Origin of the sequence: Micromonospora sp. NPDC049101 (assembly GCF_040648675.1) — a bacterium.
GTDB lineage: Bacteria > Actinomycetota > Actinomycetes > Mycobacteriales > Micromonosporaceae > Micromonospora.
In genome coordinates this window covers 115,344-170,796 of the sequence record NZ_JBEZED010000005.1, presented here as the reverse complement: position 1 = coordinate 170,796, position 55,453 = coordinate 115,344, and the positions used below count along the sequence as shown (strand labels likewise).

The 55,453-nt window shown below is 72.3% G+C and carries 56 protein-coding genes (2 of these 56 only partly in view); 21 read left to right on the top strand and 35 right to left on the bottom strand.

Annotation, left to right across the window (positions count from 1 at the left end; all coding sequences use genetic code 11):
- Positions 1 to 361 carry the 5' portion of a WYL domain-containing protein gene (locus AB0B57_RS08690; protein ID WP_357066833.1) on the bottom strand. It extends 608 nt beyond the left edge of the window, so only the first 361 of its 969 coding nucleotides appear in the window; the start codon lies at positions 359 to 361; the stop codon falls past the left edge of the window.
- Between the two features lie 112 nt (positions 362 to 473).
- Here AB0B57_RS08690 and AB0B57_RS08685 point away from each other — a divergent pair, with 112 nt between their 5' ends.
- A complete protein-coding gene (locus AB0B57_RS08685; protein WP_357066831.1) occupies positions 474 to 899 on the top strand; it encodes a VOC family protein in 426 nt (141 codons plus the stop codon).
- 45 nt (positions 900 to 944) lie between these two features.
- Positions 945 to 1,403, top strand: coding sequence for a hypothetical protein (locus AB0B57_RS08680; RefSeq protein WP_357066829.1), 459 nt, complete (start codon positions 945 to 947; stop codon positions 1,401 to 1,403).
- A 10-nt stretch (positions 1,404 to 1,413) separates the two neighbouring features.
- Here AB0B57_RS08680 and AB0B57_RS08675 read toward each other — a convergent pair whose 3' ends face one another.
- The 5 genes from AB0B57_RS08675 to AB0B57_RS08655 all read right to left on the bottom strand — a co-directional run bounded on the left by AB0B57_RS08675 (position 1,414) and on the right by AB0B57_RS08655 (position 7,246).
- Positions 1,414 to 3,795, bottom strand: coding sequence for an excinuclease ABC subunit UvrA (locus AB0B57_RS08675; RefSeq protein WP_357066827.1), 2,382 nt, complete (start codon positions 3,793 to 3,795; stop codon positions 1,414 to 1,416).
- Between the two features lie 30 nt (positions 3,796 to 3,825).
- Entirely contained in the window at positions 3,826 to 4,236 is a 411-nt protein-coding gene (locus AB0B57_RS08670; protein WP_357066824.1) for a VOC family protein, read from the bottom strand.
- Between the two features lie 5 nt (positions 4,237 to 4,241).
- Positions 4,242 to 4,691 (bottom strand): helix-turn-helix transcriptional regulator, encoded by a 450-nt coding sequence (locus AB0B57_RS08665; RefSeq protein WP_357066822.1) that lies wholly within the window; start codon positions 4,689 to 4,691, stop codon positions 4,242 to 4,244.
- Between the two features lie 71 nt (positions 4,692 to 4,762).
- Positions 4,763 to 5,722, bottom strand: coding sequence for an ATP-dependent DNA ligase (locus tag AB0B57_RS08660; protein ID WP_357066820.1), 960 nt, complete (start codon positions 5,720 to 5,722; stop codon positions 4,763 to 4,765).
- 66 nt (positions 5,723 to 5,788) lie between these two features.
- Complete coding sequence (locus AB0B57_RS08655; RefSeq protein WP_357066818.1) at positions 5,789 to 7,246, bottom strand: MFS transporter; 1,458 nt, start codon at positions 7,244 to 7,246, stop codon at positions 5,789 to 5,791.
- 79 nt (positions 7,247 to 7,325) lie between these two features.
- Between AB0B57_RS08655 and AB0B57_RS08650 the strand changes: the two genes are divergently transcribed.
- From AB0B57_RS08650 to AB0B57_RS08640, 3 genes are all read left to right on the top strand, one after another.
- Positions 7,326 to 7,757, top strand: coding sequence for a helix-turn-helix domain-containing protein (locus tag AB0B57_RS08650; RefSeq protein ID WP_357066816.1), 432 nt, complete (start codon positions 7,326 to 7,328; stop codon positions 7,755 to 7,757).
- Between the two features lie 100 nt (positions 7,758 to 7,857).
- Positions 7,858 to 8,445 carry a helix-turn-helix domain-containing protein gene (locus AB0B57_RS08645; RefSeq protein ID WP_357067210.1) on the top strand — a complete coding sequence of 196 codons (588 nt, stop codon included), beginning with the start codon at positions 7,858 to 7,860 and terminating at the stop codon, positions 8,443 to 8,445.
- Positions 8,445 to 10,685: an MMPL family transporter gene (locus tag AB0B57_RS08640; RefSeq protein ID WP_357066814.1), complete on the top strand. Its 2,241-nt coding sequence runs from the start codon at positions 8,445 to 8,447 to the stop codon at positions 10,683 to 10,685. Before AB0B57_RS08645 ends, AB0B57_RS08640 begins: the two co-directional genes overlap by 1 nt.
- Positions 10,686 to 10,791: 106 nt before the next feature.
- Here the strand turns inward: AB0B57_RS08640 and AB0B57_RS08635 are convergent, their stop codons facing one another.
- A complete protein-coding gene (locus AB0B57_RS08635; RefSeq protein WP_357066812.1) occupies positions 10,792 to 12,048 on the bottom strand; it encodes an erythromycin esterase family protein in 1,257 nt (418 codons plus the stop codon).
- 128 nt (positions 12,049 to 12,176) lie between these two features.
- Here AB0B57_RS08635 and AB0B57_RS08630 point away from each other — a divergent pair, with 128 nt between their 5' ends.
- On the top strand, positions 12,177 to 12,368 hold the full coding sequence (locus tag AB0B57_RS08630) for a DUF2795 domain-containing protein (protein WP_357066810.1): 192 nt from the start codon (positions 12,177 to 12,179) through the stop codon (positions 12,366 to 12,368).
- 198 nt (positions 12,369 to 12,566) lie between these two features.
- Here the strand turns inward: AB0B57_RS08630 and AB0B57_RS08625 are convergent, their stop codons facing one another.
- Complete coding sequence (locus tag AB0B57_RS08625) at positions 12,567 to 13,469, bottom strand: Gfo/Idh/MocA family oxidoreductase (RefSeq protein ID WP_357066808.1); 903 nt, start codon at positions 13,467 to 13,469, stop codon at positions 12,567 to 12,569.
- Between the two features lie 192 nt (positions 13,470 to 13,661).
- Here AB0B57_RS08625 and AB0B57_RS08620 point away from each other — a divergent pair, with 192 nt between their 5' ends.
- From AB0B57_RS08620 to AB0B57_RS08610, 3 genes are all read left to right on the top strand, one after another.
- Complete coding sequence (locus AB0B57_RS08620) at positions 13,662 to 14,024, top strand: cupin domain-containing protein (protein ID WP_357066806.1); 363 nt, start codon at positions 13,662 to 13,664, stop codon at positions 14,022 to 14,024.
- A gap of 118 nt (positions 14,025 to 14,142) precedes the next feature.
- Positions 14,143 to 14,535: a hypothetical protein gene (locus AB0B57_RS08615; protein ID WP_357066804.1), complete on the top strand. Its 393-nt coding sequence runs from the start codon at positions 14,143 to 14,145 to the stop codon at positions 14,533 to 14,535.
- Positions 14,528 to 14,944 carry a hypothetical protein gene (locus AB0B57_RS08610; protein WP_357066802.1) on the top strand — a complete coding sequence of 139 codons (417 nt, stop codon included), beginning with the start codon at positions 14,528 to 14,530 and terminating at the stop codon, positions 14,942 to 14,944. Before AB0B57_RS08615 ends, AB0B57_RS08610 begins: the two co-directional genes overlap by 8 nt.
- Positions 14,945 to 15,028: 84 nt before the next feature.
- Here the strand turns inward: AB0B57_RS08610 and fabG are convergent, their stop codons facing one another.
- Both fabG and AB0B57_RS08600 read right to left on the bottom strand, forming a co-directional pair.
- Positions 15,029 to 15,787 carry a 3-oxoacyl-ACP reductase FabG gene (gene fabG / locus AB0B57_RS08605; RefSeq protein WP_357066800.1) on the bottom strand — a complete coding sequence of 253 codons (759 nt, stop codon included), beginning with the start codon at positions 15,785 to 15,787 and terminating at the stop codon, positions 15,029 to 15,031.
- A 43-nt stretch (positions 15,788 to 15,830) separates the two neighbouring features.
- Positions 15,831 to 17,483 carry an alpha-amylase family protein gene (locus AB0B57_RS08600; protein WP_357067208.1) on the bottom strand — a complete coding sequence of 551 codons (1,653 nt, stop codon included), beginning with the start codon at positions 17,481 to 17,483 and terminating at the stop codon, positions 15,831 to 15,833.
- A gap of 57 nt (positions 17,484 to 17,540) precedes the next feature.
- On the opposite strand from AB0B57_RS08600, the gene AB0B57_RS08595 reads away from it, so the two are divergent.
- Positions 17,541 to 18,155: a DUF1349 domain-containing protein gene (locus tag AB0B57_RS08595; protein ID WP_357066798.1), complete on the top strand. Its 615-nt coding sequence runs from the start codon at positions 17,541 to 17,543 to the stop codon at positions 18,153 to 18,155.
- A gap of 58 nt (positions 18,156 to 18,213) precedes the next feature.
- Positions 18,214 to 18,885, top strand: a complete 672-nt coding sequence (locus AB0B57_RS08590; RefSeq protein ID WP_357066796.1) for a DedA family protein — start codon at positions 18,214 to 18,216, stop codon at positions 18,883 to 18,885.
- A 4-nt stretch (positions 18,886 to 18,889) separates the two neighbouring features.
- On the opposite strand, the gene yidC is transcribed toward AB0B57_RS08590, so the two are convergent.
- Both yidC and AB0B57_RS08580 read right to left on the bottom strand, forming a co-directional pair.
- Positions 18,890 to 19,636: a membrane protein insertase YidC gene (gene yidC, locus AB0B57_RS08585; protein ID WP_357066794.1), complete on the bottom strand. Its 747-nt coding sequence runs from the start codon at positions 19,634 to 19,636 to the stop codon at positions 18,890 to 18,892.
- 101 nt (positions 19,637 to 19,737) lie between these two features.
- Entirely contained in the window at positions 19,738 to 20,031 is a 294-nt protein-coding gene (locus AB0B57_RS08580) for a DUF6412 domain-containing protein (RefSeq protein ID WP_357066792.1), read from the bottom strand.
- Between the two features lie 152 nt (positions 20,032 to 20,183).
- On the opposite strand from AB0B57_RS08580, the gene AB0B57_RS08575 reads away from it, so the two are divergent.
- The 3 genes from AB0B57_RS08575 (at position 20,184) to AB0B57_RS08565 (ending at position 23,764) form a co-directional block, all read left to right on the top strand.
- A complete protein-coding gene (locus AB0B57_RS08575) occupies positions 20,184 to 21,320 on the top strand; it encodes a glutamate--cysteine ligase (protein ID WP_357066790.1) in 1,137 nt (378 codons plus the stop codon).
- Between the two features lie 24 nt (positions 21,321 to 21,344).
- Positions 21,345 to 22,724: an FAD-dependent oxidoreductase gene (locus tag AB0B57_RS08570; RefSeq protein WP_357066788.1), complete on the top strand. Its 1,380-nt coding sequence runs from the start codon at positions 21,345 to 21,347 to the stop codon at positions 22,722 to 22,724.
- A gap of 71 nt (positions 22,725 to 22,795) precedes the next feature.
- Entirely contained in the window at positions 22,796 to 23,764 is a 969-nt protein-coding gene (locus tag AB0B57_RS08565) for a LacI family DNA-binding transcriptional regulator (RefSeq protein WP_357067206.1), read from the top strand.
- Between the two features lie 201 nt (positions 23,765 to 23,965).
- On the opposite strand, the gene AB0B57_RS08560 is transcribed toward AB0B57_RS08565, so the two are convergent.
- The 4 genes from AB0B57_RS08560 to AB0B57_RS08545 all read right to left on the bottom strand — a co-directional run bounded on the left by AB0B57_RS08560 (position 23,966) and on the right by AB0B57_RS08545 (position 27,754).
- The gene (locus AB0B57_RS08560; RefSeq protein ID WP_357066786.1) at positions 23,966 to 24,919 is read right to left on the bottom strand and encodes a carbohydrate kinase; all 954 of its coding nucleotides are present in this window, start codon (positions 24,917 to 24,919) and stop codon (positions 23,966 to 23,968) included.
- On the bottom strand, positions 24,916 to 26,181 hold the full coding sequence (locus tag AB0B57_RS08555) for an AGE family epimerase/isomerase (RefSeq protein WP_357066784.1): 1,266 nt from the start codon (positions 26,179 to 26,181) through the stop codon (positions 24,916 to 24,918). The genes AB0B57_RS08560 and AB0B57_RS08555 overlap by 4 nt, the downstream gene beginning before the upstream one ends.
- A 275-nt stretch (positions 26,182 to 26,456) precedes the next feature.
- On the bottom strand, positions 26,457 to 26,882 hold the full coding sequence (locus tag AB0B57_RS08550; protein WP_357066782.1) for a nucleoside deaminase: 426 nt from the start codon (positions 26,880 to 26,882) through the stop codon (positions 26,457 to 26,459).
- A complete protein-coding gene (locus tag AB0B57_RS08545; protein ID WP_357066780.1) occupies positions 26,879 to 27,754 on the bottom strand; it encodes a TIGR03619 family F420-dependent LLM class oxidoreductase in 876 nt (291 codons plus the stop codon). Before AB0B57_RS08545 ends, AB0B57_RS08550 begins: the two co-directional genes overlap by 4 nt.
- Before the next feature lie 185 nt (positions 27,755 to 27,939).
- On the opposite strand from AB0B57_RS08545, the gene AB0B57_RS08540 reads away from it, so the two are divergent.
- Positions 27,940 to 28,800 carry an aminoglycoside phosphotransferase family protein gene (locus AB0B57_RS08540; RefSeq protein WP_357066778.1) on the top strand — a complete coding sequence of 287 codons (861 nt, stop codon included), beginning with the start codon at positions 27,940 to 27,942 and terminating at the stop codon, positions 28,798 to 28,800.
- 122 nt (positions 28,801 to 28,922) lie between these two features.
- On the opposite strand, the gene AB0B57_RS08535 is transcribed toward AB0B57_RS08540, so the two are convergent.
- From AB0B57_RS08535 to AB0B57_RS08525, 3 genes are all read right to left on the bottom strand, one after another.
- A complete protein-coding gene (locus AB0B57_RS08535) occupies positions 28,923 to 29,732 on the bottom strand; it encodes a DNA-formamidopyrimidine glycosylase family protein (protein ID WP_357066776.1) in 810 nt (269 codons plus the stop codon).
- 205 nt (positions 29,733 to 29,937) lie between these two features.
- On the bottom strand, positions 29,938 to 30,138 hold the full coding sequence (locus AB0B57_RS08530) for a DUF397 domain-containing protein (RefSeq protein ID WP_357066774.1): 201 nt from the start codon (positions 30,136 to 30,138) through the stop codon (positions 29,938 to 29,940).
- Positions 30,131 to 31,018, bottom strand: coding sequence for a helix-turn-helix transcriptional regulator (locus tag AB0B57_RS08525; RefSeq protein ID WP_357066772.1), 888 nt, complete (start codon positions 31,016 to 31,018; stop codon positions 30,131 to 30,133). The genes AB0B57_RS08530 and AB0B57_RS08525 overlap by 8 nt, the downstream gene beginning before the upstream one ends.
- 225 nt (positions 31,019 to 31,243) lie before the next feature.
- Between AB0B57_RS08525 and AB0B57_RS08520 the strand changes: the two genes are divergently transcribed.
- From AB0B57_RS08520 to rocD, 5 genes are all read left to right on the top strand, one after another.
- Positions 31,244 to 31,414 carry a hypothetical protein gene (locus AB0B57_RS08520; RefSeq protein ID WP_357066770.1) on the top strand — a complete coding sequence of 57 codons (171 nt, stop codon included), beginning with the start codon at positions 31,244 to 31,246 and terminating at the stop codon, positions 31,412 to 31,414.
- Positions 31,411 to 31,746 (top strand): hypothetical protein, encoded by a 336-nt coding sequence (locus tag AB0B57_RS08515; RefSeq protein ID WP_357066768.1) that lies wholly within the window; start codon positions 31,411 to 31,413, stop codon positions 31,744 to 31,746. The genes AB0B57_RS08520 and AB0B57_RS08515 overlap by 4 nt, the downstream gene beginning before the upstream one ends.
- Positions 31,747 to 31,906: 160 nt before the next feature.
- On the top strand, positions 31,907 to 32,749 hold the full coding sequence (locus tag AB0B57_RS08510; protein WP_357066766.1) for a thrombospondin: 843 nt from the start codon (positions 31,907 to 31,909) through the stop codon (positions 32,747 to 32,749).
- Positions 32,750 to 33,357: 608 nt separating this feature from the next.
- A complete protein-coding gene (gene ddaH / locus AB0B57_RS08505) occupies positions 33,358 to 34,173 on the top strand; it encodes a dimethylargininase (RefSeq protein ID WP_357067203.1) in 816 nt (271 codons plus the stop codon).
- Positions 34,173 to 35,387 carry an ornithine--oxo-acid transaminase gene (rocD, locus tag AB0B57_RS08500; RefSeq protein WP_357067201.1) on the top strand — a complete coding sequence of 405 codons (1,215 nt, stop codon included), beginning with the start codon at positions 34,173 to 34,175 and terminating at the stop codon, positions 35,385 to 35,387. The genes ddaH and rocD overlap by 1 nt, the downstream gene beginning before the upstream one ends.
- Before the next feature lie 118 nt (positions 35,388 to 35,505).
- Here rocD and AB0B57_RS08495 read toward each other — a convergent pair whose 3' ends face one another.
- The 7 genes from AB0B57_RS08495 to AB0B57_RS08465 form a co-directional block, all read right to left on the bottom strand.
- Complete coding sequence (locus AB0B57_RS08495; RefSeq protein WP_357066764.1) at positions 35,506 to 36,660, bottom strand: FHA domain-containing protein; 1,155 nt, start codon at positions 36,658 to 36,660, stop codon at positions 35,506 to 35,508.
- Positions 36,657 to 36,950, bottom strand: coding sequence for a 4a-hydroxytetrahydrobiopterin dehydratase (locus AB0B57_RS08490; protein ID WP_357066762.1), 294 nt, complete (start codon positions 36,948 to 36,950; stop codon positions 36,657 to 36,659). Before AB0B57_RS08490 ends, AB0B57_RS08495 begins: the two co-directional genes overlap by 4 nt.
- 198 nt (positions 36,951 to 37,148) lie before the next feature.
- Positions 37,149 to 38,198 (bottom strand): acyl-CoA desaturase, encoded by a 1,050-nt coding sequence (locus AB0B57_RS08485; RefSeq protein WP_357066760.1) that lies wholly within the window; start codon positions 38,196 to 38,198, stop codon positions 37,149 to 37,151.
- A 138-nt stretch (positions 38,199 to 38,336) separates the two neighbouring features.
- Positions 38,337 to 41,876, bottom strand: coding sequence for a hypothetical protein (locus tag AB0B57_RS08480; protein ID WP_357066758.1), 3,540 nt, complete (start codon positions 41,874 to 41,876; stop codon positions 38,337 to 38,339).
- A gap of 48 nt (positions 41,877 to 41,924) precedes the next feature.
- Positions 41,925 to 42,245, bottom strand: a complete 321-nt coding sequence (cutA, locus tag AB0B57_RS08475; protein ID WP_357066756.1) for a divalent-cation tolerance protein CutA — start codon at positions 42,243 to 42,245, stop codon at positions 41,925 to 41,927.
- A 9-nt stretch (positions 42,246 to 42,254) separates the two neighbouring features.
- On the bottom strand, positions 42,255 to 43,271 hold the full coding sequence (locus tag AB0B57_RS08470) for a 1-acyl-sn-glycerol-3-phosphate acyltransferase (RefSeq protein WP_357066754.1): 1,017 nt from the start codon (positions 43,269 to 43,271) through the stop codon (positions 42,255 to 42,257).
- The gene (locus AB0B57_RS08465) at positions 43,271 to 44,104 is read right to left on the bottom strand and encodes a patatin-like phospholipase family protein (RefSeq protein WP_357066752.1); all 834 of its coding nucleotides are present in this window, start codon (positions 44,102 to 44,104) and stop codon (positions 43,271 to 43,273) included. Before AB0B57_RS08465 ends, AB0B57_RS08470 begins: the two co-directional genes overlap by 1 nt.
- A 165-nt stretch (positions 44,105 to 44,269) precedes the next feature.
- Here AB0B57_RS08465 and AB0B57_RS08460 point away from each other — a divergent pair, with 165 nt between their 5' ends.
- Positions 44,270 to 45,862: a serine/threonine-protein kinase gene (locus tag AB0B57_RS08460; protein ID WP_357066750.1), complete on the top strand. Its 1,593-nt coding sequence runs from the start codon at positions 44,270 to 44,272 to the stop codon at positions 45,860 to 45,862.
- 27 nt (positions 45,863 to 45,889) lie between these two features.
- Here AB0B57_RS08460 and AB0B57_RS08455 read toward each other — a convergent pair whose 3' ends face one another.
- The 9 genes from AB0B57_RS08455 to AB0B57_RS08415 form a co-directional block, all read right to left on the bottom strand.
- On the bottom strand, positions 45,890 to 46,945 hold the full coding sequence (locus AB0B57_RS08455) for a glycosyltransferase family 4 protein (RefSeq protein WP_357066748.1): 1,056 nt from the start codon (positions 46,943 to 46,945) through the stop codon (positions 45,890 to 45,892).
- Positions 46,946 to 47,105: 160 nt separating this feature from the next.
- Positions 47,106 to 47,777 carry a BON domain-containing protein gene (locus AB0B57_RS08450; protein WP_357066745.1) on the bottom strand — a complete coding sequence of 224 codons (672 nt, stop codon included), beginning with the start codon at positions 47,775 to 47,777 and terminating at the stop codon, positions 47,106 to 47,108.
- Between the two features lie 182 nt (positions 47,778 to 47,959).
- Positions 47,960 to 49,693, bottom strand: a complete 1,734-nt coding sequence (locus AB0B57_RS08445; protein WP_357066743.1) for a trypsin-like peptidase domain-containing protein — start codon at positions 49,691 to 49,693, stop codon at positions 47,960 to 47,962.
- Between the two features lie 62 nt (positions 49,694 to 49,755).
- Entirely contained in the window at positions 49,756 to 51,300 is a 1,545-nt protein-coding gene (locus AB0B57_RS08440; RefSeq protein ID WP_357066741.1) for a HAMP domain-containing sensor histidine kinase, read from the bottom strand.
- Positions 51,297 to 51,998, bottom strand: a complete 702-nt coding sequence (locus AB0B57_RS08435; protein ID WP_357066739.1) for a response regulator transcription factor — start codon at positions 51,996 to 51,998, stop codon at positions 51,297 to 51,299. The genes AB0B57_RS08440 and AB0B57_RS08435 overlap by 4 nt, the downstream gene beginning before the upstream one ends.
- Before the next feature lie 85 nt (positions 51,999 to 52,083).
- Positions 52,084 to 52,695, bottom strand: coding sequence for a PadR family transcriptional regulator (locus tag AB0B57_RS08430; RefSeq protein WP_357066737.1), 612 nt, complete (start codon positions 52,693 to 52,695; stop codon positions 52,084 to 52,086).
- Complete coding sequence (locus AB0B57_RS08425; protein WP_357066735.1) at positions 52,692 to 53,516, bottom strand: DUF4097 family beta strand repeat-containing protein; 825 nt, start codon at positions 53,514 to 53,516, stop codon at positions 52,692 to 52,694. Before AB0B57_RS08425 ends, AB0B57_RS08430 begins: the two co-directional genes overlap by 4 nt.
- Positions 53,517 to 53,774: 258 nt before the next feature.
- A complete protein-coding gene (locus tag AB0B57_RS08420) occupies positions 53,775 to 54,719 on the bottom strand; it encodes a lysophospholipid acyltransferase family protein (protein ID WP_357066733.1) in 945 nt (314 codons plus the stop codon).
- On the bottom strand, positions 54,716 to 55,453 hold the 3' portion of the coding sequence (locus AB0B57_RS08415) for a GNAT family N-acyltransferase (protein ID WP_357066731.1). 27 nt of this gene lie beyond the right edge of the window; the window shows 738 of its 765 coding nt (coding positions 28-765); its start codon lies beyond the right edge, outside the window; the stop codon is at positions 54,716 to 54,718. The genes AB0B57_RS08420 and AB0B57_RS08415 overlap by 4 nt, the downstream gene beginning before the upstream one ends.

Genomic DNA, 55,453 nt, shown 5'->3' with positions numbered 1-55,453 from the left:
TGTCGATGCGGTGCCGCAACCGACTGGGCATGACCTGCCGCATGGTGTGCAGCGCTCGCGCGGCGCCCTCCTGGATGCCCGCTCCGGAGAGGGGGGCCAGTTGGAGCGCGACGGCGATGGCGACCGCCTGCTCGTCGTCGAACAGCAGCGGTGGCAACTGAGCACCGGCGTCCAGCCGGTACCCGCCGTCCGGGCCCTTGACGGCCCGGACCGGGTAGCCGAGTTCGCGCAACCTGTCGACATCGCGCCGCACGGTGCGGGGGCTGACGTCCAGCCTTTCGGCAAGCAGGCCGCCCGGCCAGTCGCGGCGCGCCTGGAGCAGCGAGAGCAACGCCAGCAGTCGCGCCGAGGTCTTGGGCATGCCTCCGATCTTCGCAAAGGTAGCGGACACAACCTGACCGCTACCGCTGTCATCGTTCCCTCGTCCCCGGGCAGCAGCCACGGGGTGAGGACACGTACCAGGAGGGGCAACCATGAGCATCGACACCGTCGCGCACGTCAACCTGCGGGGCAACGCCCGTGCCGCTCTCGAGTTCTACCGGTCGGTGTTCGGCGGTGACCTCGTCGCGGTGACCTATGCCGAGGCTCAGAACGTGCAGCACCCGGACGAGGCCGACCAGGTCATGTGGGGTCAGGTCACGTCCGCCGAGGGCTTCCAGATCATGGCGTACGACGTGCCGTCCGGGCGACCGTGGAGCCCGGGCGAGAGCCCGTTCTTCGTCTCGGTCCGCGGTAGGGACGCCGACGAGATCACCGGCTACTGGAAGAAGCTCAGCGAGGGCGCGACAATCGTGGTCGACCTCGCACCTGCCGGCTGGGCGCCCCTCTACGGCATGCTCACCGATCCGTTCGGCATCACCTGGGTGCTCGACGTCGCGGTCGCCAACAGTCCCGCCTGACCACCCCACTGGCGTCGACGATCGCACAAGATCAAGAATGTCGGCATGCTGTTTCTCGTGTTGCTCCTCGCCGCGCTGGGTGGGGCCGTCCTCGCGACGACCCTCACCGTTCGCGGGCTCCGCACGGTGTTCCGGAGCAGCGAACGGTCGGGTTGGCTGCGGGCGGCGGCCCTTCTCGCCGGCGCGGGCGCCGTCGCCGTGTACGCCTGGGGTCTGCTCCACCTCGGCTACGCGGTGCTGCGGGCGGAGGACGGTGGCGCCGGCTCCTTCCCGATCGAACCCTGTCGGGAGGCCGGGCCGCAGCGGGCGAGCCAGGTCAACGGGTACGACGTCCGCCTCCTGCCGCTGCGCTTCGAGTGCCGCCTCAGCGGTGGCAGCACCTACGTCACCTCGTCAGTGCCCGGGTACGTCAACCCGAGCACCGCAGCCCTCGGTCTGATCACCGCCACCTGCGGAGTCCTCGCCACCACGACGGCACGGCACGCCCGACCGCCGGTGGCGTGAACGTCGGCCGTCAACTGCCCACGTACGTCGCCAGGTGCTCGCCGGTGAGGGTGGAACGGGCGGCGACGAGGTCGGCGGGGGTGCCCTCGAAGACGACCCGACCACCGTCGTGGCCGGCACCGGGACCGAGGTCGATGATCCAGTCGGCGTGCGCCATGACCGCCTGGTGGTGCTCGATGACGATCACCGACTTGCCGGCGTCGACGAGGCGGTCCAGCAGGCCGAGCAGTTGCTCGACGTCGGCCAGGTGCAGGCCGGTGGTCGGTTCGTCGAGGACGTAGACGCCGCCCTTCTCGGCCATGTGGGTGGCCAGCTTGAGCCGCTGCCGCTCGCCGCCGGAGAGGGTGGTGAGCGGTTGGCCCAGGCTGAGGTAGCCGAGCCCGACGTCGGCGAGCCGGTCGAGGATGGCGTGCGCGGCCGGCGTACGTGCCTCGCCGGCGCCGAAGAACTTCTCGGCCTCGGTCACCGACATCGCGAGCACCTCGCTGATGTCGCGACCGCCGAAGCGGTATTCCAGCACCGACGCCTGGAACCGCTTGCCCTCGCAGTCCTCGCACGGTGCGGCGACGCCGGCCATCATCCCCAGGTCGGTGTAGATGACACCGGCGCCGTTGCAGCTCGGGCACGCGCCCTCGGAGTTGGCGCTGAACAGCGCCGGCTTCACCCCGTTGGCCTTCGCGAACGCCTTACGGATCGGGTCGAGCAATCCGGTGTACGTGGCCGGGTTGCTCCGCCGTGAGCCACGGATCGCGCCCTGGTCGATCGACACCACACCCGCACCGGCGGGGATCGAGGAGTGCACGAGTGAACTCTTGCCGGAGCCGGCGACACCCGTCACGACGACGAGCACCCCGAGCGGGACGTCGACGTCGACGGCCTGGAGGTTGTTGGCCGTCGCACCACGGATCTCCAGCCTGCCGGTCGGCGTACGCACCGTCTCCTTGAGGGCCGCCCGGTCGTCGAGGTGGCGGCCGGTGATGGTGCCGCTGGCGCGTAGGCCCTCCAGGGTGCCCGCGTAGCAGATCGTCCCGCCGTCCGTGCCGGCTCCGGGACCGAGATCGACGACGTGGTCGGCGATGGCGATGGCCTCCGGCTTGTGCTCCACGACCAGCACGGTGTTGCCCTTGTCGCGCAGTTGCAGCAGCAGCTCGTTCATCCGCTGGATGTCGTGCGGGTGCAGCCCGATCGTGGGCTCGTCGAAGACGTAGGTGACGTCGGTGAGCGACGAGCCGAGGTGGCGGATCATCTTGGTGCGCTGCGCCTCGCCGCCCGACAGGGTGCCCGACGGCCGGTCGAGTGACAGGTAACCCAACCCGATCTTCTCGAACGAGTCGAGGAGGTGTTGCAGCCCGGCCAGCAACGGGGTCACCGACGGCTCCCTGATCCCCCGGACCCAGGCGGCGAGATCACTGATCTGCATGGCGCAGGCGTCGGCGATGTTCTTTCCCTGGATCTTCGACGACCGGGCCTCCTGGCTGAGCCGGGTGCCGTCGCAGTCGGGGCAGGTCGTGAAGGTCACGGCCCGTTCCACGAAGGCGCGGATGTGCGGCTGCAACGCGTCGATGTCCTTGGCGAGGAAGGACTTCTGGATGGACGGGATCAGGCCCGTGTACGTCAGGTTGATCCCATCAATTTTGATCTTGGTGGGCTCCCGGTGGAGCAGGTCGTGCTGCTCCCGCTTGGTGTACTTGCCGATCGGCTTGTCCGGGTCGAAGTAGCCGCAGCCACGGAAGATCCGGCCGTACCAGCCCTCCATGCTGTAGCCCGGGATCGTGATCGCGCCCTCGTTGAGCGAGAGGCTGTCGTCGTACAGCGCCGACAGGTCGATGTCGTTGATCGACCCCATGCCCTCGCAGCGTGGGCACATCCCGCCGAGCCGGGTGAATGTCGCCTTCTCGGTCTTCGTCTTGCCAACGCCACGGTCGACGGTGATGGCACCGGTGGCCTTCACCGAGGGGACGTTGAAGGAGTACGCGTTGGGCGAGCCGATGTGCGGCTGACCGAGCCGGCTGAACAGGATGCGCAGCATCGCGTTGGCGTCGGTGGCGGTGCCGACCGTGGACCGGGAGTTGGCGCCCATCCGCTCCTGGTCCACGATGATCGCCGTGGTCAGGCCGTCCAGCAGGTCGACCTCGGGCCGGGCCAGCGTCGGCATGAAGCCCTGCAGGAACGCGCTGTAGGTCTCGTTGATCATCCGCTGCGACTCGGCGGCGATGGTGCCGAACACCAACGAGCTCTTGCCGGAGCCGGAGACACCCGTGAACACGGTCAGCCGGCGCTTCGGGATCTCGACGCTGACGTCCCTGAGGTTGTTGACGCGCGCGCCCTGCACACGGATCAGATCGTGGCTGTCCGCGACGTGCGGCGTGGACGGCGGGGTGGCCGTGCTCATCGAGTCTCCATCTGGCCGGGGTTGGACGGGTCAGCGCACTTCCTGGATGCGGATCAGATTGCCGGCGGGATCGCGGAAGGCGCAGTCGCGCACGCCGTACGGCTGCTCGGTTGGCTCCTGGACGACCTCGGCGTCACTGGCCTCCAGGTTGGCGAAGGTGGCGTCGAGGTCGGCGGTGGCCAGATTGACGCCGAAGTAGCTGCCCTTGGCCACCAGCTCCAGGATGGTCTGGCGTTCGTCGTCGGTGATGCCGGGGCTGGCGGCCGGCGGGTGCAGGACGATGGCCGTGCTCGGCTGGCCGGCCGGCCCGACGGTGATCCAGCGCATCCCCCCGTAGCCGACGTCGAGGCGGACCTCGAAACCGAGGACGTCGCGGTAGAAGGCCAGCGAGGCATCGGGGTCGAGGTGCGGAAGGAAGCTTGAGTGAATGGTGATGTCCATGGCCGTCACGCTAGTTGTGGCTCCGTGACCTGCGCTTCTCGATTCCTGATCGGTCTGGTCACCTGTTTCGCCACGCAGGACGGCATCCCCGCCGTCGCCTGCCCCGCCCGCCGCCGGTAGACGCTCGGCGGCACGCCGACCAGCTCGGTGAAGCGGGTGCTGAAGGTGCCCAACGACGAGCAGCCGACCGCGAAACAGACCTCGGTGACGCTGAGGTCGCCACGACGCAACAACGCCATCGCGCGCTCGATCCGCCGCGTCATCAAGTAGCTGTACGGAGATTCGCCGTAGGCGAGCCGGAACTCGCGGCTGAGGTGCCCGGCCGACATGTGCGCGCCCCGGGCGAGCGCCTCGACGTCGAGCGGAGACGCGTACTCCCGGTCGATCCGGTCGCGGACCCGGCGCAGCCGCGCGAGGTCGCCCAGTCGCTGGGTCGCATCGGGTTTGCTGCTCACCTGGGAAATCGTGCCACAACCCACCGACAATCAGCCGCTCGCCGGGCGCGGGCGGAGGCCGGCGAGCCCGGTCAGCCGGCCTCGCGGCGGGCGCGGGCCCGACGCTTCCCCTCGTGCATGGCCTGCACCCGGGCCACCGGGATGGTCCGGCCCTCGGCGACCAGGTCGGCCGGGAGCGGCTGCGGCGCCGGCATCAGCGCGGCCCACGGGTCGCCGTCGCCGAGCAGCGCCGGCGCGGTCCGGATGGTGAAGTCGGCCGGGGTCACCTCGGTCAGGTCGGCCCAGTCGACCGGGAAGGACACCGGCATCCCGGGGCGCAGCCGCGGGCTGTACGTGGCCACCACCGTCGCCCCGCCCGCGCGGGTGGCGTCCACGAAGACCCGGCCACCCCGGTCCTCCTTGATGTACGCCGTGGTGGCCAACGCCGGGTCGAGCCGCTCGGCGCGGACGGCCAGCGCCCGGGTGGCGGCGGCCAACTCCTCCGCCGTGGGTTCGTCGGCCACCGGGACGAACACGTGCACGCCCTTCGCCCCGCTGGTCTTGACCGCACCGGCCAGGCCGGCGTCGGCGAGTGCCTGGCGGACCAGCAGGGCCGCGGCGACGGCTGCCCGGAAGCCGTCGCCCTCCGGCGGGTCCAGGTCGAGCACCAGGTGCGTCGGGCGCTGCGGATCCGCCGCGGTGGCCAGTGTCGGGTGGTACTCCACCGCGCGCTGGTTGGCGAACCAGAGCAGGGTGCGCCGGTCGTCGCAGAGGGCGTACGAGATCTCCCGGTGCGACGCCTCCGCCCAGACCGGCACCCGGCGGACCCAGTCCGGGGTGTAGCGGGGCAGGTTCTTCTGCATGAAGGGCGGCTGGCCGGGGCGGACCCGGATCACCGACAGGGGGCGGCCCCGCACCTGCGGGAGGATCCGCCCACTGACCGCGTCGAGGTAGTCGACCAGGTCACGCTTGGTCGCGCCGTCGCGGTCGGACAGCGGCTGGTCCAGGTTGGTCAGGGCCACGCCGTCCCGGGTCTCGTCAGCCTCGCTCACCCGACCACCTTCGCGGCCCCACGGCCCTCGGTCAACCTGCCCTGCCGACCGGCCCGTTGCCGGCGGTCAACCTGCCCTGCCGACCGGCTCGGTGTCGGCGGTCAACTCACCCGGCCGGCTGGTTCGGGCGGGTCGGGTGCCGGGCAGCGTGGTCAGTGCCACCAGCAACGCGGCGACCACCAGGGCGGCGGCCACGGCGAACGCCACCCGGTAGCCACCGGCCAACGCGGCCGTCTCGGCCCAGCCGGCGGTCCGCAGGCTGTCGCTGCGGGCGGCGGCCAGGGTGGCCAGCGCGGCCAGGCCGACCGCCCCACCGACCTGCTGGGTGGTGTTGGCCAGGCCGGAGGCGAGCCCGGCGTCGGTCGCGCCGGCCATGGCCAGGGTGGTGACCGCCGGCAGGGTCAGACCGCCGGCCATCCCGAAGATCAACATCGCCGGGAGTACGTCGGCGAGGTACGCGCCGTCGGTGGGCAGCCGGGCGAGCAGCAGAAAGCCGACGGTGGCCAGGCCCAGCCCGACCAGCAGTACGGTCCGGGCGCCCCAACGGGCGATCAGCCGACCGGCCAGGCCGAGTGACACCACCGCGATCACCACCGGGGTGGGCAGGAAGGCCCAGCCGGTCGTGGCCGCGTCCAGCCCGAGCACCAGTTGCAGCTCCACGGCGAGCAGGAACTGGAAACCGAAGTACGCGGCCACCATGAGGAACTGCACGGCGTTCGCCGCCACCAGACCCGGGACGCGCAGCACCCGACCCGGCAGCAGCGGGGTCGCCGCCACTCGTTGGCGGAGCACGAACCCGCCGAGCAGCAGCGCCGCGAGGGCCGCCGCGCCGAGGGTGCGCGGGCTGGTCCAGCCGTGCTCGCCGGTCCCCACGATGCCCAGCACGGCGGCCATCAGACCGGCGGTGACGAGCAGCGCGCCGGGCAGGTCCAGGCCGGCCCGTAGGCCGATACCCCGTTCGGCGGGGAGCCGGCGGACGGCCGTGAGCAGGATGGCCGCACCGATCGGCAGGTTGACCAGGAAGATCGCCCGCCACCCGGCCGCATCGGTGAGCACCCCACCGGCGACGGTGCCGACCGACGCGCCGGCTGCTCCGGTGAAGCTGAAGACGGCGATCGCACGGGCGCGCTCGGCCGGTTCGGGATAGAGCCGGACGATCATGCCGAGGCTGACCGCCATGGCCAGCGCCCCACCGACGCCCTGGCCGAACCGGGCGGCCACCAGCAGGGCCGGCCCGGTGGCGACCGCGCAGGCCAGCGAGGCGAGGGTGAACAGCGCGACGCCGGCCAGGAAGACCCCCCGCCGGCCGAGCAGGTCGCCGAGTCGGCCGGCGAGCAGCAGCAGCCCGCCGAACGCGACCAGGTAGGCGTTGACCACCCACGCCAGGCCGGCGGCGGTGAAGCCCAGGTCGCGCTGTACGGCGGGCAGCGCCACCGCCACGACCGTGCCATCCAGGATGATCATCAGGCTGCCGGCACAGAGCACGAGCAGTGCCGGCCAGCGGGACGCAACGACGCGGTCCATGAAACCCCCTCCTTGGTGCACGGTTTGTTACCGAGGTCATCGTCTGTGACCATGAACCGGAGCGGAAGGAGGCACTGATATGTCCCAGAGGAACAGCGATGTGTCCGCGCTGGTCCAGGCCGAGGTGACGTGCACGGCCGAGAACGTGCCGTTCACCCCGGGCCAGGCTCGGGCGTGCACCGTCCGCCAGGTGCTCGACCGGGTCGGCGGCAAGTGGAGCATCGGCGTTCTGGTGGCCGCCTCACACGGGCCGGTGCGCTTCACCGAGCTGGAGCGGCACATCGAGGGAATCAGCCGCCGGATGCTCACCCTGACACTGCGCAACCTGGAACGGGACGGTCTGCTGCACCGCCGGGTCTACCCGACCGTTCCGCCGAAGGTCGAATACACCGCCACCCCGATGGCGCTGGAGCTGTACGAGTCACTTGTCGCGCTGACCGCCTGGGCCGAGCGGCACCGTCGGGCCATCGCCGAGGCGCGGACCAGGTACGACGCCGAGCACGCCGAGTAAACCAACGCCGGATGTGGGGAACGCCACCGCAGGAGTCTGACCGATCGGTCAGGATCTGACCGATCGGTCAGGCATGCTGGTTCACGGAGGTGGACCAATGATGGCCAGAGCGGTGTCCGAAACGCACGGTGAGATTCTCGCCGCGGCGGCGCGACGGTTCGCGGTCACCGGCTACCGGGGCACCTCGCTCCAGGACATCGCCGGCGAGGTCGGCTGTTCCAAGGCCACCGTGCTCTACCACTTCGCCAACAAGGAAGCCCTGCTCGCCGAGCTGATGGCTCCCGCGATCGGTGTGCTGCGAGACCTCGACGACCAGCTCACCGGCCTGACCGGGGCGCCCGCCCAGGAGGTCGCCGCGATCGGCTTCGTCGACCTCGCGGTCCGGTTCCGGCGGGAGATCGCGGTGCTGCGCGGCGAGTTCCCCGAGCTGCTGTGCCAGCCGGCCTTCGCACACATCCAGCAGATCTCGGATCGGCTGCGCGACGCGCTGGCCGGGCACTCCGACCGCCCCGGTGCCCGGATCGCCGCGCTGGTGCTGCTCGCCGGCATCTCCGAGGCGTGCGCCGAGTTCGTCGACATGCCCGACGACGAGTTGCGCCCCGCCCTGCTCACCCTCGTCCGGCGGGCCGTCGAGCCCGTCGAGTCACCCCAGCACCCAGCACCCACGACCGAGGACAAGGACTCCTGATGGCCACCCTGCTCTACCGGCTTGGCCGGGGCGCGTTGCGCCGGCGTCGACTCGTTGTCGCGCTCTGGCTCGTCGTACTCGTCATCGCCGGCCTGGCCGCGGCGACCCTGCGCGGCCCGACGGCGAGCAACTTCACGATGCCCGGCACCGAGAGCCAGCGGGCGCTCGACCTGCTCGCCGAGCAGTTCCCCGCGGCCAGCGGCGCGACCGGCACCATCACGGTCAAGGCGCCGGCCGACGGCCAACTGGCCACCCCCGAGGGCCAGGCCGTGGTGCAGGAGCTGGTCCAGGAGGCCTCGTCCCTGCCCGGCGTGGTCGGCGCGGTCAACCCGCTCCAGGTCGGCGCGGTCTCGCCCAACGGCCGGTACGCGCTGGTCCAGGTCCAGTTCGCCAGCGGCGGCGACGAGGTGAGCGACGCGCAGCGCACCGCGTACGAGGAGGTCGGCGCCGCCGCCGAGGCGAAGGGTTGGCAGGTGGCCCCGGGTGGTGAGGTGCTCGGTGGTGAGCCGGAGATCGGCTCCACCGAGGCGCTCGGCGTCCTCGTCGCCGCGATCGTCCTGATCATCACGTTCGGTTCCCTCGTCGCCGCCGGAATGACGATGCTCAACGCGCTGATCGGCGTGGGCGTCGGCATGGCCGGTCTGTTCGCGCTCAGCGGCGTCATCGAGTTGACCAGCACCGCACCGATCCTGGCGCTGATGCTCGGCCTCGCCGTCGGCATCGACTACTCGTTGTTCATCACCTCCCGGCACCGGCAGAACCTGCTCGAAGGCCTGTCCCCGGAGGAGGCGGTCGGCCGAGCGGTCGGCACCGCCGGGTCCGCGGTGGTCTTCGCGGGCGCGACGGTGGTCATCGCGCTGGCCGGACTGGCCGTGGTGAACATCCCGTTCCTCACCGTGATGGGTCTCGCCGCCGCCGGCACGGTCACCGTCGCCGTCCTCGTCGCGATCACCCTCCAGCCGGCACTGCTCGGCTTCGCCGGTCGCCGGGTGCTCCCCCGCCGACTGCGCGCCGTCGCCACCGACGGCACCGACACCAGCGCTGGCACCACCACCGACACCAGCGCTTTCGCCGACCACTCCGGCGGCACCGACCGGCCGGCCGCCGAGGACGAGTCCCGGTTCGGGTTCCGCTGGGCACGACTGGTCACCCGCTTCCGCGTACCCGTCATCCTGGTCGGTCTGCTCGGCCTGGGCCTGCTCGCGCTGCCCACGCCGGACATGCGGCTGGCCCTGCCGGGGGCCGCGACGGCCGCCGTCGGCTCACCCGCCCGGGTGGCCAACGACCTGACCGTCGAGGGTTTCGGAGCGGGCTTCACCGGCCGGCTCGCGGTGGTGGTCGCCGGTGCCACGCCGCAGGCCACCGCGACCGCCGTGCCGCAGGTCACCGCACTGCTCCAGCGCACCGAGAACGTCCTCGCGGTGGCACCGGCGCAGCTCAGCCCGGACGGTCGGACCGCGCTGCTCGGCGTGGTGCCCAAGACCGGCCCGACCGACGAGGCCACCGAAACCCTGGTGCACGACATCCGCGGCGCGGTGGGCGGGATCCGCGACGCTGACGTGCTGCTCACCGGTGCCACCGCGATCGGCATCGACGTCTCCGAGAAGCTCTCCGACGCGCTACCGGTCTACCTGCTGCTGGTGGTCGGGCTCTCGGTGCTGCTGCTGATGCTGGTGTTCCGCTCGCTGCTGGTGCCGGTCAAGGCCGCGTTGGGCTTCCTGCTCACCGTCGCCGCCACATTCGGCATCACGGTGGCGGTCTTCCAGCAGGGGCACCTCGCCGACCTGGTCGGCCTGGACACGCCGGGCCCGCTGATCAGCTTCCTGCCGATCCTGCTGATCGGCATCCTGTTCGGGCTCGCCATGGACTACGAGGTGTTCCTGGTGTCCCGCATGCGGGAGGACTTCGTCCACGGCAAGTCCGCCCGGCAGGCCACCATCAGCGGCATGGGGCACGGCGCCCGGGTGGTCACCGCCGCCGCGCTGATCATGATGTCGGTCTTCGGGGGCTTCGTCTTCCTGGAGGACCCGGTGATCAAGTCGATGGGCTTCGCGCTCGCGGTGGGCGTCGCCATCGACGCGTTCGTGGTCCGGATGACGATCGTCCCGGCGGTGATGTCACTCCTGGGTGACCGCGCCTGGTGGCTGCCGAGCTGGCTCAACCGCGCCCTACCGAACGTCGACATCGAGGGCGAAGGCCTCCGCACCCACCTGGAAGAACAAACCCCAGCCCGGGTCTAACCCCGCCGCCGCCCGGTCGATCATGGAGTTGTGGTGCCCGTCGTGCCCCGATCCGAGGCCTTCGTCCAGCACCACAACCCCATGATCGACACGATCGGGCACGGCGTCAGACGCCAGCCGGGTAGGTTTCCATCTCGCCGGAGGCGGCCGGGACCGGCAGCGGGTGCAGAGCGGTTGTCTCGTCGCACCAGATGAACGCGTCGTAGCGGTCGCCGAGCCGGGTGGGCACGTAGTTGCCCCAGGACTCGAAGGACGGGTCGTAGACGACCCCGATCGCCCGATGGTCGGCGGTGTCGGTCACCCAGCCGGGCTGGTCGTCACCGCCGAAGATCAGCACCGCCCGGTCCGGCATCAGCTCGTGCAGCCGCCGCTCGATCGACCCCGCGCGGGCCGGAGGCACCACCATCGGTTCGGGTGGCGAACCCCACCGGGGTGCGGCGATCACCGTGCCCCGGTAGCTACCGAAGCCGATCAGCGCCACCGCGTCGTCGCCGTGCCGTTCCCGGGCCAACTGACCAATGTTGACCATCCCGTCCGCGGCCATGTCGGTGGCCCGCGCGTCCCCGACGTGCGTGTTGTGCGCCCAGACGATGCCCCGGGCCTCCGGGCCGTAGCGGTCCAGCAGCCGGTCCAGGGTGTCCTGCATGTGGGTGTCGCGGATGTTCCACGAGTCCGGCCCACCGGCCACCATCGCCCGGTAGTACCGCTCCGCCCCCGCCACCACCTCCGCGTTCTGCCAGGCCGAGAAGCGGTCCGGGCCGTCGGAGAGGGCATGTTCGCGGGTCCGGGCGAGCAGCCGGACGACCTCCTCCTCACAGCGGGCGGAGACGAACCGGCTGGCCGCGCCGTACTCCTCGACCCTCTTCCCGTACGGCTCGAAGCACCGGTACGCGTCCTGCGCCGCCTCCAGCGACGTCGGGTCCTCCTCCCCCAGGTAGTCGAAGATCGCCTGCATCGACTCCCAGAGGCTGTACACGTCGAGCCCATGGAACCCGGCGCGTTGCTCCTCCGGCCGCTCCACGTTCCAGGCCCGCAACCAACTGGCGAACCTGGCCACCTCGGCGTTGGCCCACATCCAGGTCGGCCACCGCTGGAACTGGTCCAGCGCAAGCTGCGGTTGGAGTGCGCCGTCCGGCGCGGCGGTCACCGAACGGTGCACCCGGTCACAGTCCGGCCAGTCACCCTCCACCGCGACGAAGGAGAAGCCGCACTCCGCGACCAACCGACGGGTGAGCTGCTCACGCAGCCGGTAGTAGTCGTAACTGCCGTGGGTGGACTCGCCGATCATCACCACCCGGGCGTCCCGAACGCGCTCCAGCAACGGGTCGAAGTCGCTCGGCGCGCCGAGCCGCTGAACCAGCATGCCAGCGGCTACCCGACCCCCGTGGGGACAAACCGTGGGCGCGCCGCGGGCCGACACGCCGGCCGCCGGGCCGTCGTGGGTGCCGACCGAGCCGGTGTACGGCCACCGCGAGCGGGTAGCCGGCCGACATGACCGTCACCGGCGTTCAGTTGCAGGAGTACCTGGCCGGACTCGACTACCCGGTCTCCCGGGAGGACCTGATCCGCTGGGGCCAGGAGAACGGCGCCAGCACAGAAATGTTGCAGATGTTGCAGTCGCTACCGCCCGAACAGTTCAACTCCCCAGACGAGTTAAACGCCGCCCTAACCACACTCCCCTAACCCCTGCCCCCGCCCGTCGCCCCCGCCCCGTCGCCCCCGCCCCGTCGCCCCCGCCTCGTCGGCCCCGCCTCGTCGGCCCCGGTGATCATGAGGTTATTGCCCTCCGGCACGGCGTGTCGCGCCGCTAACTCCATGATCACCGGGGTCGACGGGCGGGGGTGGGGTGGGTTGGGTGGGGTGGGTCAGGGGGTGGGGGTGTTAGGGGAGCGGGACTGTGCGGGATTCGGTGCGGGCGGTTTCGGCGGCGGCCAGGATGCCGACGACCTCACGGCCGAAGCGGACGTCGCAGCGGTGGTCGCGGGTGCCGGCTCGCACCTGCTCGACGAGCTGGTCGATGGCGACGCCGAACGCGGTTGCGGCGTCGTTCTCGCCGAACGGGACGTTCTCGATGCCGTTCTCGCCGTAGAACACGAACTCCCGGGCCATCGACTCGGTCGGGGCGTCCAGGGAGAGCGAGGCGCTACTCGTGGCTCCCCCCTCGTGGGTGAGCAGCAGGTGCACCATTCCGTTCGGTCCGTCCATCGCCGCGACCTGGGTCACCCGGCCCAGCACCGGAAGGAGGATGGAGAGCGCGTGCGGGGCGATGTCCCAGAGCGCGCCGTGCTCCCGGCGCCACAACGACCCGCCGTACGGGCTGCCGTCCTGGAAGATCGAGGCGAACGCGGTGGTGCGGCCGTGCTGCCAGCCCCCGACGGCGGCGGTGGCGGCGAGGAAAGCGGTCACGTTCGGCTGGAACCGCTGGGTGAAGAAGACGACCGAGGCGACCCCGGACTCCTCGGCGGCGGCGACGACCCGGTCGGCGTCGGCCACGCTGAGCGCCAGCGGCTTGTCCAGCAGCAGGTGCCGCCCGGCGGACGCGGCCCGGACCGCGATGTCGGCCTGGACGTCCGGCGGTAGCGCGACGGCGACCGCTTCGCACTGCGCGATCAGGGCGTCGACGTCGGCGTAGGCCGGCACCCCGTACCGCTCGGCCAGCGCGGAGGCCCGCTCCGGGTTACGCCCCCACACCCCGACCAACTCCGCGTCCGGATGTGCGTGCAACGCCTTCCCGTGCGTCTCGATCGCCCAGTGACCGGTGCCGAACAAACCGAACCGCAGCACGTGTACCTCCGCTGTTTCCCCACCCCGTGGCAACGCCACGGCCGTGATCCACGCTAGTCGTCCCACCTGCCACGACGGCGGCGGGTTCGACCAATCGACGCTGCCCACCCCTGTTTCCACGGGCCCGCCCTCGGCAACGCCGTGTCCGAATGCCGCCAGACGCGGCAGGTTCGACGGGGCAGTCTCGATGGCATGGCGAGTATCGATTCAGCACTGACCAGCGGTCCCGTCGACTTCGCGCACTCGTACGACTTCGCCGAGGGCGGGCCCGTGCACCTCGCGCTGCTGCCGTTTCCGTCGGCGGCGCCCGCGCCGTTCGAGGTTGCTCGCTGGTCGGTGGCCCCGAACACTTCCAGCGACGTCGATGTCCACCGATCGCGCGAGGTGTGGATCATCGTGTCCGGCACCGGAATGTTGACCTTCGGCGACCGGACGAGCGTGCTGCGGTCCGGGGACGTCGTGGCGTTCGACAGCGGGGTGCAGCATCAGATCCGGAACGACGGACCGGAGCCGCTCCTGGCCGTCTCGGTCTACTGGTTGCCGGACAGCGACTGAGGTCCGCCCGGGGCGTTACGGACACCCCTCGGCGGCCGCCCGGCGAGGCAGGGTCATCCGATTACTACGGCGGTTAGTAGGCTGTGCCGGTGACCGAGGCAACGACCGGGCAGGCCCGGTGACCAGCGTGGGTGCCGACTCGCCGGTGGACGGAATCGTCGCGACGGTGTCGATCGTGCTGTCGCTGCTCGTCGCGGTGTGGGCGCTGGTGGCGGCGGTGCGCCAACGACCGCCGGACCGGGTGCAGTTCATCGGCCTGGCCGTACTCGAGGTGGCCTTGCTCGTGGTGGGCGTGCTGGCCCTGGTCGCGGTCGGCGGCGGGGACCGGCCCGGTGAGCCCGGCGCGTTCTTCGGCTATCTGGTCACGCTTGTGTGCCTGCCGCCGTTGGCCTGGGTGCTGGCCCGGATGGAGCCGACCCGCTGGGGTTCGGCGATCGTCTGTGCGGTCTGCCTGGTCACCCCGGTGGTGGTGGTCCGGTTGCAGCAGACCTGGGAGGTGCTCGGTGGGTGAGACCCGACCGGCCGGCCGCGCGACGAACGCCGGCCCGGGTCGGCTGCTGATCGCGGTCTACCTGCTCTTCGCCATCGCGGCGACGAGTCGGGCGGGCCTACAGCTCGCCACCAAGTTCGACGAGGCGCCGGTGGCCTACCTGTTGTCCGGGGTGGCCGCGCTCATCTACATCGTGGCGGCGGTGGGGCTGGCCCGCGCCGGACACACCGGTCGACGGGTCGCGCTGGCGTGCTGTTCCGTGGAGCTGGTCGGGGTGGTCGCGGTCGGCATCCTGAGCCTTGTCGACAAGGAGCTCTTCCCGGACGAGACGGTCTGGTCGCAGTTCGGCAGCGGGTACGGCTACATCCCGCTGGTACTGCCGGTGCTCGGCCTGATCTGGCTCTGGCGCACCCGCCGCACCGCCGCCTGACGCGACCGGCGCCCGCCGCACCACCGCCTGACACGGCGACGAGGGCACCCCTTCGCGAAGGAGCGCCCTCGTCGCGAGTACGGGTCAGTCCCGGGGGCCGCCCGCGACGTAGATGACCTGACCGGAGACGAAGCCGGCACCCTCGCTCGCCAGGAACGAGATGGTGTGGGCGACGTCCTCCGGGAACCCCGGCCGACGCACCGGGATCTCGGCCGCCGCGTGCTTCTTGAAGTCCTCGAAGTCGACCTTCATCCGGGCGGCGGTGGCCGCGGTCATGTCGGTGACGATGAACCCGGGTGCGACCGCGTTGACGGTCACCCCGAACGGCCCCAGCTCGATGGCGAGCGTCTTGGTGAAGCCCTGGAGGCCGGCCTTGGCGGCGGCGTAGTTCGCCTGGCCCCGGTTGCCCAGTGCGGAGGTGCTGGAGAGGTTGACGATCCGCCCCCACTTCCGGTCCACCATGTGCTTCTGCGCGGCCTGGCTGAACAGGAACGCGCCACGCAGGTGCACCCCCAGCACCGTGTCCCAGTCGGCGTTGGTCATCTTGAACAGCAGGTTGTCGCGGAGCACACCGGCGTTGTTGACGAGCACGGTGGGCGCGCCCAGCTCGGCGGCGACCCGGGACACCGCCGCCTCGACCTGATCGCGGTCGGACACGTCGGCCCCCACACCGAGTGCCCGGCCGCCGGCGCCGACGATGGCGTCCACCGTTTCCTTGGTGGCCGCCTCCTCGATGTCGACCACGGCGACGGCCATGCCGTCGGCGGCCAGCCGTCGGGCGGTGGCCGCGCCGATGCCGCGCGCGGCTCCGGTGACGATGGCGACGCGGGGCTCCTCCGACATGATTACCTCCCGGTAACGTGGGGTCGATCGGAGGAGCTTAACCTCAACAGGCCGGCCCCCGGCATAGGCGAATCCACCGGTATCCGTGGCCGGAGACCTTCACCGCGCCGAGCTTGCCGAGCTCGCCGTAACCACGGTCGGTGAGCACGTCGATGGGCATGTCGGCCTCCGGTTCGAGACTGCTCAGGTCCACCTCGACGTCGTCGGTGCCGAGGTTGTGCACGAAGACCATGGTCCCGGTCGGTCCGTCCGCGCGGTGCGCCAGCACTCCGGCCGGCATCGCCACGTCGATGTGGGTGGTCGAGCCCGAGCCGATCTCCGGGGCCTCCCGCAGCGTACGGATCATGCGCTCGAACCAGGCGAGCAGCGACTTCGGGTCGCCGCGCTGGGCGGTGACGTTGACGGTCTGGTAGCCGAACTCACCCTTGTCGATCACCGGTCGGACCAGCTTCTCCTCCTCCGCCGTGGAGAAGCCGGCATTTGGCTTGTACGACCACTGCATCGGGGTACGGATCGCCTCCCGACCGGGCAGCGACAGGTCCTCGCCCATCCCGATCTCCTCGCCGTAGCGCAGCACCGGCGTGCCGCGCATGGAGAACTGCAACGCGTACGCCAGCTCGATGCGTCGCCGGTCGTTGCCGAGCATCGGGGCGAGCCGGCGGCGGATGCCCCGGTCGTAGATGCGCATGGTCTCGTCCGGGCCGAACTGCGCGTACACCTGGTTGCGTTGTTCGGTGGTGAGCCGGGACAGGTCGATCTCGTCGTGGTTGCGCAGGAAGGTGGCCCACTGCCCACCGACTGGCAACTTCGGGGTGTCGTGCAGCGCGTCGATGAGCGGCTCCGGGTCCTCGCGGGCCAGGGCGAGCATGAGTCGACCATTGAGCATGAAGTCGAAGAGCATGTGGATGCGGTTGCCGGAGCCGCTGCTGTCGCCGAAGAACGTCGGCAGTTCGTCCGGTTCGACGTTCGCCTCGGCCAGCAGGACGGCGTCGCCGCGCCGCCACTGCACGTGCTGGCGCATCTCGGTGAGGAACTCGAAGTCCTTCGGGGAGTTCGGGTTACCCGGCTCGGTCAGCTCGATGATGAACGGCACCGCGTCCATCCGGAAGCCGGAGACGCCGAGCTGCAGCCAGAACGACATGATCTTCTTGACTTCGGCCCGGACCTGCGGGTTGGCGAAGTTGAGGTCCGGCTGGAACTTGTAGAACCGGTGGTAGAACCACGCCTTGGCGGTCCGGTCGTAGCTCCAGGTCTCGTCCTGCTCGCCCGGGAAGACCATGCCCTGGTGCCGGTCGTCCGGCTCGGTGTCGGACCACACGTACCAGTCGCGGTACGGCGAGTCCGGCGAGGATCGGGCGGACTGGAACCACGGGTGCTCGTCGGAGGTGTGGTTGACCACCAGGTCGATGATCACGCGGATGCCCCGGTTCTGTGCCTGGTGCAGCAGCTCGGCGAAGTCGCCGAGGGTGCCGAAGCGCGGGTCCACGTTGTAGAAGTCGGTGGCGTCGTAACCGTCGTCGCGGTTGGGCGACGGGTGGATCGGGTGCAGCCACAGGCAGGTCACCCCGAGCCGGGCCAGGTAGTCCAGCCTCCCGATCAGCCCACGGATGTCACCGACCCCGTCGCCGTCGGAGTCGGCGTACGTGTCGATGTCGAGGCAATACACGACGGCTTCGGAATACCAGCGGTCACCCATGCGGGAGAGACTTCTCCGATCGATCACCGCGGCAAACCCTTGGTTATCGTGCCTGTCATGGGAAACGACCTCGTACCGCCGAGCACACCGTTGGACTGGTCCGCGGGCAGGTGGCTGCACCCGCCGGTACGCGTCGAGGACGGCCCCGCCGGTGCGCTCGTCGTCGAGCCGGCGGCGGACAGCGACTTCTGGCGGCGGACCAGCTACGGCTTCGTGCACGACAACGGCCCGGCCCTGCTGGCACCGCTGCCGGTCGGCACCGCCATGGAGGTGAGTTTCCGGCTCGACTTCTCGGCGCAGTTCGACCAGGCCGGTGCGTTCGTCCGCGTCGACGAGCGGACCTGGACCAAGGCCGGCGTGGAGGTGAGCGACGGTGCGGCGCAGCTCGGCGCGGTGGTGACCCGGGAGTTCTCCGACTGGTCGGTGGCGCCGGTGCCGCAGTGGGAGGGCCGGGAGGTGACCGTCCGGGTCAGCCGGGCCGGCGACGCGCTGACCGTCCGCGCCCGGGCCGACGACGAGCCGTGGCGACTGGTCCGGCTCGCCCCGCTGGACCCGGCGGTCGAGGCCGTGGCGGGCCCGTTCTGCTGCGCGCCGTCGCGCGCCGGCCTGAGCGTGGTGTTCACCGGGTGGCGGCAGGGTCCGGCGGACACCGCTCTGCACCCCGAGGTGTAGCAATCGCCTTATCGGGTAAGACCTTCCGATCCCCGACAGCCGACCGGAAGGACGACCAATGGCGTACGCCCAGGCTGGCGACCCGTCCGAATTCACCGGGTTGACCGGTTGGGTGGCCTCGGTGATCGAGGCGATGGGCCCGGTCGGCGTGGCGCTGCTGGTGGCGCTGGAGAGCATCGTTCCGCCGATCCCCAGCGAGATCGTGCTGGCGCTCGCCGGTTTCCTGGCCCACGAGGGCAAGTTCAACGTCTTCCTCGTGGTGTTCGCCGCGACGGTCGGCTCGCTGGTCGGCGCGCTGGTGCTCTACTGGCTGGGCGCGGCACTCGGCGAGGAACGGCTCAAGCGCTGGTTGGACCACATTCCATTGGTGGACAGCGACGACCTGGAGAAGGCCGACAGGTGGTTCGAGCGGCACGGCCGGTGGGCGGTGCTGATCGGTCGGGTGGTGCCGGTGGTCCGCAGCCTGGTGTCCGTGCCGGCCGGGGCCAACCGGATGCCGATGGGTGAGTTCATCCTGCTCACCACCATCGGCAGCGGGGTCTGGAACGGTCTCATCGTGGGGGCCGGTTACGCGCTCGGGAGCCGTTGGCAGGACGTCGAGCGTTACAGCAACTGGTTCAACTACGCGATCGGCGCGGTCTTCGTGGTGATGGTGGTGAGTTGGGTGATCCGTAAGGTCCGCAAGCGTCGGGAGCGCGACGACCGGCGGTCGGTGACCGCCGGTCGTTGATCGGCTACCGGTCGGCCGGCGACGGCACCGCCTGCGGCCGGCGGAGCACCGCCTGTTCGGCGGCCGACCACACGCTCGTGGTCACCAGGTAGATGACCGCGGCGAGCGGCAGCACCAGCGCCACCAGCACCGTCGTGAACGGCAGCAGGGGCAGCAGTCGCCCGAGCACAGCCGCGCCCGGCCCCTCGGTGGGGGTGCCGGCCACCGTGCCGACGGCCGCGGACGCCCGCCGAGCCCGCCGCGACGACCACCAGGCCACCGCCAGCAGCACGGCCAGCAGTACGGCGAAGAGCGGGCCGGCCGCCCCGGTCACACCGTCGCTGAGATGGTGACCCAGTGACACCCCGGCGAGCCGTTCGTCGAGCAGCCCGGTGCCACCCTCGTTCGTGGTGAACAGCCGGTACAGCACCAGCAGGAACGGCGCCTGGAGCAGCAACGGCAGACAGCCGGCGATCGGGTTGGCCCCGGCACTGCGGTACAACGCGAACACCTCGCGCTGAAGCGTCGCCGGGTCCTCGGCGTACCGCCGCTGGAGGTCACGCACCTGCGGGGCGAGCGCGGCGCGGCGCCGCTCGGCGCGGACCTGCGCGACGGTGAGCGGCGAGATCAGCAGTCGGACGGCGATGGTGAACAGCACGATGGCGGCGGCGGTCGACATGCCGCCGGACAACGGTTCGAGCAGGTCGGTGAGCCAGGACAGCGCGGTGCCGGCAGCGGCGACAGCGTCGTGCAGTGGTGCGAAGGCAAGCATGGGAAACCCCTCGGTCCGATTCCGGTGGGGCCCAACCCCGGGCGGTGTCCGCTCGACAGGGGGGCCGGTGACGGCGGGATCGGCCGCGTGGCGGCGTGGCGCTACGCGGCCGAGGGGTGTCCCGGGGCACGGGGGCGTGGGCGACCGGCGGCGTCCGGGTCGATCTGCCGGGGCACCCGGCGAGCACGGGACCGGGCTCGCAACCCGGCCCAGCGCGGCCCGGTGCCCGGCACACCCGAGCGGCCGAGCACCCGCGCCGCGAGCACCACGGCGAGCAGCACCAGGGCGGTCAGCGCGGCACCGGCCAGCAGGTCGGTCGGACGGCCAGCGAGCAGGGTGAGCTGGGCGAACGCGGAAACCCACGCGACCCCGACAAACCCCAGTGGCACCGGCACGGGCCCAGCATAGGACCCACTGTCACGTCATCCTGGCGAAACCGGCGGCACGCCCCAGGCCACCGCGACGTTTCCCGGCATCGCCACGTTGGGTAACCAGCAGCGGACCGACGCGGACGGACCGCGAACGGTAGGAACGGACGGTGGTGTCGATGACCGGTCAGGTGGCGGAGGCGCCCAGCGAGATGGCTGGGGCGACCGGATTGCTCACCGTGGGTGTCGAGGAGGAGTTCCTGCTCGTCGACCCGCACACCGGGGCCGCGGTCCCGGCCGTCGACCTGGTGATGGAGCAGGTGCCGGCCGAACTTCGCGGGCAGGTGGAGCGGGAGTTCCAGACCAGTCAGATCGAGATCGGCAGCCCGCCCGGCCTGGAGTTGTCGTCGATCCGGCACTCCCTCGGCGTACTCCGTCGGGCACTCGCCGACGCCGCCGAGCGGGCCGGCGTACGCCTGCTAGCCATCGGCACCGGCCCGGTGGACGGCCCGGTGCCGCCGGTGGTGGACAAGCCCCGCTTCGACCGGATGATCGAGCGGTTCCGGCTGCTCGTTCCCGGCCCCGGCAACAACGGCATGCACGTGCACGTCGGCGTTCCGGATCCGGAGACCGGCGTGCAGGTGCTCAACCACGTACGCCCCTGGCTGCCGATGCTGCACGCGATGACCACCAACTCCCCGTTCTCCCGAGGCGAGGACACCGGCTACGCGAGCTGGCGCTCGGTGGAGTGGGAGCGCTGGCCGTCGGTGGCGCCGACGCCGTTCCTGGAGTCGCACGAGCACTACCAGCGGCTGATCAGTCAGTTGATCTCCAGTGGGGTGATGCTCGACGAGGGGATGCTCTACTGGTACGCCCGGCTGTCGGCGAAGTACCCGACCGTGGAGCTGCGGATCGGCGACGTCTGCCCGTCGGTGGACGACGCGGTGCTGGTCGCCGCGCTGGTCCGGGCCCTGGTGGCCACCGCCATGGCGGACGTCGAGGCCGGCCGCCCGGCGTTGCAGACCGATCACCACCTGCTGGTCGGCGCGCACTGGAGGGCCGCGCACGACGGCCTGGAGGGCGACGCCGTCGACGTCACCACCGGCGAGGTCCGCCCGGCCTGGGAGTTACTGGACCGGTTCGTCGAGCGGCTGCGGCCGGCGCTGGAGCAGCACGGCGACTGGGCCGAGGTCACCGACCTGCTGGGCGGGTTGCGCCGGCACGGCAGCGGGGCGGCCCGGCAGCGCGCGGTGTACGAGCGCACCGGCCGACTCACCGACGTTGTGCAGGACGTCGCGCGGCAGACCCGTGGCTGATCACCGTCGTGACAGGATGAGCCCGTGGCACAACGGCTGATCGTCATCGGCGGGGACGCCGCCGGAATGTCGGCGGCGTCCCAGGCCCGACGCCGCCGCGACCGTGACGACCTGGAGATCGTGGTCTTCGAGCGGGGCCACTTCACCTCCTACTCGGCGTGCGGCATCCCGTACTGGATCAGTGGCCTGGTGTCCGGCCCGGAGGCGCTGATCGCCCGGGATCCGGAGACGTTCCGCACGACGTACGAGATGGACGTCCGGATGCGCCACGAGGTCACGGCCATCGACCTGGACCGCCGCGAGGTGGTCGCCCGGGACCTGGAGGGCGGCGGCGAGGTCCGCGAGCGCTTCGACGACCTGGTGTACGCCACCGGTGCGGTGCCGGTGAAACCGCAGTGGGCGGACACCGACACGGGCGGCGTGTTCGGCATGCAGACCCTCGACGACGGGGCGGCGCTGCGCGACTGGCTCGACGCCGAGCCGCAGCCGCGTCGGGCCGTGGTGGTCGGCGGCGGCTACATCGGCGTCGAGATCGCCGAGGCGCTGATCCAGCGCGGCCTGTCGGTGACCCTGGTCGAGGCCGGCTCGCAGCCCATGGCGACCGTCGACGGCGACATGGCCGAGCTGGTCGCCGAGGCGATGCGTGGCCTGGGTGTCACGATCCGCACCGACCTGCCGGTGACCGGCCTGGAGCAGCGGGACGGCCGGGTGTCCGCGGTGGTCACGGCCGAGGGGCCGATACCGGCCGACGTCGTGGTCCTGGGCCTGGGAGTACGCCCCAACACCGCGCTCGCCAAGGCTGCCGGGTTCCCGATCGGCCCGACCGGCGGTATCCGGGTGGACCGCCGGATGCGGGTGGCCGGGCTGTCCGACGTCTGGGCTGCCGGCGACTGCGTGGAGACGCTGCACCGGGTCAGCGGGATGCCGGTGCACGTGCCGCTGGGCACACACGCCAACAAGCAGGGCCGCGCGGCCGGGATCAACATCGGCGGCGGGTACGCCACCTTCGCCGGCGTGATCGGCACGGCCGTGACCAAGGTCTGCGACCTGGAGGTGGGACGCACCGGCCTGCGGGAGCAGGAGGCCACCCTGGCCGGCTTCGACTTCGTCTCGGTGATCGCCGAGTCGACCAACCGGGCCGGCTACTACCCCGGTGCCCGGCCGATGACCGTCAAGTTGATCGCCGAGCGGCCCAGCGGCCGGTTGCTGGGCGCGCAGATCGTCGGGTGGTCCGAGGCGGCCAAACGCATCGACACGCTGGCTGTCGCACTCTGGAACGGCATGACGGTGGACGATATGACGTCACTGGACCTGGGCTACGCTCCGCCGTACGCGCCGGTGTGGGACCCGGTGCTCGTCGCCGCGCGGAAGGCGGTCGACGCGCTCGCCGCCCCCGACCGCTGACCGGCGCCCGCAGTGGAGGACGATCCGTGACCCAGACCCCGACCCGGCCGACGGTGCGTCGGCGCCCGACGATGGTCGACGTGGCCCGGCACGCCGGGGTCAGCCTGAAGACGGTCTCCCGGGTGGTCAACGACGAGCCGGTGGGGCAGGAGCTGGTCAACCGGGTGCTGGCCGCCATCGCCGAGTTGGGCTTCCGCCGCAACGACATCGCCCGCAACCTGCGCTCCCGGCAGCTCAACGCCACGGTCGGGCTGCTCATCGAGGAGATCGCCAACCCGTTCTACGCGACAATCGCCAGCGTTGCCGCCGAGATCGCGGCCGCCCACGGCACCATGCTGATCACCGCCTCGTCGGAGGAGGACCCGGAACGGGAACGCGCCCTGCTCCAGGACTTCACCCAGCGGCGGGTCGACGGGCTGCTGGTGGTGCCGGCGGGTCTCGACCACTCGTTCCTGCGTCGCGAGGTCGAGCTGGGAATGCCTGTGGTCTTCCTGGACCGGCCGCCGCAGGGGCTGCACGCCGACGCGGTGCTGTTGGACAACCGGGGCGGCAGCCATGCCGGCGTCAGCGCGCTGCTCGACGAGGGGCACCGCCGGGTGGGCCTGCTGCTCGGCGCGCCGAGCGTGCCCACGATGCGCGAGCGGCTGACCGGGGCGCGGGCGGCGCTGGCCACCGCCGGGGTCGCATCGGACGAGTCGCTGGTCCGCGAACGGCTCATCGCCCCCGAGGAGGCCGGTCGGGCCGTCGCCGCGCTACTCGACCTGCCGGACCCGCCGACGGCCTTCTTCTGCGCCAACAACCGGCTCACCGTCGGCGCCCTCCAGGAGCTGCACCGCCGAGGCAGTGCCGCCGCACTCGTCGGCTTCGACGACTTCGAACTGTCCCACCTGATGCCCCGGCCGCTGACCGTGGTCGCCTACGACACCCGGGAGTTGGCCAGAGTGGCCACCGAGCGCCTCTTCCAACGAGTAGCCGGCGACGACACCCCACCGTCCACCACAGTCCTCCCCACCAAACTCCTAAAACGAGGCCTAACCTAACCCCTCGCCCCACCCCCACGCCCCACCCCCCGCGCCCGCTCGCCCCGCCCACCCCCACCCGGTCGATCATGGAGTTGTGGTGGGCGTTTGACTGCACTTCGCGGCGTTTGTGAGGCACCACAAGTCCATGATCGACCCGGCGAGCCTGGGGCGGGGCGGGGTGGGGGTGGGGGTGGGGGTGGGGGGTGAGGGGTCGGGGTTTTACGGGGTTGGGTTGAGGAGGGCTTGGACTTCTGCTCGGCGGGGTGGGTCTGCGCCTTGGCGGGCGCAGGTCAGTGCGGCCACCGTCGCCGCCTGGCGGAGCACCGTGCCCCACTGCTGCTCGGTCACCGCGGCGAGCCGGTCGGCCGGGCGGTCGCCGAGCGCGTCGAGGTCGGCCAGCGCGGCCAACAGACCGCCGGTGAACGAGTCACCCGCTCCGACGGTGTCGACAACTGTGGTGCGTACCCCCGGTTGTTCGTGCAGTGATCCGTTCGGGGCGAGCAGCCAGGCGCCCTCGCCACCCCGGGTCACCACCGCGCAGGACACCCCGGCCTCGCGCCATTCGGCCAGTACGTCGCCCACCGACCGGCCCGGATAGAGCCAGGCCAGGTCCTCGTCGCTGGCCTTCACCAGGTTCGCGAGGGGCATCTGGCGGCGTACCCTGGCCTGCTCGGCCGCCCGGTCGGTGACGATGCTGGGCCGCAGGTTGAGGTCGATCGAGACGGTGAGCCCGTTCCGGCGGTGTTCCCGGGTGAGCAGGTCTTCCAGCACCTGCGCCCCGGGCGGCAGCGCGAGCGCGAGGGACCCGGTGTGCAGCGCGGTCGCCGGCGTCCCGGTCAGGTCGGGCAGCTCCCCTGGCGTCCACTGCCAGTCCGCCGTGCCGGCCAGCCGGAACTCGTAGCTGGCCTGCCCGCTGGCGTTCAACGTGGCCACCGCCACCGAGGTGGGCTCCGCGGCGCGGACCGCCCAGTCCAGGTCCACCCGGTTGGCGCTCAGGTGCGCGGTGAGTTGCCGACCGTACTCGTCGGTGCCGAGCCGGGCCAGCAGCCGCACCGGCTGGTCGAGCCGGGCCAGGGTGAGCGCCACGTTGGCCGGGGAGCCACCCGGCACGGCGCGCTGACCCTCGGCGGTGACCACCAGGTCGATGAGCGCCTCTCCCGCGACCACGATCATGCGGTCACCTCGCCCGGGGCGAGCGGGCCGGGGCCACCGAGCCCGTTGGCCGAGCGCGACAGCAGCACCGCCTGGTACGCGTGGTAGACGTCCGGCCGGCCGTGCCAGACCGTGTCGGCGGGCAGGTTCTGTGCGTCCAACTCGTGCCGCCATCCGGTGCCGTCGATCAGGTAGCGGCGCGCGTACGCCCAGAAGACGCGGTACCAGTCGGCGTAGACGTCGTCGCCGGTGCGACGGTGCAGGGTGATCGCCGCGCCGATGGCCTCGGCGAGCACCCAGTGCATCCGGGAGCGCACCACCGGCCGGTCGTCCCAGTCGATCGTGTAGACGAAGCCGTCGGCGCCGTCGACCGCCCAGCCACGGCGCACGGCCGCGGCGAAGAGGCTGCGGGCGTCGGCGAGCAGCCAGCGGGGTGGCTGCGGCAGGACGGCCTCCAACTCCAGCAGCAGCCGGGCCCACTCCAACCAGTGGCCCATCGTCGAGCCGTACGGCCGGAAGGGGTCGGCGGGCTGGTCCCGGTTGTAGTCGAGCAGCGGCGTCCAGTCGGCGGTGAAGTGCTCGGGCAGCCGCCAGTCGTGCCGGGCGGCCTCGGTGTGCACCAGGTGGGTGGCGATCCGCAGGGCGCGGTCGGCCCAGCTCGCGTCGCCGGTGGCGGCGGCGGCGGCGAGGAACGCCTCGACCATGTGCATGCTGCTGTTCGCGCCGCGGTAGTCCTCGGTGACCGTCCAGTCCCGGACCCACGACTCGCGGACCGCGCCCGCCTCGTCGTCCCAGAACCGGTCCCGCACCACGGTCAGCACGTCGGCGAGCAACTCCTTCGCGCCGGGCCGTCCGGCGCGCGCGGCGCTGGATGCGGCGAGCAGCACGAACGCGTGGTCGTAGCCGGCCTTGTGGTCGTCGACTGGCGCGCCCTGCTGGTCCACGGCGCTGAACCAACCGCCGAACCGGTCGTCGCGCAGCAGGGTGCTGAGCGCGGCGATTCCGTGGTCGACGAGGGCAGCGGCGTCCGGGTCGCCGTTGCGGTGGGCGAGGGCGGCCACGTGGGTCATCCGGCAGGTGATCCAGGTGTACACCGCTTCGCCACGGTCCGGGGTGCGGTCGTCGGTCAACCACCAGAAGCCGCCCTCCGGCCGGACCGCGCGGCGGGCCGTGTCGAGCAGGGTGTGGGTCTGGTCGGCGAGGAAGTCGTCCAGGTCGGGCAGGTCGGGTGACCCGGCCGGAGCGGGGGTCGTCTGGGCGTCGGATCGGGGCACGTCGGTCATCTCAGCTGGGTCACCGTCGAGTAGGGAAGGGACATAGGGCCAGGATCGGCGCACGGACCGGGTCCGCGCCGCAAAACCGTCAACGGTACGCCACGAAGCGACCCATGCGACGCGAAGAGCTTTCCTCCCTTTTGCCCGTTGACATCGTTGTCACTCCTCAACCCTGCTCCGCCGGCCGACCGAGTGTCAATTCCGACTGCGTCACACCCGCACCGCCGCCGCAGCAGCCGTCCGGACGTGGTCCAGCAGGTCGGCGACCTCCCCTACCGCTGCGCTCAGTAGTAGTCGTCGATCGGCTGACGCGCCTCGTCGAACAGCGCCGGCCCCTCGTAACGCACCGGAGGCAGCGGCGGAGTGGCCGGCTTGACCTCCTCGAACTGCTCACTGGACAGGGCGTACACCACCCGTCCGAGCCCGGACCTGTCGATCGCTGTCGCGCACATCGGGCAGGGCTGGCAACTGGTGAACATGGTGGTGCCGGCGGCCACCTCGGGAGAGAGTTCCCGAGCGGCCCAGCGGGCCAGCTTGAGTTCCGGATGTGCGGTGATGTCCGCGTCGGAGACCACGGTGTTGTGGTCCTCGATCAGGACGGTGCCGTCCGCCCCGACCAGCAACGAGCCGAACGGCCGTTCGCCGGATGCTCCGGCCTGGCTGGCGAGTGCCACGGCGCGGCGGAGAAACGTTTCGTCGTCGGGTGTCATCGGACCTCCTGGGTCTTGCGGTACGCGGCCACGGCCGTCCTGCGGTACGCGGCCACGGCCGCGAGGGTCTGCCAGGCGCGTTCGGGTTGGTGGATCTCGGCGAGGTCGCCGTTGAACGGGTCGAGCACCACCGTCTCCGCGCCGAGCAGCCGGATCTGGTCGAGGTCGGCGGTGATCTGCTCGATGGTGCCCACACCGGCGAGCCGGTCGGGGCCGGTGACCGGGTCCCGGGTTTCCTGGAGTGCGATGCGCGGCATCAGCGCTGGCGCGGGGAGGCCCAGGTCGTCGGCGATGGTGGCGAGCCGGCCGGCCGCGTCGGTGAGGTCACCGAGCGTGAGGCGCAGCGGGTGCCACGCGTCTCCGAGTCGAACGGCGCGGCGCATGCCGGCGTCGCTGTTGCCGCCGACCCAGATCGGGATCGCACCCGTGTCGTAGTCGTCGGCGTTCTGCCAGGCGTCGCGCATCGCGCGCAGGTAGTCGTCGGTCAGCGCGCCGCGCCGCTGGAACGGCACGCCGAGCGCCTCGAACTCCTGCCGGGCCCAGCCGACGCCGACGCCGAGGACGAGCCGGCCGCCGCTGAGCCGGTTGAGGTTCGCCGCCATCCGGGCGGTGAGCAGCGGATGCCGGTAAGGGACGATGAGCACCGTGGTGCCCAGCCGGACCCGGCGGGTCACCCCGGCCAGCCAGGACAGCGTGGTGAACGGCTCGTAGAACGGCGCCGGATACTGCTCGGCCACGTCCGGGGTCACCGCGATGTGGTCGGAGACCATCAGCAGGTCGAAGCCGAGACCCTCGATCGTCTGCGCCCACCGTCGCAGCACGTCGGGGTCGGTGCCCGGGCCGAAGTTCGGGACGTTCACGCCAATCTGCACGGGCTTACGCTAGCCACTGTGGACCGGCGTGTGAACACCATGATCCCTGCCTGTGCTGGCCCTGGGCACGGATCGGCCGGCAGGTGGGGGCCGCGTACCCTGACGAGCCTTGCCCGATCGCGGCCCGCGCCGGACGCCGGCCCGGTCCGGCCCGGCGGATGAACGCCCTGCCCCAGGATGGCCGGATGGAGCTACCCGAGGGGCTTGGCTGGGTAGGCGCGGCACCGACCGGCCGGGCCTGGCTCGCCGCCCTCCCGACGTGGTTGGCGGAGTGCGCCGAGCAGTGGTCGCTGCGACTCGGCCCGCCCTTCCGGCAGGCGTACGCCTCGCTGGCGCTCCCGGCGGACCTGCCGGACGGCACGGCGGCGGTGCTGAAACTCCAGTACCCGGACGACGACAGCCGGCACGAGGCCGACGCGCTGGCCCACTGGGACGGCGACGCGGCGATCCGGCTACTCGCACACGATCCGGCACGCCGCGCCCTGCTGGTGGAGCGCTGCCGGCCCGGCAGCCCGCTGCACGAGCTGCCGATGGACCGGGCGCTGGACGTGGTGACCGGGCTCCTGCCCCGGCTCTGGCGACCGGCCGGCGCGCCGTTCACCCCGCTCGCCGAGGAGGCCGCCGGCTGGATCGACCGGATGCCGAGGGCGTGGGAGCGGGCCGGCCGGCCATACGAGCGGCGACTGTTGGACGCGGCGCTCGCCCTGCTCACCGACCTGGTGTCGAGCCAGGGCGAGCAGGTACTGGTCAACCAGGACCTGCACGCCGGCAACGTGCTCGCCGCCGACCGGGAGCCGTGGCTGGCGATCGACCCGAAGCCGCTGACCGGCGAGCGCGAGTTCTCGGTCGTGTCGATGGTGCGCGGTCCGGAGTTGGGCCACTCGCCGGCCGCTGTCCGGCACCGGCTACACCGGCTCAGCACCGACCTCGGGCTGGACCGGGAGCGGGTGCGGGGTTGGACGATCGGGCAGACGCTGGCCTGGAGCGTCGCCAACGGCGCTGTCTTTCCGCACCAGATCGAGGTGGTCCGCTGGCTGCTCGACTGACCGATCGATCGGTCCCTGGCTGCCGCACGACCAAGCGCGACGCGACCGGCTCAGCCGACGCGACCGGCTCAGCCGACGCGACCGGCTCAGCCGACGCGACCGGCTCAGCCGACGCGACCGGCTCAGCCGAGCTGGCAGGTGCGGCACCAGTAGAGATTGCGCCCGGCCAGCTCGCCACGGCTGACCTCGGTGCCGCAGACGTGGCAGGGCGCGCCGGGGCGGCGGTAGACGTACACCTCACCGCCGTGCCGATCCACCCGCGCCGCCCGGCCCATCGCCTCCGGCAGGTGCGCGTCGCGCACGGTGTCGATCCGGCCGTGCTCGGCCGCGAGCCGCATCAGGGCGACCAGGTCGGCCCAGAGCGCGTCCCAACCTTCCCGGGTCAGCCGGCGGCCGGGCATCGTGGGCGACAACCCGGCCCGAAACAGCGCCTCGGTCACGAAGATCAGCCCGGTGCCGGCCACCACCGACTGGTCCAGCAGCAGCGCCGCGAGGGGCGTCGGGCTGCGCGAGATCCGGCGGTACGCCCGCTCCGGGTCGGCGTCGGCGCGCAGCGGATCCGGCCCGAGGCGGGCCCGCAGCGCGGCCACCTCGGGTGGAGTGATCAGCTCACAGGCGGTGGGCCCGCGCAGGTCCAGCCAGTGCCGATCGCTGGCCAGTCGCAGCCGCACCTGGCCGACCGGCTCCGGTGGCTCCCCCGCGCCATCGCTGAACTTCCCAAAAAGCCCAAGGTGTACGTGCAGAGTCAGCTCGCCGGCGTAGTGGTGCAGCAGGTGCTTGCCGTACGCCTCGGTGCCCTCCAGCACCATCCCGGAGAGCCGGGCGGCACCGTCGGCGAAGCGCCCCTGCGGGCTGGCGGCGTGCACCTTGTCCCCGGCGAACAGCTCGGCGTGCCGGGCCGCCAGGCGGTGGATCGAATGTCCCTCTGGCACGGGTCCCAAGGATAGCCAGCCGCGCCGAACCGCCGATCGCCTCGGGCCATGCGCCGCGCCGATCGCCTCGGGGCACCCCCGGGCCGGGCACCCCCGGGCTTGATCGACTCGGCTTTCAGGAAATCGGGGTGTTCTGGTGAGCGGGACACCCCGACTTTCAGGAAGGCGAGTCGATCACGGCGGGAGGGCGCCCTGGACGGCGTGGTCAGCCCCGGCGCTGCCCCTTGACGCCGCCCAGGAACGCGGCCCAGGTGTCCGGGGTGAAGGCCAGCGCCGGACCGGTCGGGTCCTTGCTGTCCCGTACGCCCACGACGCCCGGCAGGTTGTCGGCCACCTCGACGCAGTCACCGCCGCTGCCGCCGCTGCGGGTGCTCTTGCGCCAGATCGCACCGGCAAGGTCAGTCATGATGCTCCTCGATGATCGAAGTGATCATTTTCTTTGATTCTGCCTCACTCAAGGCGAGGGCTTCCAGGTCCGACCAGACATGTTCGTAGGCGGCCACCTCGGCCGGCTTGTCCAGATAGAGCGCGCCGGTGATGTTCTCGACGTAGACGGTGGTCGGCTCGGTCGACGCTCTCCCGAAAGCCTGTGGGAAATCCAGCAGGACGAAGGTGCCGGTCTCGCTGGCCAACGGCGGACCGGCGGCGAGCGGCAGGACCCGCAGACTCACGGTCGGCAGTGCGGCCACGTCGAGCAGGTGGCGTAGCTGCTGTGCCATCGCCCGGCGATCGGGAATGCTGCGCAGCAGCACGGCCTCGCTCAGGACGACCCGCAGGGTGGGCGCGGCGGGCAGCCGGCGCACGAGGATGCTCTGCCGTTGCAGCCGGACCTCCACCAGCTTTTCCCGATCCTCCGGGCGCATGGTCGGGTTCTTCCGGCGGAACAACTCGCTGGCGTACTCCCGGGTTTGCAGGAGTCCGGGGATTAGCTCCGAGTCATATCGGCGGATCAGAGTTGCGGACGATTCCAGGCCGACATACAGCGAGAACCATGACGGGACGACATCGCCGTACGAATGCCACCACCCCCGGGCGCGAGTCTCCTTCGCGAGCCCGGCGACGATCTCGCCCATGTCGTCGGGCACCCGATAGAGAACACACATCGCTCGGGCGTCCACCACGCGCACCGGGACCAGCCCCTTCTCGATGCGCCACACCTTCTGCCGTGAACAGTCAAGTGCTTCGGCCGTGGCGTCCAGCGACACCGAGGCGTCCTCGCGGAGCTGCGTGAGCAGCCGGCCGAGCTGCCGTCGAGGGACCGTCGACCCGCTTGTTTCATCCGTCATGCAACATCACCGCGTCCCTCCTGCAACACCGAATGTTTCGCCTCGCACGCATTTCTTTTCCATTCCTCGTGCGTCAATGTGGTCTGACATTAGGACGGCGGCGTGGATTGCACAAGGTGGCCAGCGTGGAACATGCTGTCACGCGTTGGCGCCTCCCGGAAAACGGTGTCGGGAATAGCGTCAGCACAAGGCCGGCGTGACGCTATTCCTCGGAAGGACACCGCGATGCGCGTGTCGTACAACGAATACCTGTTGGTCACCGCGCTGACCCTCGCCCGTCGACACCGGCCGGTGTGGAGTTGGGTGCGCTGGCGCACCGTGTGCCGCTGCGGCGCGGACCTGCCCTGCCGGGTCCGCCACCGCATCCCGATCAACCGCGGTCACTGGCCGACATGACCGGCTGGAAGCCCGGCGACCTGCTGCTGATCGGTGCGGCGTGCTCGGTGCAGTTCGCCGGCGATCGGGCGCTACGCCTTCGACTGGTCCACGCCGACCCGCGCCCGACATACCACGGGTGGGTCTGGCTGACGGGCTACGTCCTGGACGACAAGGGCCTGGCCGTCGACAAGCGCGAGGTGTACGTGCAGCAGGCCGGGGTGCGGTTGCTCCGCGCCGCGCCCCCGCCCACGCCGGGCAGGCCCGCGCCCAAGCCCACATCCGGCAGGTCCACGTCCACGCCGGGCAGGTCCGCGCCCACACCCACGTCCGGCAAGTCGGCCCGGCGATGATCGACGCACGCCGGCCACCGCCGCACGCCGGTCGCGGCCCGGCGTGGCGACCCCGTACCCGGGATTGGTGTCAGGAAACGCCCAGGTGGGTATTTCAGGGCGGTACCGCGTGGGTGCCACCCCTTCCGACGGCCACCACGCATTTATCAGGAGGTGTGTAGTGGTCAGGATTCCTTCGCTGTCCCGCCGGTCCGAGCCGGCACCGACGCGGGACGAGAACCTCGACGGCCGCGTGGACGGCCGCGACACCCCGGGCGCTGACCGGGACAGCACGACGGCGACCGACACGGGCCGGTCCGACGAGGTCACCGACCGACCGGTGATCACCGACCGGGACGCCGACCAGACGACGTACCGCAGCGCCACCGCGCCCACCGGTCAGCTCGGCGAGGCCGAGCGGCGTGCCGCCGAGCGGGCCGCGGTGGCCCGAGCCGCCACCGCCCGCCCGGTCGACAGCGAGCCCCGCACCACCCGCCCGGCGGAGACCCACACCGCCCGCCCGGTGGAGACCGAGACCCGCACCGGCACCGCCCCGACCGTGGCCCGCACCGCCGAGCGGGACACCGACCTCGACAACACCACCAGCCGGTCCGACACGACGGACCGGGTCACCACCGACCGTCCGGTCGACCCGACCCCGGGCGTGACCACGCCCGAGCCGCCAGCGACGCGCGGCCCGAAGCCGCGGGCCAGCCTGCTCGCCACCCTTGGCCTGATCGTCTCCGTCGCCGGTGCGCTGTTCGTGCTGACCGGCACTCTGGCCGGGTACGGCATCGGGCTTGGCGCTTTCGGCGCGGTGCTCGCGGTGCTCGGCCTGATGGCCACCCGCCGCCGGCACGTCGCCGGCAAGACCGATGCGCTCTTCGGTGTGCTGATCGGGCTGGCCGCGGTGGTGATCGGGGTGCTCGCGATGACCGGGCAGTTCGACTGGCCGACCACGGATGGCGACTGGGTGCAACGCTTCCGGGAGTGGCTTGACTCACAGTTTGTCGACCGTTTCTAGCGGGCACTGTTCCGCTCGCCGGTGATGCACCGGCGACAAGCCGGCGGTTCGCCGGCAGCCCGACTTGATCCGGTGGTTCACCGGCCGGGCGACACCCTTTCAGGGGCGGCGATTCGCCGCCCCTGAAGTGTTTCCAGGGTCAGGCGGCTCCCCTTGGGGTGGCCCGCTGGGCCGACGCGCGCCTCCTCCTGCCGGCAGCGGACCGGCCGCCCCCGCGTGCACCTTTGCTCTGCACCCGCCGAGTCGACGCTCACGGCCGGTAGCTGGCGCATCCGCGGGTGCAGAGCAAAGGTGAGCCAAGGGCACCCCACGAGCAGTGGGCGTGTAGAGCAAAGGGGTTGCCGGGACCCACCAGGAGCAGCGGGTGCAGAGCAAAGGTGGGCCACGCCCACCAAGAGGAGCGGGTGGCCCAGAACACGAATACCAGCTCGCGCAACCCGCGACGCAACGATTCGCGACTGTAAACCGCCTAGACGCAACGAATGTTCGGTCTGCGCAACTCTCAGTGGTGGATCCTGCCGCCGGGGCCGCATAGCGTTGAGCAACGGCGCCAGCCCGTGGGCCACGGTGGCCGGGCGCGCCCGACCCTGGGAGCAGGACTAATGACGATGGACGCCACCAGCCAGCGCCTGTTGATGTGCCGGCCGACGTACTTCGCCGTCGACTACGCGATCAACCCCTGGATGGACCCGAGCGGCCCGGTCGACGCCGCGCTCGCCGTCCGGCAGTGGGAGAAGCTCCGCCAGACGTACCTTGACCTGGGCCACACCGTCGAGGAGATCACTCCGGTGCCCGGCCTGCCCGACATGGTCTTCGCCGCCAACGGTGGCACCGTCATCGACGGCAAGGCGATGGCCGTGCAGTTCCGCGACCCGCAGCGCGCCGACGAGGCACCCGCCTACCGGGCCTGGTTCGAGGACGCCGGCTTCGAGATGTACGACCCGAAGCACGTCAACGAGGGTGAGGGCGACGTCCTGCTGGCCGGCGACCATCTGCTGGCCGGCACCGGCTTCCGCACGGCGCACTCCTCGCACGCCCAGTTGCAGGAGGTCTTCGGCTACCCGGTGATCACCATGCAACTGGTCGACCCGCGCTTCTACCACCTGGACACCGCGCTGACCGTGCTCGACGAGCGGACCGTGGCGTACCTCCCGGAGGCGTTCTCCCCCGGCAGCCAGGCCGTGCTGCGCCGGCTCTTCCCCGACGCGGTGCATGCCACCATGGCCGACGCCGAGGTGCTGGGGCTGAACGCGGTCAGCGACGGACGGCACGTGGTGCTGCCCGCGCAGGCCATCGACCTGGCCGCCAAGCTGCGCGACCGGGGCTACGAGACCATCGGTGTCGACCTGTCCGAGCTGCTCAAGGCCGGCGGCGGACCGAAGTGCTGCACGCTGCGACTCCGTCAGGGAAAGGCAAGCCAGTGATCGTGGATGACATCCTGCGGACGCCGGAAGCGGTCCGGGACGCCGAGCGCTGGACAGCGCACAACTACCACCCGCTGCCGGTGGTGATCTCGTCCGCGGAGGGTGCCTGGCTCACCGATGTGGACGGGCGCCGCTACCTGGACTGCCTCGCCGGCTACTCGGCCCTGAACTTCGGCCACCGGCACCCGCAGCTGATCGCCGCCGCGCACGCGCAACTGGACCGGCTCACGCTGACCAGCCGCGCGTTCATCCACGACCAGTTCGCCGACTTCTGCCGGGAGCTGGCCGAACTGTGCGGCAAGGAGCTGGTGCTGCCGATGAACACCGGCGCCGAGGCGGTGGAGACCGGGATCAAGGTGGCCCGCAAATGGGGCTACCAGGTCAAGGGCGTGCCCGCCGGCCAGGCCAACATCGTGGTCGCCGAGGGCAACTTCCACGGCCGGACCACCACCATCGTGAGCTTCTCCACCGACGAGGACGCGCGTGCCGACTTCGGGCCGTACACCCCGGGTTTCACGGTCGTGCCGTACGGCGACCTGGACGCCCTGACCGCCGCGATCGACGAGAACACCGTGGCCGTGCTGCTGGAGCCGATCCAGGGTGAGCAGGGCGTGGTGGTGCCACCCGAGGGCTACCTGCCGGGTGTACGCCAGGTCTGCACCGAGCGCGACGTACTGTTCATCGCCGACGAGATCCAGTCGGGTCTGGGGCGTACCGGCAAGACCTTCGCCTGTGACCACGAGGGCGTCGTGCCCGACATGTACCTGCTCGGCAAGGCGCTCGGCGGCGGCATCATCCCGGTCTCCGCGGTGGCCGCGAACGCCGACGTGCTCGGGGTGCTCAAGCCCGGCCAGCACGGCTCGACCTTCGGCGGCAACCCGCTCGCCTGCGCGGTGGCGATCGAGGTGGTCCGGTTGCTGGCCACCGGCGAGTTCCAGCGCCGCTCGGCCGAGCTGGGCGAGAGGCTGCGGGCCGGCCTGGAAGGGCTGGTCGGCAAGGGTCTGGTCGGGGTACGCGTCCGTGGCCTGTGGGCCGGTCTGGACATCGACCCGGCGCTGATGAGCGGCCGGGAGGCGTGCGAGCGGCTCGCCCAGCTTGGCGTACTCGCCAAGGACACCCACGGCTCCACCATCCGGCTAGCCCCGCCCCTGGTCATCACCGAAGAAGAGATCGACCTGGCGGTCTCCACTCTCGCCGAGGTGCTAGCCGCCTAACCCGCCGCCCCCACGCGTTGATCATGGAGTTATTGCCCGCTGCCGCAGCGTGTCGTGGCAATAACTCCATGATCAACCGGGGTTTGGCGCGCCGCGGCCGGGGCCTGGGCGGGCGGGGTTAGGGGCGGGGTAGGCGCATGGCCATCGTTGGGGCCTCGGCCATCACCGAGGTGGGGGTGAACGGGGCGCCGGTCGGCAACTCCTCGGCCCGACCGATCTGCACTCCGGGGTACAGCTCCACCATGTCGTTCTCGCCGAGCACCCGGGACTGCTGCGGGGCCAGCGGGATGCGGTCCGACTCGTTCATCGAACCGGCCGGTCGGATGCCGGAGCCGTTGGTGCTCACGTCGGTCACGATGACCTCGCCGACCCGCAGCTCGAAGCGGACGTGACCGCGGCTGATCCACCGCCGGGCCTCGTCGTTGAGCCACTGGCCGAGCATGATCCCGCCGTCCTGCTCGGGTGCCCGGCCGGCCACGATCGGCTGCTCCTCACTGAGCACGAACCGCCGCCGGACCAGGCCGCCGACGCGCACCGCGAGCACCTCACTGCGCGGCCGGGGCCCGCCGTCGCCGAGGCGTACACCGTGGCGGGGGCAGGTCGGCACACCGTTGCGCAGCGCGGGCGGCGGCTGCGCGGCGGGGCTGCGGTCAGCACCCCCGGCCAGGTCGGCGAACGCGCCACCCCCACCACCGCCACCGAACAGCGCGCAACCCGACTCCGGGCAGCGCCACTGCCGGGCCAGCAGCTTCGCACCGGTCGGCGAGCGCTTGCCGGCGACCGGGGCGTGCCCGCCGCCGACGTGCGCGATGAACACCGGCCCACCGGCGCCCGGCACCGGGGCGACCACCCGACCGGGCTGCTCGACCAGCCACGGGAACCGCCCGCGCAGCCCGTCGAAGCGGACCCGGCTGAGCACCGGCAACCCGAGCAGGTCGGCCACCTCCAACATCCGGTCGCCCGGATTGTCGAGCACCTCGACCAGCCCGTCGTCGGCCCAGCGGCGCACCACCATCCGCTCGTTGGACGTGAGGTCGGCGTCGGAGAGCAACGCCCGGTGCACGATCGCGTAGACCTGGACGCTGTCCTCCTCCAACTCGCGGGAGAGCGCGTCGATGACCATGCCGAGCCGGAGCAGGCTGGCCGGCCGGCCACCGTCGATGTCCTGGTAGCGGATCACCTCGGCCAGGTCGACCACGGCTCTGGCCAGCGACGGGTCCGTGCAGACCCGTCCCTCGATGGCGTCCAGCACCTTGCTGATCTCGAATCTCATGCCGCGCTCCGGACGATGTCGTCGATCCGCCGAGCCAGCTCGACGTCCAGGTGGGTGACCCCACCGGCCGAGTGCGTGACGCAGCGGAAGGTCAGGGTCCGCCATCGGATGTCGATGTCGGGATGGTGGTCAAGCTCCTCGGCCACCGCCGCCACCCGGTCCACCACCGCGATGGCGGCCGGGAAACTGCCGAGCTGAGCCGTACGACCGATGCCGGTCGGGTCGCCCGACCAGTCGGGCAACCGGCCCAGCTCTTCTCGCACCGCGTCCGCGGTGAGCAGGTCTGCCATGAGCAGACCCTACCGGTGACACGGCCGACTAGCCGGACGCGCCACCGTGCCACCGACACCACCCAGGCCAGCCAACCGTCTCGATCAACCTGCCCAGACGCGAGGGTGGGGCGGCATCATCAGATGCCGCCCCATCGATCAGTCCTCGCAACAGCCGCGCAGCGGCCGTGCCGTTCAGCCGCCCAGCGGCCGTGCCGTTCAGCCGCGCAGCGGCCGGCCCACCTCGTGCAGGTGACCGAGCGCCTGCCGGTACGACTCGATCAGCCCGGTCTCGGCGTACGGGATGCCCTGCTCGACACAGTAGGCACGCACGATCGGCTGGGCCCGGCGCAGGTTGGCCCGGGGCATGTTCGGGAAGAGGTGGTGCTCGATCTGGTAGTTGAGCCCGCCCAGCGTGGTGTCCACCAGTCGGCTGCCGCGCACGTTGCGGGAGGTCAGCACCTGCTTACGCAGGAAGTCCAGCTCGTCCTCGGCGGTCGGCATCGGCATGCCCTTGTGGTTCGGCGCGAACGCGCAGCCCATGTAGAGGCCCCAGAGCGCCTGGTGCACGACGGCGAAGAGCAGCGCCTTGACCGGCGACATGACCGCCAACAGCAGCGCCACGTAGCCGACGGTGTGCGCGACGAGCAGCGCGGCCTCGACCGCCCGGTGCCGCATCGGGACGGTGTACTTGCCGTCCTCCCGGCCGACGATCGCCCGGATGCTCGCCACGTGCAGGTTCAGACCCTCCAGCAGGAGCATCGGGAAGAAGAAGTACGCCTGCCGCTGAGCCATCCAACGGCCGAACCCCCGCGTCTCCAGCGCCTGCTCGGGCGTCCACACCAGGGCACCCGCGCCGACGTCCGGGTCCTCGTCCTCGTGGTTCGGGTTGGCGTGGTGCCGGTTGTGCTTGTCGACCCACCAGCCGTAGCTGATCCCCACCGCCACGTTGCCGGCGAACAGCCCCACCAGCTCGCTGGCGCCACGGCGTCGGAACATCTGCCGGTGACCGGCGTCGTGCCCGAGGAACGCGACCTGGGTGGTGGCCACCGCCATCACCGCCGCGAGCGGCAGCTGCCACCAGGAGTCGCCGAGCAGGAACACGCCGATCCAGCCGGCCACGAAGGCGCCGAGGGTGAGCGTGATGCGGGTGACGTACCAGCCCGGGCGCCGCTCGAGCAGGCCCGCCTGGCTGATCCGTCGGGACAACTGTGCGTAGTCACTGCCTCGCCGTCGTACCGGCGGTTCCGCCACCGCTCCGAGCGCCATTACTGCTCCCGATCCGCTTGTGCCCAAACCGGGGTGGTTCGGGCCTACTGTCAGTCTCCGGTCAACGGGAGCGTTGAATAACCCTGGCAACCCCCGAATCGGGGGTAGGGCGGGCACTACCCCCGATCGTGTTGCGGCTCAGCCCAGCCGGGCCACCGTGGCCCGCAACCGGGCCAGGTCACGCCGCCGCCGCTCGTAGGTCGCGGCGAGCCCGACCAGCGCCAGCCCGCCCGCCCCGAGGTAGATCCACCGGGGCAGCAGGTCCCAACCGCGGGCCACCTCGTGCAGCGCCAACAGCGCCAGCACCCCACCGCCGAGCAGCACCGGCGCCTGCCATCGGCGGGTCGCGCCGGCCAGCACCGCGCCCAGGGCCGCCGCGCCGAGGAGCAGTCGCCGCCACGGCTGCGGGTCCGACCCGGCCAGCACCGACACGAGGCTCGGCAGCAGCGCCGCGACCAGCCCCGGGCCGAGGGCCGGCCAGCTGGTCAGCCCGGGGCGGGTGCGCAGCGCCAGCAGGCCCGCGCCGAGGGCGAGCGCCGAGGCCGGCAGGGTGTACGCCTCCAGCACCGTCACGCCGCCGGCGGCCAGCAGGACCCATGCTCCGAGCAACTCGCTGCCGGCGGCGATGCCGGCGAACGCCCACCGCCGGCCGGCCGGCTCACCCCGGCGCAGCAGCCGCAGCGCGACGGCAGCTCCCCAGAGCACGCAGACGGTAGCGAGGTGCCGCGCCACCTCGACCGCCAGCACGGCCGCCACCAGCGCCACCGCCTGCGCGGCGGCGTCCAGTACCCGCCCGACCCGGTCTCGCGGCGAGGCCACCGCGGCGACGGCCAGCACCAGGGCGGCCACCGCCAACAGCGGGTACGCCGCCGCCCGCAGTGGCTGCCCACCGGCGAGCGGGGCGGTCACCGCCAGCGCGGACGCCGCGCCCACCCCGGCCAGGTAACCCGCCACCCGCACCTCGACCACGCGCGCCCCGACGGCGACGACAACCGCCGCCACCAGCAGCACTCCCTCCGCGGCGAGCGTCCCCGCCCGGGTGGCCAGCAGCCCCGCCACACCGGAGGTGGTCAGCACCGCACCCACCGGCACGGCGATCGGTGCGAACGCCGGGCGCACCGCCAGAGCGGCGAACAGCAGCGCGGCCAACCCGGTGAGCAGGACAACCGCCGGCAACACCGGCCACGGCGTGCCGATCGCGACGAGCAGCACCGGCAGGGCCGCCGCGACAAACGGCAGCGCGGGCAGGGCCGCCGCGACGGACGGCAGCGCGGGCAGCCCTCGGGCGCGAACCCCCCGACCGGCCAACACGACGGCCAGCGCCAGCACGGCCAGCGCCAACCCGCGCGCAAGCGCCATCGGGTCGGCGACGAGCGTGGGCACCCCCGACCACACCCGCACCGAGCCGTACGGCGACACGAGCGCGCCCCACACCGTCGGCAGGGCCGCCAGGACCGCGATCGCCGCCAGCAGGCCCCCCGCCGCCAGCAGCACGGCCCGCCGGGCCGGTTCCTGGTCGCCGGCCGCCGGCCGCTCCCACCGGGCGACGAGCGCGACGCCGAGCGCCGCCAGTGCGGCGTACAGCGGGAGGGGTTCGTTGCCCGCCACGACCAGCGGCGTGAGTCCGGGCACGGTCACCGCGACCACGGCGCCGACCACCGCGTACCCGGTCAGCTCGATCCGGTGGCGACGCGCCGCGAGCACCGCGACCAGCGGCAGCCCGGCGGCGGCCAGCGCGAGCCGCGCCTGCCACCAGGGTGGCGCACCCGCGGCGAACAGCGCCACCGCGACGACCCCGGGCAGCGCGAGCTGCGCGACCAGCAGCCCCACGCCGGCCACCGGACGGTACGGCCCGGCACCCCGTCGTACGGCCAGGGCCAGCCCGACCCCGACGATGCAGCCGAGCGCCACCAGGGCACCGGTCGGGGCGGCCAAGGCGACCAGCAGCCCGTGCCCGAGCAGGACAACACCACCGAGCGCGCGGGTGAGCAGCGCGGCGGGTCGGGTCGCCGGACGCGCCAGCACGGCGCCCAGCAGCCCGACCCCGCCGACCAGGTCGACGGCCACCACCGCCGGCCAGGGGGCCGCCCAGCCGGCGGGCAGGGCGAGCAGCACCGCCACCGCGCCGGCCGTGGCGAGCACCGCCCGCACCTTCCGGGGCAGCAGCACCGTCGCGCCGAGCGCCAACGCCACGGCGGGTGCCAACTGCCAGCCCCAGTCCAGGTCCGGTCCCGCCCCGGCCCCACGCCACGGCGGCTGCGAGCGGCCCACGGCGGCGACCGCGAGCACGGCGGTGATCAGGGCGGCCACCTGGGCCGTTGCGGCCGCGACCAGCAGCGCACCGGCACGCGGGCCGGTACGCCAACCGCCGGCACCGCGCACCCCCGACCCGACCTCGGCGGAACGCTTTGCCCCGGCCGACTCCCGCACCGGCAGCTCCGCCCCGGCCGGGCCCGGCAGCAGCCGCACCGCCCCGGCCAGCACGAGTGCGACAGTCGCCGCCGCGACCAGCAGCAGGGACGGCCGCAGCTCGGCCACCGGTCGCAGCAGGGCGGCGGCGAGCACCGGCACCAGCAACCCGCCCGCCACCGCCCGCAACGCCCGTCCGCCGACCAACCGGGCCGCACCGAACCCGGTCAGCGCGACCAGCAACAGCGGCACCCCGGCCAGCAACGGCGAACCCGCCGCCCGCCCGGCCAGCAGCGGCACCAGGGCACAACTGGCGGCACCCACCAGGCCGGCGACGTGACCGACCGCCGCCACCACCCGGCCGACGAGCGGTGCCACGCCCGCCCGGCCACGCAGCGCCACCAGCACGGCCAGGTCCAGCAGCGCCACGGCGAGCAGGACCAGCGCCCATCCGGCCGCGTCCGGCTCGGCCCCGACGGCGAGCAGCGGCACCACCGGCTGGGCGGTCACCAGCGCGGCGAACCAGGGCCCGGTCAACCCGCTCCACCGGCCGTACGCCACGGCGACCGCCGCGCTGGCCCCCCCGACCAGCGCGGCGTACCGGCTGCCCGGCCAGCCGGCCACCCCGGCCAGGTCCACCGACCAGGCCGCGTAACCGTCCAGCACCACCAGCAGCAACCCGACCGCGGCGAACGTCTCCGCCGTGCCGCGCAACCCCCGACGGACCACCAGCGGCGGTACGCCCAGCAGAAGCGCGGTGACCGCGGCCAGGATCGACGCCCGCCCGGCGACACCCACCGCCGCCCAGGCAACGGCGGTGAACACCACCGCGGCCGTGCCCAGCAACAGTCCACCGAGGACGAAGAGCACACCCTGGACGGTCCGGGTGGAGGTCTCCGCCGCACCCGGTGCCGAATCCGCCGTGCCGGCCGGCCCAGCGGACGCCGCCGGCCCAGCGGACGCCGCCGGCCCAGCGGACGCCGCCGGCCCGACGGGGGACGCCGGGCGCGTCACCACGGAGGCAGCCAACCCGGCGCGGACGACAGCCGCCAGCTCGGCCCGCCGCCGTGACGTGGCCGACAGGCGCCCGGCCAACTCGGTGTACGCGCGGCGGGCCCGCTCCACCTCCGGCTCCAACTGGGCGACCTCCCGGCCCAGCCGCACCACCTCGGCGGCGATCGGATCGGGCGCACGCCGGCAGCCGGTGCAGCCGGTGCTCAGATCGGCCGGGGCACCACAGGCCGGGCAGGGATAGCGGGTGTCATCCACCCGGTCATCATCCGAAGCGGGCCAGGGCTCGGCCCAGAGTCCGCGTACTCAGGGCCGGGTGTGCTCGAATACCCAGGTGGCGTACGCGGGGTCACCACTGTCCACCCTGGACACCAGGATCTCCGGCACCTCGTACGGATGGCTGACCCGGATCTGGTCCACCAACGCGGCCAGCCGATCAGGTGCGGTCTTGAACTGCACCGACCACTCGGAGCTGGTCTCCACCCCCGACCGCCACCAGTAGGTGCTGTCCACCTGACCACCCACCTGTGCACAGGCGGCGAGCCGGCCCGCAACGGCCGCGGCCGCCAGCACGTCGGCAACCGAACGCGCGTCCACCACAGTCGTCACCACGCAGATCTGATCCACGCCCGCACCCTACGCGGCATTGTCCCGATGAGACGCGATCCACGTGTCGATCTGGGCCCACCAGTCGAACAGCCAGTCGATGCGTTGCTGCCGGCCGGTCGGCACGTCCTCCGGCGGCACCGACCAGAACCGCATCACGATCCGCTTGTCCATCGGCAACTCCCGCCACACGTCGGCGACGGTGAGCATCCGGTCCAGGCCGGTGTGGGCGACGAAGATGACCCCCGCGTCCGGGGCGGCGTCCAGTGCGGCGAGCATCCCGCCGGGCTGCGGGGCGAGCACGTGGCGCATCCGCTCGGCGCGCAGGGCCATCCGTTCCAGCCCGAGGGAACGCAGCCGGGCAATGGCGCGCAGCCGCCGCTTGGGGGTGAAGTTGCCGCCCTCGGGAAAGATGACGAACGCGTCGTTGTCGTCCAGGCCCGTGGCCAGGTGCCCGACCTGGCGTACCGTCTCCTCGCCGCGCTCCGGCGTCGGCGCGATGAAACGGTTGGGCAGCCGGTTGAGCAGCACGTCGATCGCCGGGTCCCACTGGAGGCTGTCCTTGAGGACGATCCGTGGCTCCCGCTTGAACCAGTTGACCAGGCCGTGGATCAGGATGAACGAGTCGCCCGGCCCGGCGTGCCGGCAGAGCACCAGCTCGGGCCGGCCGGGCAGCGCCGTGTCCGGATCGGTGCCGACCACGTCGATGCTCAACCGCAGGGTCCACCGCGCCTGCCAGAACAGCACCCGCAGGAACCAGCCCGCCAGCACGTAGTGGGCACGCTGGAAGGCCGGGGACCGGACCCGCCAGCCGAAGCCGGAGACGACCCAGAGCACGAAGAGCGCGAGCAGCGCGGCGGCGTTCCAGACCAGGTAGACGCAGCCGATCCAGAGCAGCCGCAACGGGCGCAACCGACCCGGGACCAGCGGCGACGCGGCTGCGGCGAGGAGCGCCCAGACCGGCAACGTGGTAACTACGACGAAGGCAAGCACCACCACGGCGGGAGCGATCAGCAACCGGCGAAGCCACCTGGGAGGCAGCGGCATCACCGCTCCAGGTGGGTGGCGAGGTAACGCCGGGAGGCGGTGTACGCCCGGCTGATCCGCCGACCCACCGCCGCCATGTCCCGGTACGCCCACGGGGTGTCGTCTCGTGGGTTTAGCCCCCCGGTGGGCAGGACGTGCACCTCCACCCCCTCGGGCAGCGCGGCCATCTCGCGGAAGAAACGGTGCCGACGGGAGATCTCGAACGCGACCTGCGCGATCTCCCACGGCCGCCGGGGCGGCGTCAGCTCCCGTTCGATCCGACCCACCTGCAGGACGTAGATCCGGCGGGCGCCGACGGCCACCGCCTCGCCGATCGGGATGGAGTTGACGATGCCGCCGTCCACGTAGTGCGCGCCGTTGATCTCCATGGGTGGGAGCAGGCCCGGTACCGAGGCCGACGCCATCACCGCCGGCACCACCGGACCAGTGTCGAACCAGTGCTCGGCGGCCCGCTCGATGTGCGCGGCGCAGCAGCGGAACGGCACCCGCAGATCGGCGAAGGTGGTGTCCACCCCCAACTCGGTCTCCAGCAGGCGGCGCAGCGGCCGAGGCGAGTGCAGGTGGGTGCGGGCGGCGAAGCGGCGCAACTGCCGGGCGACCGAGTCGCCGTACACCTCGCTCGCCTCCGGCGAGGCCCAGAGCCGAACCAGCCGGTCGGTCACCGCCTCCGACGGGTCGGCGGCGACAAGCGCGCCGTTCACCGCGCCGATCGAGGTGCCGAGCACCATGTCGGGCTGGATGCCGGCGCGGAACAGCGCGCGCAGCATGCCCACCTCGACCGCGCCCAGCACTCCCCCGCCGCCGAGCACGAACGCCACCGGTCCCCCCGCCATGTCTCTCATCCTGGCACGGACCCGCAGCCGACCGGCCAGCCGCCGTCGTTGGACGGTCGGCGCACGCCAGGCACCGTCCGTCGACCGGAGGCGGCAACGGCGTTGACAGGCAGGACGCATTCGCGCAACCTGATACCGCTCCCACCCCTGAGGCAGGTGCGATCGGTGAAGGCAGCACTGCATGCGGGCCGATTGCTGGCCCGCAGATACCGGCTTCTCGACCAGATCGGCGCCGGCGGCATGTCCGTGATCTGGCGTGCCCGCGACGAGGTGCTGGACCGGGTCGTCGCGCTCAAGGTGCTCGCCCCCTCGTTGGCCGCCGACGCCCGCTTCCGGGACATGGTGCGCGAGGAGGCCCGAGCCGCCGCCCAGTTGGTGCACCCCCACGTCACCTCGGTGCACGACTACGGCGAGACGGTCGCCCCGGACGGCTCGATCACCTCGTTCGTGGTGATGGAGCTGCTCAGCGGCGAGGAGTTGGAGCTGCGACTCACCGAGGGGCCGTTGCCGTGGGCCGAGGCGGTCCAGGTGGCCGCCCAGGTCGCGGACGCGCTGGCCGCCGCGCACCGACTCGGCATCGTGCACCGGGACATCACCCCGGCCAACGTGATGATGACCGGGTCGGGGGTCAAGGTGCTCGACTTCGGCATCGCCACCCGGATCGGCACACCCGACGACGACGAGGACGGCGGCACCTTCGGAACGCCGGCGTACGTCGCACCGGAACGACTCGACGGCGCGCCGGCACAGCCGTCCACCGACGTGTACTCGCTCGGCGTCCTGCTGCACGAGGCCCTCACCGGCCGGGTCCCCTATCCGGCGGAGACCTGGGAGCAGCTCAGCGCCGCGCTGGCCAACGGTCCGGCGCCGACGCTCGCCGAGTTGCCGGAGCTGCCCCCGGCGGTGGCCCGGATCTGCCTGCGTAGCCTCGCCCGCAACCCGGCCGACCGGCCGACCGCCCGTCAGGTCGCCACCGTGCTACGCGACCAGTTGGCGCCGGCCGACCCGTCACCCACGACCGTTCGGATGCCCACCCAGCCCCTGCCACCGCAGCCAGTCACCGTCCCGCCGGCCGAAGGGACCCCGAACGCATGGGCCCCAGGCGGAGCGACCCCGAACGGATGGGCGCCAGACGGAGCGACCCCGAACGGATGGTCCCCGGGCGGCGCGACCCCAGGCGGAGGGACGACGGGCGGAGGGACCCCGAGCGGAGGGACCCCGGGCGGAGGGACCCCGGGCGGAGGGACCCCGGGCGGGTCGAGATGGTCGCGACGGCGGCTGGCGCTGCTGCTCGTGCCCGTGGTCCTGGCGGTCGCGGCGGCGCTGATCGGGGTGGCCCTGCTGCCCGACCAGCAGCCCACGCGGCGAGCGCAGCCCTCGGCCGGCCCGGTGACGACTCCGGCGCCCACCCCGGCGACCACCGCGCCGTCCGCGCCGACGACGGCACCGCCAGCGGGGCCGCGGACCACGTCACCCACCTCGGGTCCGGGCACCCTCGTCCAGGCCGCCAACCGGGTCGACGAGCTGATCTCCGCGGGGCTGAGCGCCGGGGAGATCCGCGACGACGTTGGCCTCGACCTGCGCAACGAACTCCGCAACCTGACCGCCCGGGTCAGCTCCGGCCGCGACGAGTTGGCACCACCGGTGGCCCGGCTGCGCCAGAAGGTCGCGGTCCGCCTCGGCGAGGGTGGCATCAGTCCGGCGTACGCGAGCCAACTCGACGCCGCCATCGCCGAGCTGGGTATGGTCCGGGTCTGACCAGGCGACGGTGTCGCGGCGGACCGGTCAGCGGGCCGAGACCCGGGCCGACTCGCGCACGTCGTGCCCGCCGGTGGCGAAGCGTCGGTAGATCTCCGCGTAGCCGTCCGCCATCCGCTCGACCGAGAAGTTCCGGGCCACGTGCGCCGCGCAGTCGGCCGGGTCGAGCCGCTGGGCCGCGCGCAGGGCCGCGGGTAGCTCCTCCGGGCTCGCACAGACCAGCCCGGTCACCCCGGGCTGGACCAGCTCCGGCACCGCGCCCCGGTTGAGCGCGACCACAGGTGTCCCGGTCGCCATCGCCTCCAGCATCACCATGCCGAACGGCTCGTCCCACTGGATCGGCATGATCAGGCAACGGGCGTCGACGAGCATCCGCAGCGTCTCGGCGCGGTCGGCGTTGAGCACGACTGTCACGTTCTCGTCGACAAGCGGCTCGACGACCTGCTCGTAGTACCGGCGCTCGGCCGGCTCGTTGCACTTGCCGGCGAGCAACAGGGGCAACCCGGCCTCCCGGCACGCCTGGATGGCGATGTCCGGACCCTTGTCCGGGCTGAACCGGGCCAGCCACAGCACCGGCCCGCGGCCGGGCTCGGTCTTGCGCGGCAGGCCGTGGGCGTCCAGCGCGTTGTGCACCGTGCCAGCCCACGGCAGACCGGGGTTCAGCAGGCGCTGGGCGTGTGAGATCGCCACCAGGGCCACACCGGCGTCGATGTCGCTGAGCACGTCGCCGTACTCCCCCACGGGGTTGCCGTGCACTGTCGCAACCGTCGGTACGGCCCGGCGACCGGCGAGCAGCGGGCCGATCGTGGTGTGGTCGTGGATCACATCGAAGTCGGCCGCCGTGATCAGCCGGTTCGCCCGGGCCAGGTGGGCCAGCTCGGGCAGTGACTCGCCGAGCCGCTCGTACTGGACCTCGGGCACCGTCGAGACGAAGCCGTCGGCGGCGGTGCCGTGGTGACTGCCGGCGCCGAACAGGGTCACCGCGTGCCCGTGCCTGCTCAACTCGTCCACAAGTGCGGCGACGACCTGTTCCAGGCCGCCGTAACCGGGCGGCGGCACGGACAACCAGGGCGGAACCACCATCGCGACACGCAGAGACCGCTCCGGAGGGCGGCCCGCAGGCGGATGGTTCACGGCCACGAGTCCTCCCCGTTGCTCCCCGTGCGGCGTCACCCGCCGGCCGGCGGGTGAGGTCGGCGGCGGGTTCCCGGTGGCGTCCGGGGTAAACCGGACAAGCGGACGCTCACCCGCCGACCAGGAGTTGGTCGTGCACCACCCGCACGCCCGGCGCGCACCAGGCGACCCGCTCGACCTGGTCGCGTTCCCACCAGGACCGGACCACCCCGGCGAGGACCAGCGCGTCGCCGTCCACCTCGACGGTCACCCGATCGGCACCGATCGTGCGGGCCAACGCCCGCTGGACGTCCCGACGCAGGCGTTCGGCGACCGGTGGGGCCGCCGGTCGTACCTCGATCAGGTTGGTGATCCCCCGGACGCCGACGAGCCGGCGCACCTCGCCCTCGGCGGCGCGGCGCTGCCAGCCGAACTCGACAGCACCGCGCAGCATCAACCAGCCGTTGGCGACTGTGACGTCCAGGCGTTCGGCCGGCACGGAGCTGTCCCACTCCAGCGCCCGGGAGGCGGCGATGGCGATCTCGGCGTCGGTCCGCCCCGGCGTGCCGGGCAGCCGCACCTCGATCGTGTCGGCCACCGCCCGTACGCCGCGAACCCGCTGCGCGCACCGGGTCGCGGCCCAGGCGCGGGCGGCGCCGTCCACGAAGCCGGTCAGGGTGACCACCCCCTGGTCGACGCTCACGCCGATCTCGTTCGGCCGCAGCCGGGGGTCCCAGGCCAGCTCCGCGAGGACGTCGCGTTGGATCCGCTGGTCGTCGCGGACACCCACCACCTCGGTCATGGCACCCACCCCCGGTCTCGGTTGCGCACACTCCGCACCGAAACCTGCCGGGTGAACGGGTGACGGCGGTTCACCCGATCCGGGTGAACCGCCGTCCGGGCGGAAAAAGCGGCGGGTGACGGAGCCGACCCCCTCGGCCCCGCCACCCGCCGCCGGAGGGAGGAAGCAGGTGTGGATATCTGTTAGGACGTCTCGGCGAGCGTCACGGTTGCCGACTTCTCGGCGCCGTTTCGCTTGTACTGCACCTCGACCCGGTCGCCGACCTTGCCGGCCTGCACCGCGCCCACCAGGTCGTCCGAGTCGTTGACCGGCTTGTCACCGAACTTGGTGACGACGTCGCCCTGCTGGAGGCCGGCCTTCTCGGCCGGGCTGCCCGGGGTGACCGACGCGACGAGCGCGCCGCCGCCCTCGGCCTGGTTGACGCCCACCCCGAGGGAGGGGTGGCTGACCTTCTCGCGGCGCTGAAGCTTGCCCGCGACGTCCTTGGCCTTGTTGCTGGGGATGGCGAACCCGACGCCGATGTTGCCGGTGCTCTGCCCGGAGGTGGCGATGGCGGTGTTGACGCCGATCACCTCACCCCGGGTGTTGACGAGCGCACCGCCGGAGTTGCCCGGGTTGATCGGCGCGTCGGTCTGGAGCAGACCGGAGATCGAGCTGACCGGCTGGCTCTGCTGGCTCGGGTCCTGCTGCTGGCCGTCGCCGGCCCGGATGGTGCGGTCCCGGGCGCTGAGGATGCCCGAGGTCACCGAACCCTGCAGGCCGAGCGGGCTGCCCAGGGCGAGCACCTGGTCGCCGACCTGCATGGCGTCGCTGTCGCCGAACTTGGCCGGCTTGAGGTCGGTGACCCCGTCGGCCTTGACCACGGCCAGGTCGGTCTTCGGGTCGGTGCCAATGATCTTCGCCGGCGCCTTCGTGCCGTCGGCGAAGACCACCTGGACGGTGTCACCGCCGGCGGAGGCGACCACGTGGTTGTTGGTCAGCACGTAGCCGTCGTTGGTGAGCACCACCCCGGAGCCCTCGCCGCTGCCGGTGGTGATGGAGACGACGCTGTCCTGCACGGACGCGGCGATCTTCGGCAGGTCGGCGCTGTTGAGCACCGGTGCCGCCGTGTAGGTGCGGGTGGTGCCGCCGCTGTCACCGTCGAGGGCGAGGGCGAGGGCACCGCCGGCGACGCCGGAGCCGAGCATCAGCGCGAACACCGCGACGCCGGCGCCGGCGAACTTGGCGATCCGGCCCGGCCGGGGGCCGCTGCCGGGCGGCGCGACCTGCGGGCCCCACGGCGGAATCGGCTGACCGGGCTGCTGCGGGTGCTGGCCGGGGTGCTGAGCGTGCTGACCGGGGTGCTGCGGGTGCTGGCCGGGATGCTGAGCGTGTTGCTGGTGCGGCGGGTACGCCATGCCCGGCTGCCCCCCGCCGGCCCAGCCGGACTGCTGGCCCGGGTACCAGGGAGCGCCGGGGTACCGGCCGGCATTCGGCTGCGGGTAGCCGGGCTGACCTGGTGCCGGGTAGCCGGAGACCGGGTACGGCGGCGCGGAGGGCGTGGCGGCCGGCGGCTCGTACCCGGTGGGCTGCGCGGCGGGCGTGGCGGCCGGCGACTCGTACCCGGTCGCCGGCGGCGTGCTGGCCGGCTGCCCGGCGTAGGCGGCGGGCGCGGCTTCGGTGCCGTCGACGGCCGGCGTGGCGGCGGTGGTCTCCGTGTCACGGCTGCTCGCCGGGTCACCGGTGGCCTGCGCGTCACGGGTGGTCGCCGCGTCACCGGTGGCCTGCGCGTCACCGGTGGTCGAGACGAACGACATGGGAGTGGTCGGGGAGTCGGACTGCGCGCGCTCGTCGCGCGGCAGCTCGGCGGTGGGGTGCGACGGCTCGGCGTCGGTGGGGGCCGGCCGGCGCTGCGGGTCGGACTCGTACTCGGTCATGCCTCTACCTTCTCCCTGGGCACTGCAATCAACCTGGAACCGTCCTGGAAGTTGGCTGAAAGTCACTCGCCCGCTTCCTCTGCCTGTGGCAGCAGCGGCAGCCGGACCCGGAAGGTGGCTCCACCACCGGGCGTCTCGGCCACCTCGACCGAGCCGTGGTGCGCGGCGACAAGCGCCGCCACGATGGCCAGGCCAAGGCCCGTGCCGGTGTTGCCGTCGGCGCGCCGCGTACGCGCCGCGTCGGCCCGGTAGAACCGCTCGAAGACCCGTTCGGCCTGCTCCGGCGAGAGGCCGGGGCCGGTGTCGGCCACCTCCACGACGGCGCGGCTCCCCGGCTCGGCCCGCAACCGCACGCGGATTTCGGCGTCCGGCGGGGTGTGGGTCAGCGCGTTGGTGACCAGGTTGCCGATCACCTGACGCAACCGCGCGTCGTCAGCGGAGACGACGAGCGGACCCGACCCGGGCTCGATCTCCAACTCGATCCGACGATCCGGGGCCATCACCCGAGCGGCCTGCACCGCGTCGGAGGCGAGCACCGGCAACTCCACCGGAGTCAGCGAGAGCGGCCGTTCCCGGTCCAGCCGGGCCAGCAGCAGCAGGTCCTCGACGAGCAGCCCCATCCGGGACGCCTCGTCCTCGATGCGGCGCAGCAGGCCGGCGGTCTGCTCCGGCTCCCGGGCCGCGCCCTGCCGGTACAGCTCGGCGAAGCCGCGGATGGTGGTCAGCGGGGTCCGCAGCTCGTGCGAGGCGTCCGCGACGAACTGCCGCATCCGCTCCTCCGAGCGGATTGCCCGCGCCTCGGACGCCTGGGCGGCGTAGGCGGCGTCCCGGGCGGCGCTCTCCGCCGAGCGGGCGGACATCTCCGAGGCGGCCCTGGCGGTGAACGCGGCCTCGATCTGGGTGAGCATCGCGTTCAGCGCACGGGAGAGCCGGCCGAGCTCCGAGGTCGGATGCCCCTGCCCCTGCTCCGGGTCGGGCACCCGCTGGGTGAGGTCGCCACCGGCGATGGCGGCGGCGGTTCGTTCGATCTCCACAAGCGGTTTGAGGCTGGTCCGGACGATCGCCGCGCCCACCGAGGCCAGCATGATCAGCACCGCCCCACCGACCAGCAGGTCGATCCAGACCAGCCGCTTGACGGCCAGGTCGACGTCGGTGAGGTGCTGACCGATGGCCGCGAGCTCGCCGGTGGGTAGCTCGGTGTAGAGCATCCGCCAGCGCACCTTGCTGTCCCGCGCCCGGACGGTGAAGGGTTCGCCCTCCAGCTTCTCGAAGCCGGCGGCGTCCGTCGGCCAGGGTGGCAGGTCGGCCGTGGCGAAACGCTTGTCGTCGTAGACGGTGACCCGGACGCCAGTCGGGTCGGCGACCACTACCAGGTAGTCGGTCGGAACGCCCACCCGCCCCTGCTGCGCGGCCGCGATCTCGACGGTGCGCGCCGAGCCACTCAACTCGGTGTCGACCTGGGTGACCAGGTAGCTGCGCAGGAAGACAGTGGTCAGCGAACTGATCACCAGCAGCGCGGCGGCGACCAGCAACAGCACCGCGGTCACCAGCTTGACCCGCAGCGGTACGCCCCGCAGCCGTCCCTTCGCCTGCTGGACCGTGTTCACGCCGCCGGCTTGCGCAGCACGTACCCGACGCCACGCAGCGTGTGGATCAACCGGGGCTGGGTGGTGTCGACCTTGCGCCGCAGGTAGGAGATGTAGGACTCGACGATGTTGTCGTCACCACGGAAGTCGTAGTTCCAGACGTGGTCGAGGATCTGCGCCTTGGACAGCACCCGGTTGGCGTTGAGCATCAGGTAGCGCAGGAGCTTGAACTCGGTCGGCGAGAGCTGCACGCGCTGGCCGGCCCGGTGCACCTCGTGGGTCTCCTCGTCCAACTCCAGGTCGGCGAAGGTGAGCCGGGACGGGGCCTGCCCACCGGTCGTGGTGCGACGCAGCACGGCCCGGATCCGGGCGGTCAACTCCTCCAGGCTGAACGGCTTGGTGACGTAGTCGTCGCCACCCAGGGTCAACCCACGGATCTTGTCGTCGGTGGCGTCCCGAGCGGTCAGGAAGACCACCGGGGTACGCGTGCCGCCCTCGCGCAGCATGCGGATGACCTCGAAGCCGTCCAGGTCCGGCAGCATGACGTCGAGCACCACCAGGTCGGGCCGGTGGTCCTTGGCGGCGTGGAGCGCCGCGCTCCCACTCGTCGCGGTGGCCACGTCGAAGCCCGCGAACCGCAGGCTCGCGGAGAGCAGTTCGAGGATGTTGGGGTCGTCCTCGACGACGAGGAGTCGCGCCTCGGTCTGGGTAGCGGGCATGCGCCCATCATCGGTGACCTCACTGCGCCTGCGCTGGACACTTCCTGGAAAAACCCTGTGAGTCGCGACCGTGCGGCGATCGTGCTCAGCGCAGGAGGCGGCGCAGGCCGTCCAGGGCGCCGTCGAGCAGCCGGATCGCGGTGCGCAGCTGGGTGTCGGTGAACTGCCGGGCGCGCATCAGTCGGCCCACCTCGGCACTGAACGCGGTGAGCCGCTGGTCGAGCTCGTCGAGCAGCTCGGCTCGTGGTCCGGCGGTCGACGCCGGCCGGGGCGGCGGTGCCGGTGTGTCCCACCGGGTGCGCCGGGTCTGCCGGGTGGCCTCGCTCAGCTCCCGCTTGAGGTCGCGAGCCGAGCCGCGTACCTCGCTGCGGATCTCGCCGGCCAGGCTGGAGAGGTCGGCCACCGAGGCCGCGATGTCCGCTTCGAGCGCGGCCAACTCACCGGCCCGCTGGCGCAGCTCCGCACGACCGGCGTCGGTGATGTCGTACGTCTTGCGGCCACCGGCAGCGGTGTGGCTGACCAGCCCCTCGACCTCGAGCCGTTGCAGGCGGGGGTAGATGGTGCCGGCGCTGGGCGCGTAGAGCCCGAGGAAACGGTCCTCCAGCAGGCGAATCAGCTCGTAGCCGTGCTTGGGGCCGTCGTCGAGCAACTTGAGCAGGTAGAGCCGGAGCCGCCCGTGGCTGAACACGGCGGTCACGGCAGCTCCTCCCCGTCGTGGTCGACAGCTCGGGCGAGCAGGGCGATGCTCCCCGAGGTCGTGGAAGCCCAGAGCTTACCGTCGCCGGCGCCGAGCACACCCGCGCCGCTGGACGGCGGGAACGGCGAGGTGCGTACCTGCGGAAAGCCGCTGGTGATCCGCCCGGCGGCGGTCTGCAGTTCGACGGCGAGGTCGCTGTCCTCGCGGACCCGGACGGTGATGCTGCCCGTGACGGTGGTCAGCCGGATCTCGCTGCGCCGGGGATTGTCCAGGTCACAGGTGATGGCGCCGGAGACGGTCTGCGCCCGCACCCGGTCGGCGGCGCTGTCGGCGATGATCACCTCGCCGGAGACCGTCTCCAGGGTGAGGTCACCGCGGACGCCGAGCGCCTCCACCGGGCCGGAGGTGATGTGCGCGCTGGTGGTGCCCCGTAGACCCATGAGGGTGATCTGGCCGGCGGTGACCTGGACCGTGGTCTGCTGGCGCAGGCCGGAGGCGACAAGCGAGCCCGCGACCAGGCCAAGGTCGGCGAGGGTGTCGGCAGGGACGGCGACGGAGACGTCCACCTTCGGATAGCGGTGGATCATGCGGAACCACCGCAGGACGTCCGACCAGTTCCGGCCGCGTTCCTGGCGGATGCTGAGCCGTCCGTTGGAGTGCTCGATCAGGACCGGCCGACGGCCGACCTGGGTGACGTCGACCCGGGCGGGGCCGTCGGCGGCGACCACGTTGAGCCGTCCGCTCACCAGGCGGACGTCCAGGCGGGTGACCGGCCCGTCCAGGGTGAGCCGCCGCGGGCTCTCGACAGTCCATCCGGCCATGGCGCGTCCTCCCTCTCGGCGGCGCGCCGACGCGCGCCCGACGAGCAGACAGTAACGCGATACATCGCGACAGCACAAGACAGGTCGCGAGTTGGTGGCATCCGGCCGACGGCCGGGTATGCCTCCGCGAGCGTGATGCCTGTGAGTCATCTTGATGACTCACAGGCATCAGCCGGTACCGGGCCCACCCGCCGCCAGCCTGTTCGAGGTTGGCCGGGTTCAGGTCGGAGTGAATAAGCGCGCCGCCGACACTCCCCCTCAGGCCGCCAGGTCCAGCCCGCCACCGACGAGCGGCGTCGCCGTGGGCGCAGCGACGGCCGGGGTCGCCGTGGGCAGTGGACGCAGCCGGGCCCGCGGCACCACGGCCGCCGCAGGCAACAGGTGTACGGCCGACTCGGCGGCTCGGGCCAGCAACCGCCGGTCGGCGGCACGGGCCGGGTGCAGAGCTGCGGTGATCGTCACCGACACCACAAGTTCCCGCACCGCGACCACCCGGGCCACCGATCGCAGCAGCGTGTCCGCACCGAGGAAGGCGGCGGCCGTGGTGGTCGTACCGGTGGCCGCGCAGCGGTAGGCGAGCCGCAGCGGCACCACCGGGCTGCCCGTGTCGATGGCCGCCTGGAACGTCGCGGGCCGGAAACCGCCGCCGGGGCGGCAGTCGGCGGCACCCTCACCGGCACACCAGGTCGTACCCTCCGGAAAGACCGCCACCGACCGGCCGGCGCGCAACGTGTCGGCGACCCGGCCGACCATGCTCGGCAGCGCCCGCGGCCGGGAGCGGTCCACGAAGACGGTCCCCGCCGCCGCGGCCAGGAGGCCGACCACCGGCCAGGAACGGATCTCCCGCTTCGCGACCATCCGGGTGGGCGCTACCGCCAACATCGCGATGACGTCCAGCCACGAGACGTGGTTGGCGACCAGCAGCGCCCGTCGTCGGGGCAGCCGGCCCCGGATCACCAGCCGGACGCCGAAGGCACCCGCGGTGGCCCGGGCCCAACCGCGTACCGCCGCCTGCCGTTCCTGGGTCGGCAGCACGGGCAGCAGCACCACCAGGCCGACACCGGCCAGCAGCATGCCGGTCACGGCGACCAGCCGGAGCACCCGACGGGCCACCGGCACCGTGGGCACCTCGCCGTCCGTCGGCAGACAGCCGTCGCCGCAACCCGACGAGGGCCGCCACAGGTCGTGCGGTACGGCGGTCACCGCTCTGCCCCACCGAGGAAGTGCCGCAGGTAACGCGGATTCATCCGGTCCAGGCAGAAGAGCACGTAGAAGTCCGCGCACCCGAAGTCGGGGTCGTACGACGGCTCGCCGCAGATCCACGCGCCGAGCCGGAGGTAGCCACGCAGCAGCGGCGGTACCGCGACGCGCCCGGCCGGATCGGCGGAGGCGGCGGCCGGGTTGGCGAACCAGGGTCGCAGCGGTCGGACCCGCAGCGGCGGCGGTGACAGGTGCCGGGCCTGTGCCTGGGCCCACACGCCGGCGACCGTCCGTCCGCCGTCGTCCACCGGCACCGAGGCGCAGCCGCCGAGCCACCGGGAGCCCCGCAGGTGCAGGTACCGGGTGATGCCGGCCCACATCAGGTTGATCACCGCGCCGGAGCGGTGGTCCGGGTGCACACAGGACCGACCCGCCTCGACGAGGTCGTCACGGAGCGGATCGAGCGCACCGAGGTCGAACTCGTCCTCGGCGTACCGCCGGTCGGTGCGCCCCGGCGGCAGCAGCCGGTACGTGCCGACCACCTCGCCGGTGCTGTCCTCGCGGACGATCAGGTGGTCGCAGTACGCGTCGAAGGGGTCCACGTCCAGCCCGGCCGCGCCGGGGAGGAGGGTGGCGCCGAGTTCGGTGGCGAACACCTCGTGGCGCAGGCGTTGCGCGGCCGCGACCTGGGTGGGGTCGTCGGCGATCAGCAGGGTGTATCCGCTGGTCGTCAAGGG

Excerpts from the sequence above, each read along its gene's own strand:
- AB0B57_RS08445 (WP_357066743.1), bottom strand. The coding sequence starts at position 49,693 with ATGACCGAGTACGAGTCCGACCCGCAGCGCCGGCCGGCCCCCACCGAC.
- AB0B57_RS08595 (WP_357066798.1), top strand. The coding sequence starts at position 17,541 with ATGGGAAACGACCTCGTACCGCCGAGCACACCGTTGGACTGGTCCGCG.
- fabG (WP_357066800.1), bottom strand. The coding sequence starts at position 15,787 with ATGTCGGAGGAGCCCCGCGTCGCCATCGTCACCGGAGCCGCGCGCGGC.
- AB0B57_RS08515 (WP_357066768.1), top strand. The coding sequence starts at position 31,411 with ATGACCGGCTGGAAGCCCGGCGACCTGCTGCTGATCGGTGCGGCGTGC.
- AB0B57_RS08590 (WP_357066796.1), top strand. The coding sequence starts at position 18,214 with ATGGCGTACGCCCAGGCTGGCGACCCGTCCGAATTCACCGGGTTGACC.
- AB0B57_RS08425 (WP_357066735.1), bottom strand. The coding sequence starts at position 53,516 with ATGGCCGGATGGACTGTCGAGAGCCCGCGGCGGCTCACCCTGGACGGG.
- AB0B57_RS08670 (WP_357066824.1), bottom strand. The coding sequence starts at position 4,236 with ATGGACATCACCATTCACTCAAGCTTCCTTCCGCACCTCGACCCCGAT.
- AB0B57_RS08645 (WP_357067210.1), top strand. The coding sequence starts at position 7,858 with ATGGCCAGAGCGGTGTCCGAAACGCACGGTGAGATTCTCGCCGCGGCG.
- AB0B57_RS08530 (WP_357066774.1), bottom strand. The coding sequence starts at position 30,138 with ATGACTGACCTTGCCGGTGCGATCTGGCGCAAGAGCACCCGCAGCGGC.
- AB0B57_RS08575 (WP_357066790.1), top strand. The coding sequence starts at position 20,184 with ATGACCGGTCAGGTGGCGGAGGCGCCCAGCGAGATGGCTGGGGCGACC.
- AB0B57_RS08635 (WP_357066812.1), bottom strand. The coding sequence starts at position 12,048 with ATGCTGGTTCAGCGGCTCGGCGCGCCGAGCGACTTCGACCCGTTGCTG.
- AB0B57_RS08495 (WP_357066764.1), bottom strand. The coding sequence starts at position 36,660 with ATGAGATTCGAGATCAGCAAGGTGCTGGACGCCATCGAGGGACGGGTC.
- AB0B57_RS08655 (WP_357066818.1), bottom strand. The coding sequence starts at position 7,246 with ATGGACCGCGTCGTTGCGTCCCGCTGGCCGGCACTGCTCGTGCTCTGT.
- ddaH (WP_357067203.1), top strand. The coding sequence starts at position 33,358 with ATGGACGCCACCAGCCAGCGCCTGTTGATGTGCCGGCCGACGTACTTC.
- AB0B57_RS08630 (WP_357066810.1), top strand. The coding sequence starts at position 12,177 with ATGACCGTCACCGGCGTTCAGTTGCAGGAGTACCTGGCCGGACTCGAC.
- AB0B57_RS08455 (WP_357066748.1), bottom strand. The coding sequence starts at position 46,945 with ATGGTGGTTCCGCCCTGGTTGTCCGTGCCGCCGCCCGGTTACGGCGGC.
- AB0B57_RS08555 (WP_357066784.1), bottom strand. The coding sequence starts at position 26,181 with ATGACCGACGTGCCCCGATCCGACGCCCAGACGACCCCCGCTCCGGCC.
- AB0B57_RS08485 (WP_357066760.1), bottom strand. The coding sequence starts at position 38,198 with ATGGCGCTCGGAGCGGTGGCGGAACCGCCGGTACGACGGCGAGGCAGT.
- AB0B57_RS08525 (WP_357066772.1), bottom strand. The coding sequence starts at position 31,018 with ATGACGGATGAAACAAGCGGGTCGACGGTCCCTCGACGGCAGCTCGGC.
- AB0B57_RS08490 (WP_357066762.1), bottom strand. The coding sequence starts at position 36,950 with ATGGCAGACCTGCTCACCGCGGACGCGGTGCGAGAAGAGCTGGGCCGG.
- AB0B57_RS08620 (WP_357066806.1), top strand. The coding sequence starts at position 13,662 with ATGGCGAGTATCGATTCAGCACTGACCAGCGGTCCCGTCGACTTCGCG.
- AB0B57_RS08680 (WP_357066829.1), top strand. The coding sequence starts at position 945 with ATGCTGTTTCTCGTGTTGCTCCTCGCCGCGCTGGGTGGGGCCGTCCTC.
- AB0B57_RS08675 (WP_357066827.1), bottom strand. The coding sequence starts at position 3,795 with ATGAGCACGGCCACCCCGCCGTCCACGCCGCACGTCGCGGACAGCCAC.
- AB0B57_RS08560 (WP_357066786.1), bottom strand. The coding sequence starts at position 24,919 with ATGATCGTGGTCGCGGGAGAGGCGCTCATCGACCTGGTGGTCACCGCC.
- AB0B57_RS08470 (WP_357066754.1), bottom strand. The coding sequence starts at position 43,271 with ATGCCGCTGCCTCCCAGGTGGCTTCGCCGGTTGCTGATCGCTCCCGCC.
- yidC (WP_357066794.1), bottom strand. The coding sequence starts at position 19,636 with ATGCTTGCCTTCGCACCACTGCACGACGCTGTCGCCGCTGCCGGCACC.
- AB0B57_RS08650 (WP_357066816.1), top strand. The coding sequence starts at position 7,326 with ATGTCCCAGAGGAACAGCGATGTGTCCGCGCTGGTCCAGGCCGAGGTG.
- AB0B57_RS08550 (WP_357066782.1), bottom strand. The coding sequence starts at position 26,882 with ATGACACCCGACGACGAAACGTTTCTCCGCCGCGCCGTGGCACTCGCC.
- AB0B57_RS08600 (WP_357067208.1), bottom strand. The coding sequence starts at position 17,483 with ATGGGTGACCGCTGGTATTCCGAAGCCGTCGTGTATTGCCTCGACATC.
- AB0B57_RS08685 (WP_357066831.1), top strand. The coding sequence starts at position 474 with ATGAGCATCGACACCGTCGCGCACGTCAACCTGCGGGGCAACGCCCGT.
- AB0B57_RS08450 (WP_357066745.1), bottom strand. The coding sequence starts at position 47,777 with ATGACCGAGGTGGTGGGTGTCCGCGACGACCAGCGGATCCAACGCGAC.
- AB0B57_RS08640 (WP_357066814.1), top strand. The coding sequence starts at position 8,445 with ATGGCCACCCTGCTCTACCGGCTTGGCCGGGGCGCGTTGCGCCGGCGT.
- AB0B57_RS08565 (WP_357067206.1), top strand. The coding sequence starts at position 22,796 with ATGGTCGACGTGGCCCGGCACGCCGGGGTCAGCCTGAAGACGGTCTCC.
- AB0B57_RS08540 (WP_357066778.1), top strand. The coding sequence starts at position 27,940 with ATGGAGCTACCCGAGGGGCTTGGCTGGGTAGGCGCGGCACCGACCGGC.
- AB0B57_RS08465 (WP_357066752.1), bottom strand. The coding sequence starts at position 44,104 with ATGGCGGGGGGACCGGTGGCGTTCGTGCTCGGCGGCGGGGGAGTGCTG.
- AB0B57_RS08435 (WP_357066739.1), bottom strand. The coding sequence starts at position 51,998 with ATGCCCGCTACCCAGACCGAGGCGCGACTCCTCGTCGTCGAGGACGAC.
- AB0B57_RS08520 (WP_357066770.1), top strand. The coding sequence starts at position 31,244 with ATGCGCGTGTCGTACAACGAATACCTGTTGGTCACCGCGCTGACCCTC.